The organism is Bradyrhizobium sp. BLXBL-03 (assembly GCF_051853015.1).
In the GTDB taxonomy this organism is placed as follows: domain Bacteria; phylum Pseudomonadota; class Alphaproteobacteria; order Rhizobiales; family Xanthobacteraceae; genus Bradyrhizobium; species Bradyrhizobium manausense.
The window spans coordinates 898,455-954,252 of the sequence record NZ_CP182470.1 but is presented as its reverse complement, the minus strand read 5'-3'; the positions used below and the strand labels follow the sequence as shown (position 1 = coordinate 954,252).

Genomic DNA, 55,798 nt, shown 5'->3' with positions numbered 1-55,798 from the left:
AAATCCGCTCAATGAATCGAAAGCTCAGCTCAACCGCATCAAGAACCCTTCCCGAGTCCTTCACTGCAAGAAACCAATCGCACAGATCACCCTTCGCGTATCTCGGATCGTTCGGGTTTATCGAGCGCGAACTCAGTTGAAACACGCTGTATTCGCGGCGCAGTATCTTGACTATCTCTTGATACGCTTCTTGAATTTCGTCCTCATAATATTCGCTAAGGGCAGGCTCACCAATCGCATCGTTCCAGACGTGAATTATCTGGGTACGCAGGTCCCTCGGAATATCGTCGTAAGTAAATACATCAGTCGTTTCGCCGAGTTCGCGCTTTCTGCGCTTAGAATAAAGATCGAATACCACCATCCGGGAGCCTCCTCGCTGGCCCAAAGATATACAGCGAGTCGTCGAATCAGGAATGCATCCTCGGCCAAAAAATAAGGGTCAAAATCGCGAAGGCTATGCCGTCGGAGCTGCAAGGCAATCTCCCCCGTATGTCCTCCACGAGGCCGGGAGGGTCACCACGCACACCTCCAACCCATTGCTAGAACGCTCAGCCTTAGGCCTTAAGCCTCCGCAGCAGATTGGCCACCGAGGACGGATACCAGCGGCCACCACGAGGCGTCATCATCTCGCGGCCATTAAGCTCGTTAGCAATGGACTCCAGCGTCACCGCACCGCCTGCCCGGATGTCTCTCACCACCTCTGCAAGGTCCTGCGCTCGTTGGTCCGCATTGGCTGAGACCGCAGCGATAGCCGCCGCGTTACCCTTCCCTGCCAGCCTCAAGGCCGCGGCTCCGTTCGGGTTACCAAGGCGTCTGACCCTGCGATGCGCCTTCTGGCCAGTCTCCGCAATGCGTTTGCGGGCTACCTTCAATGCGTCGGTGGTGCGTCTGGAGATGGCTTGGGCCTCTGCCTGAGCAACCACCGCCAACACACCAATGGTGAGGTCATTGGCCTCGGGCATGTCACAGCATACGAACTTCACGCCACTGTCTCTCAGGGTGAGGGTGAATGATGCTGAGCGAGATAGACGGTCAAGCTTGGCTATCACCAGGGTGGCGCCCGTGACCTTGGCGTGGTGCAGTGCAGCCGCGAGCTGGGGACGCTCGTTGGTCTTACCGCTCTCCACCTCGGTGTATTCCCGGATAATCCGCGCACCCCGGCTCTGCGCGAATTCCTGGATGGCCGCTTCCTGAGCCTCCAGACCCAGGCCGCTCTTGCCCTGCTTCTGCGTCGAAACCCGTCTATAAGCCACGATCTTCATGCCATTGGCTCCATACAAACCCGCCTAACGGACATTACTCCGATTTGTAACCGAGCTTAACAGACACGTCATTGCGACGTTTTGACTCAACGCTACAGAGCCGTGGTCCGCATGCTTCCGCCCCGGAGCGCAAGTCCGGATGACTGTGAAGCGCACATGGATATCGCCCAACGGCTGCTCAGTGTGAGCAGCGCGTAGCCTCATGTCAGCATTGCTCAAAGGCCGGAGGCGGCATCTCCCGCATTTGTGTGATCCTCGGGGATAAATAGAGACGGACACTCGGCTCAACTATGCCTTGGTCGTACCATGCGTAGCGGATTGTTGGAGCACGCTATGGCTAAGATCAGTATAGACCTTGAGAACTGCTACGGAATCAAGAAGCTCAAAGCAGACTTCGATTTCAAAAAGGCGAGAGCGTTCGCCATTTACGCTCCCAATGGAGCAATGAAATCCTCACTGGCGACGACCTTCCAGGACATTGCAGATGGTCAGCCGTCGAAAGACCGAATATTCCCCACCCGGACCACAAAGCGAACGGTTACCATCGACGGCGCCGCCCTTTCCAAGGATGCCGTATTGGTTGTCCGGCCCTATGACGAGGTGTTTGGGAACAACGAGAAGACCTCGACCTTGCTCATCAACGCAAAGCTTAAGCAAGAGTATATCAGCCTGCACGAGGAGATCGAGGACTGCAAAGACAATCTCACTAAGGCGCTCCAAGCCCAATCTAGATCAAAGCGAGACATCGAAAGGGAAATCTCGCGGACATTCACGGCAAGCGAGGATCAGTTCGCGAAAGCATTATTCCGCATCGAATCCGAGTTGCTAGCACAAAAGTCTGCGCCGTTCAGCGACGTCGATTATGACACAGTCTTCGACGACAAAGTCATTGGGCTTCTCGCAACGAAAGACATCAAAACAGCCATCGAGGACTACATTAAGAAGTACAATGAACTCCTCGCTAAATCGACGTACTTCAAACGCGGCATCTTCAACTATTACAATGCTTCGTCGGTGGCCAAGAGTCTTGCCGATCACGGCTTTTTCAAAGCCAATCACTCGATAAACCTCGTGTCGGGAACGCGCCTCGAAATAAGCGATGCGAAGGACCTGGAGGCCCTCATCTCCAAGGAAAAAGAGGGGATTACAAACGACGCAACGCTCAGGAAGAAATTTTCAGAAATTGAAAAGCTGATCCAAAAGAATGCCGCAGTGCGCGACTTCCAATCCTACATTGAGCAGCGCGAAGACCTGTTAGCCAATCTCGCAAACGTTGACGCCTTTAGAGAAGAGGTATGGAAGTCGTATATGTTTGCCAATATCGAACTCTACAAAGAGCTACTGGCTCACTACCGTGCAGTAGAGAAGAGGAAGGCCGAGATCGAAAAGGAGGCTGCCGCGGAACGCACCCGCTGGGAAGAAACGATTGAGATTTTCAACGACCGATTCTTTGTGCCTTTCGAGCTTGTCGCGAAAAACAAAATCTCGGTCATGCTCGGTGAAGACCCCATCTTGAATCTCGGCTTCATCTTTAAGGATGGAACTGAAAGCACATCGGTTGATCGGGAGGCGCTTATCTCAGCGCTCAGCACGGGTGAAAAGAAAGCACTATATGTCCTGAACATCATTTTCGAGATCGAGGCGCGGCGAGCAGCAAACCAGAAGAGCGTACTCGTGGTCGATGATATAGCTGACTCATTCGACTATAAAAATAAGTATGCTATCATCCAGTACCTAAAGGATATTGCGGATGATGAAACGTTCAGTCAGATCATCCTCACACACAACTTCGATTTCTTTCGGACCGTAAATAGCCGATTTGTCGACTACGACTACTGCTACATGGCATCGAAAAGTTCTGCTGGACTTTCGCTGCAAAAGGCCGCCGGAATAAAGAACATCTTCGTGAATGACTGGAAGTTAAATTTTCGCTCAGATGCGAAGAAGCGAATTGCCTCCATACCGTTCATTCGCAACCTTGTTGAATTCACGAAAGGCGACGCTGACGCCGATTATGGGACCCTCACATCATTGCTGCATTGGAAGGCAGAGAGCACCACGATCACGCGGAACGCACTGGCCGAGGTCTACAATCGCGTATTCCATTCAACCATAACGCTGCCCGATGGTAGTGGCACTGTATTGTCGGATGTCTTCACCGCCGCTAAGGAATGCCTCAAAGCAACGGAGGGTATGAACTTCGAGAATAAAGTTGTGTTGTCGATAGCCACGCGACTTGCGGCTGAGAAATTCATGGCCGAACGAATAAAGGATGACAAACTGCTAGCTGGCATAACTTCGGCTCAAACGCCCAAGCTGCTCAGAGAGTACAAAAAGCGGTTCGGGAGCGAAACCGCCAATATTGCGATCATTGAACGAGTGATGTTGATGACCCCGGAAAATATCCACCTAAACTCGTTCATGTATGAGCCCATCATCGACATGTCCGACGATCATCTTCGTAAGCTATATCGTGATGTCGAGTCTCTTAGTTAGGTCCGTTAGCTCTTGGCCTTATACCAAGCATCCGATGCGGATCGTCACGCCCCGAAACATCAAGACGTTCCTCGAACATGGCATTCCTGAGAACGACGACGGAGTACGAGGACGGTGAGCAGTGATGCGTGCGTGTTGGTCGCTAACCTACCCCGGTCGGCCATATGACCTCAGTGATCACTCAGGATGACCCTCCATGGTTGCCTCCCGGTCCCTCCATAGCTCCTCAGTGCGTCATGCACAAAGGGGCGCGAGTGCAAGCAGCGCGGACTTACCTCCATCTCCAATAGCCCCCAACACCATGGCTCCAGAGCTACGTGCCGCCCCTTTTGGCACGCTCACAATGCATGAGGCTACACATCAGTTCTTTCATCAGCGTTGAGGGAGATCGCGTTGCGCTCTCGCGCAAATTCTGTCGCCTTCTGCTTGATTTCGAACGCGCGGCGTGCATCGCTTCATGTCATCCGATAACGTGAGACAAATTAGTATGCACAACTTCATTCCGAGGAAGAGAACAAGCTCGGCACCAAGCTCATTTGACGCCTTGTTGGTTGCAACGGACGAGCCCGGCTTGTTCGATGAGCCTGGACCCGCTGGCTTCGCTTGGGAGCTTCAAGATAATGGAGAGATTATCGATCGAGATGCGGAACCTATCGACTCTTACAGCAGTTCTGAGAACGAAGCTTACGCCGTTGGCGTCTTTCGGATCTTAGAGGCGGCCCCGGATCATTCTGCCGTCCACATCATCACAACTGCTGACTATGTAGCTAAAACGATCACGACTTACATGCCCTCATGGATCAAGAACGGCTGGAAGAATACGCAGGGTAAAGACCCTGCTTACGTTGAATGGTGGAAACGCTCACACGAACAGTGCACGCAGCGCAACATAACTGCAACGTCAGCCAGATATTCAAAAAACCACCCGGATTACAAAGAGACATTTAAGCTCCTAGATTTGATCGCGGTGACTGTAAGACAACATCGCGGCGGGGAGCTGGGTTCTCCGCGAGGGGCATTTGGTCCGATCGACCCACAAGATCAATGAGCGCTATTACTCGTTTGCCATACGGTCGCGATCCAAGGAATATCGTTTGTGCAACGCCCGGATGTCCGCAGCCAACTATGCGGTCCCTAGGAATTGGGCTCGCATCCTTCCACTGCAAGCGCCACGTCGAGCACAAAGCCCGCCACGGCAGTCACTGGCACCGAAGCTATCGCGCCAAGGAGTTGAAGCCCTATCTCGCCGCAGCGGCTTCGTACATTCGGCCTCGCCTTGAGACGGACACCCAGATCAAGGAAGCCATCGCACGGCTCGCGCTTCTTCTCGAAGAATCTCCGTACGACATCGCCACGCGATTGCGCGGCTTATCTCCCAAAGCTCGCTCGGGCATCGCCTTTGGTCGTCTACGCAAGAAGGGCATCAAGCCCGAGCGGCTTCTTGCCATCCACCTCGCCATCACCGCACTCATCGAGGAAGATCCCGGCTCGCATCGCGTGAAGGAGTTTCGTTTGGTCCAAGCCGCAAAGGCGGCCCATCGTCTCGCCAGCGGTTATCATCGCGTTTGGCCGCAGCAGGACAAGAACGGAAGGAACTTCAGGATCGAGCTTCATGCGTACGCGAGAAGCACGGGCCGGGTGTTGAGGCTGATCGGGCAAGCTATCGAGGAGCGATGCGAATGGGCAACCGAGAAGCATTTGGCTGGGGTGCTGGCCCTCAAGGTGAAGCGCTATGGCAAGCATCCCGAGATCCTCAAGTTTGAACGTTGAAGTCGCTCCGTCAGATGGTCACCACATTTCGTGAAAAGGCAGCTCACGGGAGAGATCGGGTGGCGCGGACCACATCCGTCAAGGTTGGCGATCTATCTCGGTCACTTCGCGCCCCGAAGGCAGCAGGGGCTCGCATGCTGAAGCAGCAAAAGGAGGACGCGGGATTCATCTGGTTTGACCCGCAGCTTCGAGCTGACGATCCCAAGCTGACCGCCGCGATTAACTCGTTCCGTCAGTACCTCGAAGACCAGGAGATCGTGACGGAAGCAAGGTCAAGGCGCCGAAGTAGCGCGGCGGATCGCGGCTTCAGACTCGCGGTGGAGACGACATGTTGCAATCTGCTCGTGGTTTCGATGGTCGGGACGGGAACACAGTTGGCTGTTCCGCTCGCTCACCGAACGATTTGGGGTCGAGGCGCTTACGCGAATCCGGCCTACGGCCAGCATTTCCTTCACTTGATCGAATTGCTGGAGGCCCTTCGTTTCGTTGGTCGCTACCAAACGGGCTACAACGTCCGGGGTCGGAGCAAGGCGCCATCGCTCTTCGTCCTGGGACAGGGCCTCACGAAGCATTTTCCGGTTGGCGCCTTTGCCCAGCGCAGCATTCGAAGGGAGCCGGACGCACAGCCGATCATCCTCAAAGGTCGCAAAGACAAGAACGGGAATGCGCCACTCCTGGATTATCGGGAGACCAAAAGAACGTCGGCATGGCACCGCGAAATTGATCGCATCAACAAGTGGCTTGTCACCACCAACATCGAATTGCTGGCCGACGACTGTCCCTTGGAGATCGATGAGGAGGGGCAGGTGGTTGCGTTCTTTCGAAGATCATTGCGCCGCACCTTCAACAACGCCAATTGGCAGCACGGCGGGCGCCTTTCGGGCGGATTCTGGATGTCCATGAAGCGAAAGGATCGGTTTCGTCGAATACGGATCAACGGCGAACAAATTGCAGATGTTGATTACGAGCAGCTCTACCCGTTCCTCGCTTACGTGCGTGCCGGAGCCGACATGCCGGGCGGCGACTTCTATGATGTTCTCGGCGACAGGTCGTTGCGCAAAGGTTGGAAGATCCTCACCAACGCCCTGCTGTTTGCGGAGAAAGGGCTCAAAAATTGGCCTTATGGTTCGCACGAGCACTTCCCGAAGGAAATGAAATTCAAGGAGGCGGTCGAACTCGTACGCCGCAAGCACGAGCCGATTGCTCATCTATTTGGAACTGGTGTCGGGTATCGATTGATGCGGATCGAAAGTGACGTTCTGATTGCCGTGGTCTCGCACCTGTTCAGGAACGGGGTTCCAGTTTTGCCGCTGCACGATGCCTTGCTGGCTGCTCAGTCCGAGGCCGAGACCGTCAGGTCGGCCATGGAGTACGAACTGGCGATCCGTACCGGGGTCCGCCGCGCGACTGTAAAGATCGAATTTCCATCGTAAGTACAGATGCTTAAGTTCTTACGTCTCCGCTAAAGGGAGGGAGGTCTCTAGGTGTCGGCCTTTAGGCAAAGGGCCACAAGCCAGCGCTTCGAGGATCAGCTTCTTGGGAGTTGGTGTTGATGTGTGTTTCTCCCTTCATCATCACCGTTGGCATGATGCCGGGACCAAGAGGGTTACTCCTTGGCTATAGCCTCGAAGTGACCGAGTAGCCATCACCTCCACACCGGACCAACTTCGAAGGTCCCATATGCGTGTGCCCAACGACAAGAACCCAACGCCATGACTCAATGCACATGCGCGAGGAAGAGGGTGAGGTAGAGGCTCCATGTCCTCATTGCTCAATGACCGCGGGCTCCGTGCTCGCTTCCATGCCTGGGTTCAACGCCTCCGTACTCCCCCCATGTTCAGGCACTATCACCGCCATCATCCCCATTCATCTCACACGAGAACTAGTGGGTTACTCCTTGGCGTAGCGCCTCCCAACATGACCGAGCAGACCTCAATCCCACTGGAGTAACTTCAAGCCTCGCCAACACGAGCGCATAACGCCTTGTCTCCGAGTTTGATGACGATTGGTGGTCGATACCGCAGCCACGGCAAAACCATTCTATTGCGGCTCAGCAGTCCGTCATCAATTCTCCAGGCGACGCCATTGCCACAGCATTAGGTCTAATTTCTTGATGGCTGTGAAAGTGACGAACTGCTCAAAATGCTGGTCAAATGCATCAATTAGCTCTGAGATGCCTCGGATTCCCTTAGCCTTCGCATGAAAACCTTGAAGCACGAGAAAGTTGTCGATTGCGGCGTTCAGCCGTCTTTCCGGGTTAGTCACGGTCACTGCTCTAATGCCTAGATTTCTGCAAACCTCCTTATCGTAGACCGGACACTCAGGGTTGATTGTAGCCACGAGCTTTGAGGCAAAGGATGGATGCACCTCCCCCCAACGAGCGAAGATCTCTCGAATCACATCCTCGAATGTGAGGGTGACATTGTGCTTCTCGCGTTCTAGCAGATCGAAGAACATGCGATACCAGTCGGCCGGCTTGCTGCGCATCTTATAGAAGCGGTTGAAGTTTCTTCTATAATCTGAATTTTTAGAAACGTCGGACGTCAAAAGGTCTTTCTGCAGGTTTGCGTATGTCTTCAGGTCCGATATACGCGCACTAAGCCGCTCCAAAATGACGTCGCGATCACACTGCATGCCTTCGATGATTGCGCTAGTATTCATAGAATAGTCGCCTCTGGGGACGCCAATTGTCCGTCTGCTCATATCTACCAAAGTTCTCGAACGCAGAGGGACGAACACCTATCCGCCTTAGCTCTCGTAATTCCGATTCGATGGAACACTTGCCAAGCCCCCTGATTTCGCTGAACAAGCCAGATGCTACGTCCTGCCCGCTCGGATTTGGCATCGAACAAAACCTTCATTTGGAGCATCAGTCGTGCGGCGCTTCGACCACCAGCTTTTACCATCCGGCGAGATGCCGCCTCCGTTTTGCAGTGCGCAGAGACAGCCGAGCCGATCATGCATCCTGTCACATCGAGTATCCCCGCTCGGCTTTTGAGCCTGTTTCGCCGAATGCGATTGGTCATCGCGATTGATAGTTGACGACGGCGGATTGGTCGAAGGCTCCTTCGGCTTTTGGGATAGCTCCGGAGAGCTCCCCGCCAGCGTTGGCTTAACCAACTGCCACACCGGATAGAGATCGACGGTTGGCCGCTCGGTCGGATGATCGGGGTTAAAGTTCGACAGGCTGATAACGTTTTTCGTGTCTAATCTTGCGGTGATCGTTTCGCTGGACTTCATCGAGAAAGTGCCCTTGTCGATGTACTCCGCAAACTTGGTGTACCCCGCAGGAGTTTGCACCCAGGATGCCTTTGTCGGAGGCCCCCAGAGATAGAACCCAGTAGCCAAGCCGGTCGCCGAGACATCAGTAATGATCAGCATCGCATTGCGGCCTTTGCCACCCCATCCCCGCTTGCTGGACCACACTCCGACAAACTTCGAATTCGTTCCCGCCGAATCCGACTTGCCAGGATCGATGGTGAATTCCGGCATCTTCAATTGCTGTTTGGCCGCTATTGCCGCTACTCGCTGACTGTCCTCAGGTGTGAAAGCTCCGCGATCAGCCGTTGCTGCGCTGGCGACCGGCGCTTCCTTTGGCGCACCGCTGTCGGTGTTGAGCTTAGATTCGAGGGGCGCAGGCACAACAGGTGAGATGGGGACGCTTGAAACCGGAGCATTCGGAATGCTTGCTGTCGGTCCTTTAAGATAGATCTCCTCCTTCGACAGCGACCCGTACACAAAGGGCTGCTGCTCGCGCTTCGTAGCCGTCATGACATCATCACGAACTCGACGAAAAAGGAATGAGATTTCCAATCCGGGTGTCTCGATATGCCGAAGGAGCGCGGTCGTGAAAGGGCTGTTCTTCCCTTCCCCATCACTCGCGGTTGTCCCATCACGAGCGGCATATGCAATAAGCACATTGTCGGTTGGTTCCGTCGGGGCCAATCCCCGTGCAACGGCGCGGGTGGCCAACGACCGCTTCATTTTTGCTTCAAAAGGGTTGTTGCGACAGGCGTCGAGAATGATCAATCCCAACTGTCGCGCCTTGCTAACCTGAAGATTAACGGACCTCAGGCTAACGGCTTCGCTTTCGACATCTGTGTCGTTCCTCAATTCCGCGTCAGTCGGAATCAGCCAATTTTCTCCTCCAGCCTCCATGCCATGGCCTGCGTAAAAAACGACCGCCATCATGGAGCCTTCCGCAGCGCGGCCGAACTCGACAATCGCTTTGCGCATATCGACGGCGGTGCCGTTGCTTACTTGCGTGACCTTGAAGTTTAGGCGCTCCAAAGCACGAGCAACGTCCGCCGCATCTCGTGTTGGATTCGGAAGAGTTGGCACTCTCATGTACGCCCCGTTGCCGATGACCAACGCGACCCGCTCGGCGCCGAGCGCTGGTACCGAGATCAACAGCAGAAAAGATAGGATAAAAGTAAGACGGCTCAACTATGTCTGCTCCGCAAACCTATGGGCAGGCTCTCAGCTCTATTGAAGGGCCCGAATAGTATTCAATCGGTTACTGATCTGGTTGACCTGTAGCTGCTGTATCAGCTGTTCTGCTCTACCATTGATAGCTCGTCGGGGCCTGGACTCGGCAGTCCTGGGAGCTAGTCTAGCCCGTTTCCTTGCTCGTTCCCTCGCACTCAATTGTTCGGCTGTTAGCGGAACATCGGGGACAGCGAACGCAAAGGTCAACTTGTCAGTGTTAACCTCGGAGAGCGAGCCAAGCCCGCCGGGGCCGGTAAAATGAGTTAAGGTCCACGTTGGGCCGACGGCGTTCACGTTCTTGGTCACAATAAAGTTGATGTATCCGCCAAACGCGCCTTGATCCGATGCCTTCGCGGTCGTCTTAAGATAGTTGCTCCCAAGCGCCAAATCGACGGCTTGTCTAATCCCTAGGTCGCCCGCAAGATTCGTGTCGGCATAGCTAGCACAGTCAGTGATCTTAGAATTGACTTTGCCTTCTCTATACTCGATTTCGTTGTCCTCGACTTCATCTCTCAAATCCAACAGGGAGAAAAAGAGCTTCTCAGAGAAGAACTGCTCTCTTGATTGTTCCAATTTGGCCCCTGCGCTAAATGTGAATGGACCGTTGAGATAGCTGGCTGATGGAGCCAGACCGCCCGTATCATTGACCGTTAGATCGAGTTGCACCGCAACGTCGTATTGGCCGGTGAGCAGCTCAAATTCGTGCGGTGCGCCGGGCGCAATCAGATTCGCGAGTTCGCATGTCACTCTTCGCACGATTGATGAAACAGTCGGTGCCCCACTATGGGGGTCTCTTGGAATGTCATAAGAGGGAACAATGCCGGCGCAACCTGGAAGGATGATCGGTAGCGCGGCGACAAAAGTGGCTACTTGCCGGCGCACCGACATGCGCATTCTCTTCCTCTTCAACCGAGAGTCGGACAACCATTCACACATGGATTTTGAGGATAGAAATGAGCAGTCGCGTCAGGATGAAATTTTTTAGCTAGCTTCTGACAGCCATAATCGTCCGTGGGGGCAGAGCTGCACCGCTCTCCCACACCCGGTATGTTCATCACGCAACATCTGTTGGGACGCACAGCAAGCGTCTGAAAATCGTCCGCAGAATGAATCCCGAGTTCCTCTCGCCAAGAACGCATATTGGCTTGGATCTCATCGTCGCTCAGCGGTCGGACTATACGATACGCCTTTGAGAATGTTTGCTTCAGTCGGTTCAACAAGCCCCCTGGTAATTCGGGCGCTTGAAGCACTGAAGAGTCATCTGGCGGCTGTCCCGTCTTTTCCATCGCCCCCCCAAGCATCAGGATGCGCAATTATGTCATCCCGCTCACGACACGCAACCAGAAAGTGAGATTGTCAAAGCCCTGCGGCCGACTGCCGGGCCAAGCGAGGACCGCCGGTGCACTCAAGGCTTCCCCTTCCGCACCAGCATTAGCAGCCGGTCAGGCGTCGTCTTAAGGGCTTTGGCCATGCGGGCCAAAACGACAACCGTCACGTTCCGCTTCCCGCGCTCCACTCCGGCCTCTAACGTGATATCCTCTCGGCACCGGCCAGCGGCCTTTCGCGCTCGCCGAACCGACTCTGGCACCACCCCGATATGCCAAAAGACCGCGCTCGAATACCTCGCAGGCAGGGAGTTTAACTAGGGCATGTTCATTGAGCGGCAGGCAGCCGCTTGATGTCCGCTTAAGCCCAACAGCGGCGGAGAAGCAGAAACCTTCCGATGTCGCTGAAGGGCCAACAGCAGAAGTCAACGTGGAATAAGAGGGCGCCAACTCATGCGGCATTACTCATTTGGCGGCGGCGTATTGTTTAGCAATTGAGACACAGCGGTCACGACCTGCGCAGGCGCGAATGGCTTGGTCAGAAGAACGCTGCTGGGCACGCCACACGACGCCCACTCGTCAGCAGCAGCGCCGGTCATGTAAACTACGGGAAGGTCGGCGGATAATTCTCTCGCGCGTTTTGCCACCTGCCAGCCCGTGTGTGCGTCCTGCAAATTAATGTCTGTCACAAGCGCGCGGTATTTATGGTCGTCGTCAAGCAGCGCTAGCGCCTCCTGGCCGGAGGCAACTACCTCGGTCTCGAAGCCTCCCTCTGCCAGCGCTTCCCGGACCATTGCCGCAATGAGGTAATCGTCCTCGACAATCAATATCCGCAATGGATTTTGCACGGCTCGCCCTCCAGCCCACTCCGTTGTGGCTGCGTGCTAAGTACAAAAGTGCACACAACGTTCCAATGCATTTGGGCAGCCCCGGGCATCTGGGGAGACAGCCTTTTTGACGAGCGCTCAGGACCGGTTCCATGTTTACCAGATCATCCCTTCTGACATAGAGAAGGTCACTGAGCAGTAGTTAAGGGGCAGCCAATGGCTTCGGTGTTTTTGGTGGAAGATGAAGTACTCATCCGCATGATGGTGGCTGAAATGGTGACGGAGCTTGGCCATACCGTCGCGGCCGAAGCCGGTGATTTGCCTTCGGCATTGGAGCACGCAAATGACGATGCCTTTGACCTCGCCGTGCTCGATGTAAGGCTAGGCCGCGATAGCATCGCGCCTGTGGCGGAGGTTCTCGCGCATCGCAACATCCCGTTCGCGTTCGCAACGGGTTATGGAGCGGACGGAGTGCCAGAGGAATTTAGCGGACGACCATGGCTGCAAAAGCCGTTTGCGATAGAACAGCTTGAACGCTGCTTCGCTCAATTGTTGCCATAACCACAAGCAGACGCCATCGAAACAACCATCAACCGAGGCGGCTTTACTCACTGGTCCTGTTCTCGTCCCAATGCAGTGTGGCCCGCTCTGTTTTAAGGTCTTCGACGACTTCAGCCATCGGGGCCAGCGCCAGTCTGATCGTCTATCAGGGGCCCGACACGCTTGAGGGCGGCAAGCTCTTTGTCAATACTGATGCACCTATTGCACATCAGGAGGCCGATCTGCCTCCGGCGGTTGGCTCTCTAGCCAATCGGCAATGACCTTATACTCCCGTTGCATTTTTTTGAGTTCTTCTCTCGTTTGTTTGTGCTGTGTCAGGGCAGCCTGCACTTGGCAATTCCGCTCTAACGCGCGGTACACACGATGAGGCATTGTGACTTCCCCCTCGCGAAGGATGCCGCCAGCAAACACCTTGTTCGTGATTCTGGAACTTAACTATGTGAATCATTCGGAATTTTTGCGGAGCAAGCCTCTCGCGGGAAAGGCTCTTGTGTTTTCCTCCCGAGGAACGTGTCGGGGACAGGAAATCGCGTCAGTACGTCTCGGGCTTCCCTGACGAACTTTCGTAACACTTCTATTTCGTCGATTTCTTGTTGGGACGGACGACAGACTCCGCGCCGTACTAACATGGCCGCGCTCCCTGGTTGTGCAGGGGGAGCGCAATCGGTCTCTCAGCCATCGGCGCCTACGGACAGAGCCGTTGCCAATGATGTTTGGACTATGCGCCTTTCTGGCAATGGTTGCTACGGATTTCGGACACCCCGACATTATTTACGCACTCGGGTCACACGCTTCGGAAATATCCGTTGAGGGTCAATCGCGACGTTTGGCCCGGTTTAAGTTAGGTCCGGTCTACGCCTCACAGCCGACATGTCCTCGACCGCCGGATACGGCAGCGATGGGCCAGACTCGGACGTCTCTAGCTAGAACGTACCTAATAGCGGCAGGCGGACGTGAAACTCTGCGCCACCGGCGGTCTTGTTCTCCGCCCATATCTGACCATCATGGGCTTCAACGATCGCACGGGCGATGGATAATCCCATTCCCATGCCGTGGGACTTGGTCGTGTAAAATGGTTGAAACACCATTTCGGCGTTGTCGACGCCGGGGCCGTTGTCCGATACGGCGATCGCAGCGGAATTCTCGACGCGCATTGTTGTCACGACAATTTTGCGGTTGACCCGCGGCATGGCCGCCGTCGCGTCCATGGCATTCAAGACGAGATTGATGATGACTTGCTGAAGCTGAGTACGGTCGCACTCGACCAGCAATTCTTCCGACTGGGTCTCGCTGCCGAGATCCACCTCCCGTGAAGTCGCCAACCTCGACAACAACTCGACCGTATCTCGGACAATTCCATTGAAATCGTTCGTTTTGCGCTGAAACGGGGCCTTGGCCAACAACTCCCGCACCCGGTTTAGTACGTCGCTGGCGCGCTGGTTATCTCGCTTGATTTCGGCCAGGATTGTCTTGAGCTCCTCCAGATTCGGCGCAGACGAATCAAGCAAGACCCTGCCGGACTCGCTGTTTGTAAGAATGGCCGCGAGCGGCTGGTTCAATTCGTGTGCAATCGTCGCAGCAAGCTGGCCCGCCACGTTGAAGCGATTCATCTGAGCCAACTCCGAGGTGCGCTTTATATTTTTCAGCTCTGCAGCTTCGGCCCGTCGCCTCAATTGATCGACCTCGAGGAGACGACTGCGCAATTCGCGCTGAGTTTCCCTGTGCTCATGAATATCGGTGCAGCTCCCGATGTATCCCAGGAAAGAACCGTCCCGCGCATAACGAGGAATGCCGGTGTCAAGGATCCAACGATACGCGCCATCATAACGACGCAAGCGATATTCCATCCGGAATTCCTTCCGTGCGTCAAAATGGCTGATGTAAGTTTGCAGGCAGCGATCAAGATCCTTCGGATGAACGCCCTCCGACCAGCCATCGCCGATCTCTTGCTGGATATCCCGGCCCGTAAAAATCAACCAAGGCAGGTTAAACCAGACACATTGCTTGTCTGTGTTGGACACCCAGATCATCACCGGGGCTACATCCATGACCTCACAGAACCTCGCATCCAGTCCGCTAGGGAACTCGAAAGGAGGATTAGTCGGGACTGAGCCACTCAAAGAGATGCGGCGCTTCATCACTTGCTCTAACTTTGATACTCGCGCCAGATGTTAAGCGCATCCAGGCGTACGGCCAAGCGGCCGCTGGTCCGCTTCGGGTCAACAACGCCGTTTTGACCAGCGGTGGGGAGCTTCCGCTTTACGCCCGCCCCCGGACATCTCGCCGCAATGCCCTAACGGAAGCGAGGGGCCACTAGGCGATCAGTTCGTTTGAGTGGCGAGGCAGTGTGGCCTCCTGCTTGGCGCCGACGATCAAACGCTTCTCGTAGTGGATAGCCAGCTCCAGCAGACGACGCCTAATAAATGGATCAGCGTTGTCGGCAAGCTCTTTGATTGTTCGAATGCGCTCGCGGCAAAAATCATCATCCATTTGAAATGGTCTCCTCGGAAACCCCTGAGACTGAGGATCCAAAAAGCGCGGATTTTAGGGAGCGCCCTAGATGTCCCCACTATCCACCGCCCCGCCTTTCGGAAAGAGCGTTAGGGGCACCTGTTAGGGGCAGCGTCAGGGTACGTCAGTTACCCAGCGCAAAATACCTCAATAATTTCAGACAGTCATAGCCGCCGACGGGATTTGGCTGGGGAACCTGGATACCCGGACAAGCTAGGTCACTTCATATCGCGGGTACTTCGCAAGGGCTGCTGCTTGGTCCTCAAGCTCAACACCATGATAACCGTCAGCCACCGTTCGCCCCTCAAGCGCGTGCCCCGAAATCACATCAAGCGTGCGGCGGTCAATGCCCTCCCTCACTCCAACCGGCTTGAAGCGATGCCGCCAGCCATGGTTTGGCGCAACGCCCTCGTCAGGCACAACCTCGCGAGCAAACTCCGCAAGCCGATTCTTGATACCTTGAAGCGGTCCCAGCACGTCGCCGTCCTTTGACCGTCGTAGGAAGAGGTGACCAGCGGGCGCTAACTGGACGAACTTCACGAAGCCCATCTCCACGAGATGAGGGTGCAGCGCTACATCCCGAGCCTCGTTGGTCTTCACGGTGCCGGCCTCGGGCGTGACAGTCAGAAACCAGATGTCACCATTGCGTTTGAGGTCCTCCTTCCTCAGTTGCGCCATCTCACCAACACGAGCGCCTGAGTAAGCCATAAGCCACGGCACCCAGCGCTTCGCCGCGAACGTCTCGGGCAACTCTCCACCGCGCTTCACGTTCAAGCTCGCCGCAAGGATTGCCTTTGCCTCAGCTTCCGTGAACGCTTTGCTGCGCAGCTTGCGGGGCTTCGACGCCTTGAGCGTCACACCCTCAGCAGGGTTGTCGTGCATGCGCCCGTTGGAGACCGCCCATCCGAACACTGCCTTGAGCCCGGAGAGGTCGCTGTCCTTCACCGTCTTCGCTGAGATAGGCTTCCCGGTGCGAGGATTGATGGCTGCTAGACGATGATCCTTGAAGGCAATCACATCGTTCTTCGTTACGCGGCTGCAATCATCGTGGCCGAGGAAAACAACAAACGCCGACATCGAATTGCTGTAGCTTTCGTGCGTACTAGGCTTGAGATTGCGAGCCTTTGCCTCCACCCACCATCCTTCGACCAACGAGGTTAGGGAGCCGCCTTTCGCTGGACCGGGCTGCTTCGTGTTCGGCGACACCCACGCAGGGAAGCGCTCAGACTTGGCATCAGGCGTGTAATCGCCTTGAGCATTTCGCAGGCGGGCCTCAAGCGCATCCCGCAACGCCAGCCAGAAGGCACGCAGCAGGAGACCACGCGATGCATCGTCAACCCGGCGAATGCCTTCAGACAACAGCAGACGGTCAACGAGCAGCCCTAGACGAATCTCTAGAGCCGCAGGATCGGGCGATTGATCGGGTGGAGGAAGGTGGTCGAGGCTGAGCCCGTGGCGCTCCGCTCGCGGCTTATCCATCTCGTGCTTACCAATGGTCTCTAAGCGCGCGAGACGGGACAGCGTTGCCTCAAAGATCGCAGCATCATCCCCAGGGTCATGCGGCACCGGATGCATCTTTCCGTCTGGCCCTTGCTCCACGGCCTGCGTCCGCTCGCGTCCCTCGCCTCTGGCCCATGCTCTGTAAAGGCGCCCGGCCATTGCCGTTGCTTGAGCGTTGGTGAGGGAAGTCGGGCTATCTTCCCGAAAGGCGCGAAGGACGCGATCCAGATATTGGTCGGCCGCAGCCACCCGCACCTTCACCTCTGCGGGATCATCTGAACGCAGCGAGAACCGGACAGCTTGCGAGCTGGCTTTGATTGTCACCGGAAGCGTCACGTCCCCGAGCGGAAAGTGCAGCGTGCGACCCACGAGCCGCTCCCGCACATCCACCGGAATCCGCCGAACATAGAGCTGGAACCGCGAGCCGTCGCGCTTCATTGGACGCACCACCCGATACAGCATGTTGCTCACCGTTGTTACACAGTCGGGCGAGCGCAAGTCACTGTAAGGGCTTAACTTATTGAAGGATCAGCAACCTTCAAGAGGATGGTGCCCAGGGGCGGAATCGAACCACCGACACTGCGATTTTCAGTCGCATGCTCTACCAACTGAGCTACCTGGGCGTGCTCCAAGAGAGGGGCCAAAGCCCATCGAGCGGGCGGTTTATAGTGGGCCGAGAGCTGCCTGTCCACCCACGCTTCGCCTTCGGCTTCGCGGGGCGCGGCCCGGCTGTGTACAAGCTCGGGCGGGCTTGCCACGGCGTGCCGGCCGCCAAGATAAGATGTTGATATTACTTGCTATTCTACATCATCCACCTCGTCATCCCTGCCAGGGATGACGTAGGAGCCTTTCAGCCAGCGGTTCAGATCGACGTCGCGGCAGCGCGAGGAGCAGAACGGGCGGGTGGCTTGCGCCTGCGGCTTGCCGCAGATCGGGCAGGTTCTGAGGGGCGAGGCGGGCTTTTTGATTTGGTCGTCCATGGTCGGGATAGCTGTACACGAGGTCGGGGCATTCAAGGGCCCGGCAGCAAACGGGTTTCTCGGGCCGCCGCGCAAAATCCGCGCCGGCCGATCCTACTGTGCATGGGGTTGTTTTCGAGATTCCAGTCAGACCGTGGTGGCGTTGAGCCAGCCGAAGCGGATCGGGAAGCCCTCGCCGCCGAGCAGCGTCGTGGTCTCGTAGAGCGGCAGGCCGACCACGTTGGTGTAGGAGCCAACCATCTTCACGACGAACGAGCCGGCGATACCCTGCACGGCATAGCCGCCGGCTTTGCCGCGCCATTCGCCGGAGCCGATATAGGCCTGGATGTCGTCCTCCGAGAGCCGCTTGAAGCGGACGCGGGTCTCGACCAGGCGCTGGCGGAAGGCCTCGCGTGGCGTCACCAGGCAGATCGCGGTGTAGACGCGGTGGTTGCGGCCCGACAGCAGCCGCAGACACTGCGCGGCTTCGTCCACCAGGTTCGCCTTGGGCAGGATCCGGCGGCCGACCGCCACCACAGTGTCGGCAGAGAGGATGAAGGCGCCGCGCAGCTCGTCGTCGAGCTGCACGGATTTCAGCGCGGCATCGGCCTTGGCCCGCGCGAGGCGGTTGGCGCAGGCGCGCGGCAGCTCGCCCCGCCGCGGCGTCTCGTCGACGTCGGCCGGCCGGAGCGCATCGGGGTCGATGCCGGCCTGGTTGAGCAGCGACAGGCGCCGCGGCGAACCGGAGGCAAGTACGAATTTGGGCGGCCGAGCATCAGGTGATTTGGGGGATCAGGCAGAGGTGAATTGCGCGCGGAACCTATCGGAAGGGGGCTGATTTCACAACCCGGAACCCGGACTTTGCTGATTCGAGGTTTCCGACATGCGTGTGCCCTCGGTCTGTGACGCAGGTGTTACGGCCTCTATCCGCTCGCGGCGCCCACTTTCGCGAAACGCCGGCGGATCCGCATCAAGAGCTGGTCACAGACCTCGCGATAGGCGGCGAGCTTCTGGTCGCGGCTGCCCTCCATCGTGGTCGGATCGTGCGTCGGCCAATATTCGACGTCGGCGGCGAGCGTGCGGGTCAGCTCCAGCGCCTTGTGATGCGCCTCCGGAGACAGCGTGATGATGAGGTCGAAATTCAGCCCCTCCCAGTCCTCCAGCTCCTCGAAGGTCTGCGGCTTGTGGCTGGAGATGTCCTGGCCGAGTTCGGCCATCACGGCGACCGCGAACGGATCGAGCTCGCCTTTCCTGGCTCCGGCGGACTTTACGTAGAGGCCTTGCGGGAACATATGCTGGAGCAGGCTCGCGGCCATCGGCGAGCGCACGCTGTTCATCGCGCAGGCGAACAGCACCGATTGCGGATCGCGTGCGCGTGGCGGACCCGCCATCGCACCTAACCCTTCCAGTGCAGGACAGTGATGAGCGTGAACAGCCGGCGCGAGGTCTCGAAATCGACCCGCACCTTGCCCTTCAGCCGCTCCTGCAGCGTGCGCGATCCCTCGTCATGGATGCCGCGGCGGCCCATGTCGATGGCCTCGATCTTGTCGGGGGTCGCGGTGCGGATCGCCTGGTAGTAGCTGTCGCAGATCATGAAATAGTCCTTCACGATCCGCCGGAACGGCGTCAAGGACAACAGGTGCGCGACCACGGGCGTGCCGTCCTCGCGGCGGATATCGAACATCAGCCGGTTGCCGCTGATGCCGATATGCAGCGTGAACGGGCCCTTCCCTTCGGCGCCGTCGGGCGCGAACAGGTTCTGCTCGATCAGGTCATAGATCGCGATCGCACGCTCATGCTCGATGTCGGGCCCGGAACGGCCGATCGAGTCCTCGTCGAGGGTGACCGCAACGATGCGATTGGTCGAGTCGTCCTGTTCGGGCGGCTTTGTCATGACAGATTGAGGCGCAATCCAATCGAGCGCGAATGGGCGTCCAGCCCCTCCGCTCGTCCGAGCGTCATCGCAGCCGGCCCCAGCGCACGCAGCTGGTCCGGGCCGCATTTCAGGATCGAGGTGCGCTTCATGAAATCGGCGACCCCGAGGCCCGAAGAGAATCGCGCCGAGCGCGCCGTCGGCAGCACGTGGTTGGAGCCGCCGACATAATCGCCGATCGCCTCCGGCGTATGCGCACCGAGAAACACTGCACCAGCGTTGCGAATTTTTGCGGCGAGCGCGTCGGGGTCGGTGGTCATGATCTCGAGATGCTCGGCGGCGATCGCGTCCGCAAGCGGGATGGCCTCGACGAGAGTTTTCACCATGATGACGGCGCCGAAATCAGCCCAGGACTTGCCGGCAATCGCGGCGCGCGGCAGCGTCTTCAGCTGCGCTTCAACGGCTTTCTCAACATCGGCGGCCAGGCGCGCGGAATCCGTGATCAGGATCGACTGCGCGCTGGCATCGTGCTCAGCCTGCGCCAAGAGATCGGCGGCGATCCAGTCGGCATTGCCGGTGTCGTCGGCAATGACAAGCACTTCAGAGGGGCCGGCGATCATGTCGATGCCGACCTTGCCGAACACCAGCCGCTTGGCGGCGGCGACATAGGCATTGCCGGGGCCGACGATCTTGGCGACCGGCGCGATCGTCGCGGTGCCGTAAGCGAGCGCGGCGACAGCCTGCGCGCCGCCGACGCGGTAGATCTCGGTGACACCGCCGAGCGAGGCCGCTGCCAGCACCAGCGGATTGAGCTTGCCGTCCGGCGACGGCACCACCATCACGAGGCGCGACACGCCCGCAACCCTGGCAGGCACCGCATTCATCAGCACCGAGGACGGATAGGCGGCAGTGCCGCCCGGCACGTAGAGGCCGGCGGATTCGATCGCGGTGTAACGCCAGCCGAGCTCGACGCCGAGCGGATCGGTGAAGCGCTCATCCTTCGGCAGCTGGCGGCGGTGATAGGTCTCGATACGGTCGCGCGCGAGCTTGAGCGCATCCAGCGTCGCCGCATCGCAGGCCTTTGTCGCGGCGTCGATCTCGGCGGCCGAGACGCGAAGGCCGGATGCATCCAGCGTCAGCCGGTCGAACTTGGCCGTGGCCTCGAGCAGGGCGGCGTCGCCGCGCCTTGCCACATCGTCGACGATGGCGCGCACGGCGGCCTCGACGTCGGCCGAGACCTCGCGCTTGGCGGCGAGGAAGGCCGCGAATCGCTGGTCAAAATCGGCACTGCTGCGGTCGAGACGAACGGGCATTTTTGGCTTGGCTTCTGCTGGTTTAGGGGGCGCAGTCCGGCTCACCGGCCCCCTGCTCAATGGCGCGGCGGGGAAGCTGCGTCAACCCTTTGCAACCCTTGGCAACCCTTGGCAACCCTTGGCGGGCTCGGCGGCAACCTGGGCTGCTTGCACTGGTATACCGGCCGCCTCACCCCTCCCCCTCGATCGCTACCCCCGTTCCCAGTTCGTCCGCCCCGAGATCGGTCAGCTCGCACTCCAGGCATTCGACGTCGAGGCGGATGGCGCCGCCCTGGGCGAACAGCAGCAATGCACTACCGCCAGGCTCCTCGTTGCGGCCGTCCTGGGGATGAAACTCGATGCCGACGAGGTCCAGGATCTTGTCCGGCGAGGCCAGGTCGATGTTGCGCGACTTGCAGGCCAGCACCCGGTCGAAACGAAGCGCCGACACCAGCCGGCGCGGCTCGGTCTCGCCCGCCAGCGTCTGCTCCCAGTCCAGCCGGCTCATGCCGACCACCAGGCGCTTCTCGCCCTGCCGCCAGATGATGTCGGACGGCTGGACGCGGGCGTCCTGCACATGGGTCGAGATCACGGCAAGATCGTCGGCATCGAGCGCGATCAGTTTGAGTGGGGGAGACATCACCGGCACTTCTCCTCGAGGGGCGAACAGGCCTCAACGCGCGCCGGCGCCGAAATATCCAAAAGCTCGCAGCCGGCGCGGCGGCTGCGAGCTCGAAGGATACACCGGTCAGCGTCGCTGAGACATCCCACCCCCGCCCGCAAGCAGAGCGATCCGCTCAGCTCTTGAAGAACGCCAGCAGATCCGCGTTGATGGCCTCGGCTTCCGTCGTCGGCATGCCGTGTGGAAAACCCTTGTAGGTCTTCAGCGTGCCGTTCTTGAGCAGCTTGGCCGACAGCGGCGCGGAATCCGCATAAGGCACGATCTGGTCGTCGTCACCATGCATCACCAGCACCGGCACGTTGATCTTCTTCAGATCCTCGGTGAAATCGGTCTGCGAGAACGCGACGATGCCGTCGTAATGCGCCTTCGCGCCGCCCATCATGCCCTGGCGCCACCAGTTCTGGATCACCGCTTCCGACGGTTTTGCGCCGGGACGGTTGTAGCCATAGAAGGGACCGGCCGCGATGTCGCGATAGAACGCCGAGCGGCCGGCGGCGAGCGCGGCCTGGAAGCCGTCGAACACGCTCTTGGGCAGGCCGCCGGGATTGGCTTCGGTCTTCAGCATCAGCGGCGGCACCGCGGAGAGAATCGCGGCCTTCGCCACGCGAGACTCGCCATGGCGGGCGATGTAATGCACGACCTCGCCGCCGCCGGTGGAATGGCCGACATGGAGGGCGTTGTTGAGGTCGAGATGCGCGGTCAGCGCCGCGAGATCGTCGGCGTAGTGATCCATGTCGTGGCCGTCGGCGACCTGTGCCGAGCGGCCGTGGCCGCGGCGGTCATGGGCGATGACGCGATAGCCGCGCGTGACGAAGAACATCATCTGCGCGTCCCAGTCGTCCGACGACAGCGGCCAGCCATGGCTGAACACGATCGGCTGGCCCGAGCCCCAATCCTTGTAGAAAATCTCGACGCCGTCCTTGGTGGTGATGGTGGGCATTGGGGGCTCCTTGAGTGAGTTCAGTCATTCCGGGGCACGCGAAGCGTGAACCTCAGGTGCGCAATCGCGCACCGGGGAATCTCGAGATTCCGGGTTCGTCACTGCGCGACGCCCCGGAATGACGGGATCAAATCAGGCGAACGCCATCGGCCTGTAGCGGCGCCAGGCGCCGATGGTCAGCACCACAAAGAACACCAGCACGATGCCCTGCACCACGGCGAACACGGGGCCCGACGGCGGCGCCGGTGGCACGGCGGGTGCGAGCGCGGCCAAAGCGGGGATCTTCAGGAACGACTGGATGATCAGCACGAAGACGTTGAAGTAGAGCGAGATCATCGCGGTCACGATGTAGATCGGCCGCCAGACGCCCTTGAGGTTCATGCCGTAGAGCGCGATGCAGGCGATCGCGAGCAGCACCAGCGAGATGCCGGCGATGATGTAGGAGGGCAAGAGCTGCTTGAACGGGAACAAAAAGCCCGTGGCATTGGTCAGGATGGTGAAGAGCAGGAAGATCGCGGTGAGGCCCGGCATCGGCTTCGAGCCGAGCAGGCCGAACATCACGACGAGGCCGGCTGCGATGGCGATCAGGCTGATGACGACATGGACCAGTGTGAAGGCTTGCAGGCTCATCCCGAGAACCATGGCATCTCTCCTATCTCTGCGTTGAGATCAGGAGATTGATATTACGCTCCTCATCGAATTGCCACATGCGGCACGATCACACATGCGCGTCCAGCCATGCGTGATCGTGCGAATCGACAAACGCATGACTGAATTTTTTGCAGCGCTGTCGCATGCGGCAGCCGTCTGTAGCCCGGATGGAGCGCAGCGAAATCCGGATTCTCGCGCCTCAGCGATTCTGTCCCGGATTACGCTTCGCTCCATCCGGGCTACGAGATCCAAGTTTTTCACACTTCCTTGGTGTCGAAGATCAGCAAATCGGCGCCGCCGCTGGCGAATTTCGGCACGTCGCTGGCTGCCGCCTTGCCTTGTTCGCTGCCGAACGCTTTCTGGATGTCGCCCACGGTGTCGAAGGTGAGGATGGCAACGAGGTGAATGCCCGAGGGGCCTGCGGGCGAGCCGACCGGCCCGGTGCTGACGGCGTATTTCTTCAGGCCGGGAAGCTTCTTGGCGAGCGGAATGTGGGTCTCGGCATAATGCTTGTCGAAGGCGGCAGCGTCTTTGGGCGTCTTGTAGAGCACGACGAGTTCGGCCATTGAGTCCTCCCGTTGAATATTTGTTCTTCCACGCGCGATTGGTCGCGACGCAGTGAGTGTCTGTGGGACACTGCAAGATGGCAAGCCACATTCGACTTGCCATCTCCTTGTCATATCCTTGACTAAAGCGCCGGTTTTGCGGCGTCGCCGAGATAGCCGTGCAGCGAGGCCACCACCTGTGCGCCCTCGCCGATGGCGCCGCCGACGCGCTTGACCGAGCCGGAGCGGACATCGCCGACGGCGTAGACGCCCGGCACCGAGGTCTCGAGCGGCGCCACCGGCCTGCCCTGGTTCTGCTCGGATTGCGCGCCCGTGACGACGAAGCCGCCGCGATCGAGCGTCACGCCGCAGCCATCGAGCCAGCCGGTGGCGGGGTCGGCGCCGACGAACAGAAACAGATTCTTGATATCGGCGGAATCCTCGTCATCGGACAGCCGGCTCTTCCAGCGGATCCGCCGCAGCAGCGAGGCCTCGTCGCCTTCGAGCGCCGTGATCTCGGTGTTGAACAGCAATTCGATGTTCGGCGTCGCCTCGATGCGCTCGATGAGATAGCGCGACATGCTGGCGCCAAGGCCGCCGCCGCGGATGATCATCAGCACCTTCCGGGCGTGGCCCGAGAGAAACACCGCCGCCTGTCCCGCCGAATTGCCGGCGCCGACCAGCGCCACCTCCTCGCCGGCGCACAGTTTTGCTTCGACCGGAGAGGCCCAGTACCAGACACCGCGGCCCTCGAACTTGTCGAGATTGGCGATATCAGGCCGGCGATAGCGCGCGCCGCTGGCGACCACCACCGAGCGCGACCGCAGGGGATCGCTGCCGTCGAGCGCCACGGCGAACGCGCCGTCCTTGCGCGTGCAGTCGAGCGACTTTGCGGTGACGGGGATCATGATGTCGGCGCCGAATTTTTGCGCCTGGTTGAAGGCGCGCGCGGTCAGCGCCAGGCCGGAAATCCCGGTCGGAAAGCCCAGATAGTTTTCGATGCGCGCGCTGGCGCCGGCCTGGCCGCCGAAGGCTCTGATGTCGAGCACGGCGACCGATAGCCCCTCCGACGCCGCATACACGGCGGTCGCAAGCCCCGCCGGGCCGCAGCCGACGATCGCGACGTCGTAGATGCGGTCATTGCGCGGGCCGCCGATCATGCCGATGGCGCGCGCAAGCTCGGTTTCGCCGGGGTTGCGCAGCACCGCGCCTTCAGGCGTGACGACCAGCGGCCAATCCTCCGGCTTGGGCGAATAGCGCGCGATCACCTCGGCAGCGTCGCGATCCTTGTCGGGATCGAGCAGATGATGCGGCTGGCCGTTGCGGGTGAGAAAGCCCTGCAAGCGCACCACGCCGGCCGAGTGCGAGGGACCGATCAGCACGATGCCGCCGACGCCGGCCTGGAGCAGATTGACCCGGCGCAGGATCAGCGCGCGCATGATGCGCTCGCCGAGCTCGGCTTCCGCAACCAGCAGTGCGCGCAGGCGCTCCGGCGGCAACAGCAGCGTCTCGACCTCGCCCTCGGCGCGGCCATCGACCAGCGCCGGGCGGCCGGAGAGCTGGCCGAGCTCGGCCAGAAACTGGCCGGGCCCCTGGTCGATCACCGGCGTCACATTGCCGAGCCCATCGCGCTGGCTGATGGCGACATCGCCCTTCAACACGACGAACATGCCCGGCCCCGGCTTGCCGGTCTCGAACAGCAGTTCGCCGTCCTTATAGGTGCGAAGCTCGCCGAAATTCCTGAGACGTTCGATCTCGGCAGGCGTCAGCGTCGGAAACGTCTGCTCGGGGCGGGTGAAACGCGCCATCTGCGCGTCGCGATCGGTTCGTTGTGATTCGTCTTGCCCCGTGGCCACTGCATGCACTCCAAAAATTTTCAGCCGCTCGCTTTCCGTCTCAGGTCTCGCCGGCGGTGCCCTCATCTAGGGACCCATCGCCATCTTGCGAGGGGTCGGCGCTTGCGGCGCGCTCGCGCGCCTGCGCCTTGCGCCGCTTCAGGTTCTCCCGCAGCGCCGACTTGAGGCGATCGTCCCGCGATGAGCGGTGTTGTCTCGTCGTCTTGTCGTTCTGGTCAGCCATCGCGGGTCCATACAGCGGGTCCGCAGTAACATGCCCTGCGATTGCGGCAGCTCAAGAGGCCCTGATGGTCCCAATCGTGCGAAATCCAAAATGGGTCGAATCCGTCGCACCGGCCAACTGGCCAGTTGGCGGGGCCGGAACCGAAATCGGCCGAAAAGTCGGTCGTTTCGAGCCGAAACAGCCGTAATAACCCCTGTATCGGCCCGATTTTCTCGTTTGGATGGGTCTTGCAAGCTTGCACAGCGGGGAGGCCTGTGGCAGATATCGGCCCGCTTGGTAGGCCCCCCGTAGCGGCCGATTCTGATCCCAGCACATGCTGCCGTAGCTCAGTGGTAGAGCACTCCATTGGTAATGGAGAGGTCGACAGTTCAATCCTGTCTGGCAGCACCATTTTTTCATCTTTGAAAATGAGCGTGACCAAGCATTCTCGCGGCACGAAACGCCCGAGTTTTGCGCGTCTGCATTGCCCTCCTTCTTTGAAGAGGGCGCAGGGAAGACCGGGTGCCGACGGGCACCCGCGGTCCGCTGCGCGAAAGTGTAGCGCAAGGAGACCGCACAGCAGCATACAGGTGACGCCGAACACGCGGCCTTCCCTGCGCGATGGTCGGACGGCTTATACCGTGCTCTCCCCGGCGACGAATTCTTGTTGTCACCGTCGCCTCACGGAATTCACCGACACCGCGCCGGTTGACGCCAGTGCCGCCTCCGCAAAGGCTTGACCGTAGCGACGACGGCCAGGACCACACGTCTATATTTTGGCACTTGGTGAAACACGCCGAAACTAAGAAAACCCTTTAAAACAGGCGGCTTTTGATTAGCCTGATGCGGGCTGTTTCAGCGGGCTTCACCAAAACAAGGGCCCGGCCCTAAGCCTTTCAGCGTCCGCACGACAAACTGAAAGCCTGAAAAAGCCGAGCCCTTTGGTCCCAAGCCTTAGGAGCCGAAACCACATGAATACTACCATCGTCCCCTCCCCCGCCGGCAAGCGGGGCCGCAACAGCAGCGTCATTCTGACCGACCGCCTGTGCGAGAAGCGTGTCGCCAAGCGCACCAAATTCTATGACCGCAAATGCCCCGGTCTCTACGTCAGCATCACCACCGCAGGCGTCGCGACCTTCTCCTTCAAGTTCACTGACCGGCAGACCGGCAAGCAGCGCACCGGCTGGCTCGGCGTTTACAATCAAGAGACCTTCACGGCCGAGGACGCCCGCAGCAAGGTCTACGGCCTCAAGGGCATGGGCGGCGAGGCCCTTGCGGAGACTTTCCGCGACCAGAAGACCGCGAAGGTGAAGCGCGGCAAGACCGTCGCCGAGATCATCGATGAGCGCATCGCGTGGATGAAGACGCCGGTCAAGAAGCCGGATGGCGAGATGCGCCCCCGGCTGGAGGCTTGGGAACATACGGCGAGCCACCTCGACCGCTTCATCCGCCCCCGCCTCGGCAAGAAGCTGGCCATGGAGGTCACCAAGCACGACATCGCGACACTGTCGAACGACATCGTCGCCGGCAAGTTCGGCAAGCCATCGGTGAGCAACGCCCGCCATATGCGGAAAGCAGCCTCCGGCCTGTTCAACTGGGCCGCAGAGGCAGGGCGCGACTACGTGACTGCCAGCCCGTGCGTAAATCTGCCGAAGCTGGACCCCGAGCATCCCCGTACCCGCGTCCTCTCTGAGGACGAGATCAGGATCTTCTGGCATGGGCTGGACCGCAATGACCTCCCCTATGACCGCCGGACGCGGCTCGCTCTCAAGTTCGAGTTGGTCACCATGCTCCGCTCTCGCGAGTTGCTCGGCGCGCACCGAGACGAACTGTTCGACCTCGACGGCCAGCATCCGCGCTTCGACGTTCCCCTCAAGCGGGTCAAGAAGCGGCGCGTGATCCAGCAGCCGTTGTCTGATCTGGCCGTTGAGATCATCAAGGAAGCACTGGCCTCTCATGATCAGGAATACGTTTTCGAGAGCCCCATGTACAAAGGCCAGCCGATCCACCGCAAGGCGATGGCCGACGCCCTGCGCGGCACCATGAACGAGAAGAACAAGGACAAGACCAAGACACCCGGCATCTGCGATCTGTTGGGACTCAAGCGGTTCACGCCGCACGACCTCCGGCGGACGGCGGCGACATTGGCCGGCGATCTCGGTTTTGACGATGCGGCCATTGCCAAGTGCCTCGATCATGCCATCAGTAAGAAGGGCGATGTGGTCGTCCCAACAGTCACGGGCAAGGTCTACAACCATTCCAAGCGGATGAAGGAAAAGCGCGCGGTGCTGGACGGAGTCACGGCGGAGCTGCGGCGGATCGTCGGGACGAAGGCCGCGAGCGGGATGCGGATGGCGGAGCGAGAGACAGTCGCCGTTGCGCTCCGATAAGTCGCATAAGCTGTGTAAAGCGTCCAATGCACGCTTGAAGTACCCGTGAAGCAGTGATCTTGGTTATAGATTGCACCGCACAGATTTATGGGGCGGCTTCAAGTGGGCATTTGGCTTATTATTCTGTCTCCATGGATTGCTTTGTTCTGCCTGATCCTATGGGACGTGTACCGTGCTGAACTCGTCTCTCGCTCGGCTGAGGTTAGCCCAACGAGCAATCCTGTTGGCGTTTCCGACGATTTCGCAGCTCTCATAGATACTCTCCGTCAAGAAGGACGCGCCCTCCGTCGAGAAGAGCAGCGCGAAGATCGCGGCAAAAAATTTCGAGAATGGGTGACCATAATCGTCATCACGATGACCCTGATCGCCGTCTGCTACCAAGTGTACGAGATGATCAAGGTTTACGAACCAATCAAGCAGCAGGCTGACGCCGCAAAAGACGCAGCTGACGCAACGGAGCGTGCCGCCGACGCGGCCACCAGACAATCCGAGATTGCAAGCAGGCAAGCTGAGAGTTCCGACAAGGCAATGCTTCAGGCGCAGCGCGCTTGGATTGGTCCACGCGACACGAGGCTCGAAGCAAAGCCTGCAGCGGGGCAAAAAAACAAAGCAATAGTTGAGTACCAAAACACTGGAAAAGAGCCCGCCCTTGCGTTCGTATACGATGTGGCTCCTGTTCTAGCTACAGCAGCTGAAGACACGGACGGCACGCTTGCCCGTGTGATGACTGACTTTATGTGGAAGTGCGTCGGTATCCAGCCGCGACCGTTGGCTGGCGTCGTTTTCCCGACCTCGGGATTTAGCTCCTCACAACTCAGCCTCCCATTGGACGAAAAGTTTATGGACGCGGACGTTGAAGCCGGAAAAAAGACGCTCCTGATTCAAGGGTGCTTCGCATATCAAACCGGCAATGCCACCCACCACAGCGCCTTCTGCTATTTTTACAACGCAAACAGGTCAGACTTTAGTCACCTCAACGTTTGCTCAGGCGGCAACCACGCCGATTGAGTAATCAGGACTACATCGAAACAGATAACGCAATGGATCAACGGATGCGAAACGCACCAGACTGTCGCGTTTGATTTTGCGCGCCCGCCGAACTTGCACGTCGGCTCACGAGCGGGAGCGTAATATGAGATGCAAGGACTCCTCTTGTGTACGGCTATGCGTTCAAGCGCAGCATTCTGGTCGCGCTGCGGACCGCGCAGATTTCGGCGAGCCATCCGCCGTCAACGTGGTGGCTGGAAGAACGGTGAGGCCATAAATGTCGAACCTAAACGAAGACGGTTCGTCCTCTTCAGATGGACTAGATCAGTTTTTTCGCGCCGTTGAGCCGACGATTAGCGATGCAGAAGATTACTTAAAGGTCGCTCGCGGCACTGTCGCCAATATTCGTCAGGACAGCGACTTTCTAGCTATCGTCAAGATGCATGCGACCATCGAGCCGCTTTTAGGAGATGCGCTCGAACAGTCTGTGACGAGAGCACTGAAGCATCCAAAGGTAAACTTCCCCGGCGGCGAGGCGTTGGCAGAATTCGTGGTCGGCGCGAATTTGGAGGCCAAGATTAGGCTTGCATTGAAATCGGAGATAATAAGCGATGACAATGCTAAGTTCATACGTGCTCTTGCGCGCGTAAGAAATTACTACGCTCATGACGTCGCGAATATGCAGAAGAACATTCATGATGCTGCAAACGACGCTGACAAGCAGGGAGATGGGCTATCCATACTGCGCGACCTGATGTCGAGTTCGTCGGGCACGAAACAGAAGATTACGTCGAGACTAGCGTTCGTCTACTTGAAACCATTCATGTTTCTACGGTTTGCGAGCTTGCTTGCCAACCTTCTGCACGGAATTCGACCGCCGCCGGCCCTGTCGGGGGTGATGGGAGGGCTACTGGGCTTACAGGGCGACGCCAGCGAGCCAGATAACTCCTGATGTGCAACCTCTACACCCTGACGACCGACGAGGAGCGCAATGTTTGGATGCGAGCGCCTTGGAACCAGGCGAAGGCATTGCAGCGACCATTGCCCAACGACGCGCTCCGGATCGTGATGCGCGGCGCGGACAAGTAAGACAAGGCGGCGGCATGACAGAAATAGACACAGCAGAAGCGAAACTCCGACCAGCCAACGACAATCCCTGGTACTGCCTTGCAACCCTGCACGGTGAACAGCCCCTGGACGGGTTCGACAGGGAGCTTGCCGAGAAGAATCGTCAGTCTTGGAATCGATGGCTCGGCGACATGCCTGAAGGCGACCGAACCAACTTCGTGTCTGCCTTCAGGCGCAGAACGAGCAAAAAACTGTTGCCGCCTGAAAGAGCCGGAATTCCTGACTTTTCTCAGACCTACTTTGACCGTTATGTTTCGTTCAATGGCTTTTCTTTTGGGCCGGGCGCAAATTTCACATCGTCGAAGTTCTCAAAAATCGCCGACTTCGCATCGGCAACTTTCCTCGATATCACCGACTTTAGCTCGGTCACGTTCGCCAAAGATGCCGATTTTCGGTGCGCGTCATTCTCCAACATGGCTCAATTCAATTCGGTCGTGTTTTCGGACTTGGCTGGCTTCGAAGCCACCACATTCCACCACGCAGCTCACTTTGATGCGGCCATTTTTTCTGACGGCGCGGATTTCAGCCATGCAACATTCAAACAGTTGAGCGCCTTTAACTCTGCGACGTTCTGCGGCAGTACCGACTTCAGCTCGGCAACCTTTCACGGACCAATCGACTTTAGCTCGGCGACGTTCGCCCGCGAAATCCACTTCGTGAACGCGAAGCTAACAGGAGTTACGCACTTTGCCCGCGCGCAATTCGAAAGTCGGGTTCCGGATTTTCGCGGCGCGACTCTTCATGAGGCAACCGAATGGCATGACGTAACATGGCCAGGGCCGCCCGAGACTAAAGGCGACGCTCAGAAACAGGTCTACGCTTATGAGCGCCTCAAGCAAGAGATGGAGCGGCTCAAGAAGCACGAGGATGAACAGAAGTTTTTTCGCAGAGAACTGCGGGCGCGCCGAGGAATAGTTCGCGTGTTTTCGGGAAACTGGCTTCTCAACCTATTCTACCAAATTTCAAGCCATTACGGTGATAGCTTTAGCAGGCCTTTGCTTTGGCTGATGGCGTCATTTGCCGGAGGCATCCTCGTCTATACGAACGCGCCGCTGTGCAATGGACACTCGATGCCGCTTAAGCTCGCCGCGCGCCTGAGTTTCGCAAACATATTTGTATTTCTACCCGACAAACGCGAATTGTTGGCATTGCCCGAAATGATCGTCTGTCTGTCGAATTGGACGGCCGCAATAAGCGCAGTTCAGTCGATTTCCGGCGTCGTGTTTCTTTTTCTGCTTGGCTTGGCGTTGCGTAACAGATTCCGCATGAAGTGATCGGTGAACCGCGCGACGGCCTCACCACCCGGCCAACCATCCGGGTCGAGATTGCTTCACCGCGTGCTTTTCTGGCACCACCGGCTGCGGTCCTGGGCCTTGCGCCCCTCCGACGGCCCAAGTCCGCGGTGCCGGCACAAACGGTTCAGGCTTGATGCCCAGCGGCTTCGGTTCGATCTGCTCCAGAGGACCCAACAAGTCCTGCTCGGGATAGTATCTCGTACCTTGCATCATTTCGGTCGCGAGCCGGCAGAGCGTGTCAGCTGGCAGGTTTTTGCGGGCCTGTGAGAAATCGAGCAAATCGTCCGGAGCAATCCCGACGCTTTTTGCCAGACGCGCGTAGTCGACTTTTTTGACGCGAGCTGCCGCGATTTGGCGAAGAAGCTCGGTGCCGGTGACTTCAGTCATGTGCGTCTCCCGATGTTGCGTTGATCGCGTCGACCAGAGTTCTGAATTCAGTTTTCGGTCGTGGCCTTGTCGGCGCTTTGATTTGTGTTGGCCCAGAGCGTGGTAAGTCGCGCACGGATCGCTTGAGGAGACCCACGGCCGTTTGCGGAGGTACAGATTGGGCGGCGTTGATGACGCGCAAGGCCGCGACGACGCCTTGCGCGCAGACGATGCCGCGCTTGACGATGTCATAGAACTCGACTGCTGCCGATTGCCGGCAACGGTGTAGCACCATCGCGGCAGGATTGGCCGGAGCGTTGGTCAGTGTGATTTCGTCCAAGGTGGCGCAAGTGACCAGTGCGTGGAACCGCTCGCCGTCATCGATATCGCGGAGTTGATAGCCGTGGATCGTCGCAGCGACGCTGAAGTGAGTGCAGCGCTTCGATTCATTGTCGCGGACCAGTGCGCGGACATGCAAACCTTCGTCGGTCGCGCGGACTTTGAGGACTTCACCAGCCGGGCGGCCGTGGCGATACAACAGTGGAATGTCGGACTTGAATGGCAGCCAGCAATGAGGAGCGAACTTGGTGCGTTCGTGGTCGATTACTGTCGGCGCCGCAAAGCCTTCGAAGACCCAATCCCCGTCGACAGGCGGTAGAGGTGCGGTTGGCGAGCACTGCGCGGGCGCGATCCGATACTTGCGCGCGAGGCGTTTCAGTTCGAGCCGCATCCGGATTGCTTCGCCGGTCATTCGCACGCTCTCCGCCGAATTTCCGCGATGCGCTTCTTAATCGCAAGCATCTGCGCTTCGAGGTCTTCCCGTTCAGCCGCGAGCGCTTCGAGCTTGGCAGCGGCCGGCGACGGCCCGGCTTCCGCGAGCACATCAGCGAAGGTCTCCGAAAGGTCGGGCGGCAAGCGCCCAACGCGTGCTGGATATGCGCCGCCGGTTAGTACGGCGCCTTTTCGGATATTGGATCTATCTGGCGGCATGTGGGCGCCTCCCGTGGGCGCGCGATCCGGCGTGCGCCGCGATTGCATCACCGGAAGCCGTGCGACTCCGGTCGTCGCCAACATCCTGCCGAGACGGTGTAGCGTCAAGGACGATTACCCGAGACCCCTCGGCAGCCCAACGGGATCGGCGGATAATCCGTCGAAGCTCCCGGAGCCGCTGCGTTCGCGCAGCTCACGGCCGTGGATGCGTTTTCCCGCAACGGGCGGTGGGATAGAGCCGACACTAGGCAAGCCGAAGATGCCGATGAAACCACGGAAAATGAGTTCGGCTCAACGCTGGACACCGGACATCAAAAATCAATCTGCCCAGGTCGGAGATGGGCCAATAGGCGACAATCGCCGATAATCAGCACGATTTGAATTAAGCGCTTAAGTGAGATGAAAGAGGGCTTCGCCTACAGGTTGTCATCGCGGCGCCGCAGATTGCATGCGAAAAGCGGGACGGAGGCTGAGACGCTGCCATGAGATGGCCACTGCCATATCCAAGGCGCGGTGATGTGATGGGTATTCTATTCATCGTCGTTCTGCTGTGCCTCATTGCTTTCGGCTTTTATTGGTTTCCAACTTCTAAGACGAATAGCGGCTTTGGACTGGACTGGGATTGCACACCTCACCCCAGCAGCGAGCCCACTTGCATCAAGAAGATCGGACGGTAAATCAGCCGGATATGTGCGGCAATTTAACGAGCCAACAGGTGACGTCGCCCATCACTTTCCAAGCGTAGCGACCAACTGGCGGTATCGCTCAACTGCGGTGCGTTGCACTAGTCTCGGGGCTTCTTGAAAATGAAGTCTAATGTTGACCAAGGGTCTTGCTTGCTCTTCCAGTCAGCAAGTTTTTCCTCTTCCGCGTGCAGTTGACGATACAGTTCGGACATCCTACCAAATATCGAGCGAAGTGTTGTGTCGCTCGTGGTCTGGGAAATTTGAGCACACCGCTCGGCCATATCGAGATTTTCGTTCATGAACACTGCCTCGACTCGCATTTCGGCTCACTTGAGGACGTGAGGATAATATTTTTCGTCCCACTCTTCGATCCTCAGATAAACCTTCCCCCACTCAAGCACCCTGTCGCCTTCGCGATAAGGCTTAGTGGCGACTTCAAGTTCTCCGGTAGGCGCGGGGCCTAGATGAAAGTGCTCGTTCTCGGCTGTTAGCGCTTGCAGCTTCTGCACGAGAAGATCACGGCCCTCAGGATTGAGCCACATCTCAAACAGACCATCGGCAGCCAGATTCAAGGTGATGCGGGGCGGTGCCATGAAGTTTCCTTCCAAGAGCCTGCCATTATCGCTCAAGACTCGGCTCTCTCGCAGGAAACCGACTCTCTCCCCGTATAGTGGAGGCCACGAAAGGGCAGAGTAACATGAACGTGCCGGAAATCATTCGGCGAGCCATCGAAATCGGTGAACGGAACGGCAAGATCACCTTCGATGAATTGAATCAACTATGTGACAGTCGAGTTCTAGATTCCAAGGACATCGAACGTATTCTCAGCACTCTGAGCGAAGCTGAAATTTGGGTTGAAGGAGACTGAGACTTAGTTCCAACGCACCATGTAGGTCCGCAATGGGTCAAAAGCTGCCCTCGGCAGCCTAAACTTCCTTGGTCGGCTCGCGTCCCGGAAGCAGACATCGCCGCGTCCTTAGCGTAGGTCAGCGACGGGCTCAGAAGGCGACATGATCGCCACACGAAACGGTCAGTCAAATAAGCAATTGCGGATGAAGCCATGTGGGTTAGACTTGAACGGAGAAAAGCGCGCAAGTGATGCGGCGTTCATGTCCGCCTGCCTCTCGCCTGCAAACCTCACGTCAGCAAGTTTTCGATCATCTCAGCCAGACCTTGCATCTGGAATGGCTTCTGAAGCGCTGGATGATGTTGGTACTTCTTCGGCAGACCGTTGGAGCCGTAACCGCTTGCGAAAAAGAACGGCAATTTGCGAGCTACTAGCAGATCGGCAACGGGTGTGACCTGCCTTCCAGCGAGGCTGACGTCCAGGACTGCGAAGTCCACATCAACATGCGCAGCGAGTCCAAGGGCCTCGTCGACACTCCCTGTCTCGGCGACGACCTCATGACCCAACTCATCGAGCATGTCCGCTATCATCATGCGGATAAGAACTTCATCTTCGACGAGGAGGACCGATCTACCGGATGCCACGTCTTACCCATTTGGAAGATGCGGATCAAACCCGCGATTCGAACCAGAGTTCTGAGCACGGTCTCCAAGGCTGGCACTTTGCGCCAGCCCACATTGGCGCACTATTGCACCTTGGAACAGCGTAGAAACACGGGTCCGTATCAAAAATTGAGGGACCGGAGAGCGGCGCCACCGAAAGATGAAGCCAGCGTGTGGTGAATGAATCCAAAAAGATCCAGCTCAAGGAGCCGCTGGTCCTGCATCGCGCCGAAGCACAGTGGATGCGGAGTAAATGCGCTGAAGTCTCACCAAGGCAGCGCGAGCATGAAGTAGTGCCTTTTCGTCGCCGGTCTTTTCGATCTCCTCGATCGCCCACATCAAAAGCTGGATGGCGGCGTCAGCGCTAGGCTTGTGGGCACTTCCCATGCCGGATCCTTCCCATCCTTACTACCGCAGTTGTGCCCAGCAGCCTATACACGCGGTTAGCATAAATAGGGATTTCAGAATGTCCACTTTGGGTCAGGCTTCGCTTCCGTTCGTTTTGGAGCAGAATGGGCGCTCAGTTAGATGTGCAGCAGCGAATCGGAATTTACAACCGCGGTTGTCAGTTCGAAAAGCAGGCGCCACCGGAGACGCGCTGCCGGTAAGAACGCGGCGATCTGTTCCTGAGGTTTGGCCGATTTTTGGGATTTACTCCCACGGGAGTAAATAACAGGAGCAGCGGAGCGCCGTGCCGGCGCGTTGCTGACCCATTTGGACCAGCGCGGCGAGCGGGAGCGCTCAGCATCAGCGAGACTGAATTCTCCCACTGGGGGAAACTGGCGGCTGGCCGCCTGGAGAGGCGTTGCCAGCTCTGATAGTTCGGGAGCCGCCCCACGGGCTTGCGCGATCCTGGCGCGGGAAGTCGCCAAACGCAGCGGCTGCCGCGCGATGTGGGGATGACGTTGGACGTGCGTAGAGGTCGTTGGCGTTGGTACGCTTGTTGTACTGCAACACATCGGATTTGGGAAAACTTGTAGGGAGGGAGCCGGCCCAGGTCGCTCAGCGGCCGGAGGTAAGCACCCCTCCCCCCATTAGTCTGCAAGCATGTTCGCGACGCTCTGAGGTGAGAAGGGCCGGCCCTTGCTGTTGGCGTGGCCGTCAGCGAACAGCTCGGCGCTGATCTCCCTGAGGCTCGACCCCGCGCGATGCATCTCCCTGGCCAGCGCTGTCGTTTCTGGACGTGCTTCAGCGAGCCTCTTGCGGCCCTCGACCTTGGCGCCGGTCGCGCGCTTGCGTTCGCGCGCGCCACGCAACTTGCTGACCAGCATCGATTTCTCGAACTGGCTGACGGCACCCAGCACTTGGCGGATCAACACCGCCGTGGGGCCGTCGTCCAGAAACGCATCCGGCTTGTCGGCAGCAATCAGATTGATACCGCGGTCCTTCAACATCTCGAACCCGACTTCCTGCACGATGAGGTCGCGGGCGAACCGGCTGGCGGTCTCGACAACGATCGTACGAACGCCATTCGACAGGAGGCGCTGCATCATCTCGGCGAAGCCAGGGCGGTTCTCGATGCTGTTGTCGCCACGTACCGCGTCGTCGGTATAGGTGCCGACGATCTCGATGCCGGCAGCCTTGGCATAGGCGCGAATAGCCACAAGCTGGCGCGTCTGGCTGTCGCCATCGACATTGGCCGCGGAGCTGGTCCTTAGATAAGCAACCGCCTGTAAACGCTTGCGCGCCATAGAGATTCTACCCCGTTGTCCATAATTCTCAGGAAATATGGACAGCGACGGCCTGATTTGTCAAGCAAGGACGAGCGTCGAGCGCTTCACGTGAAACTAGCTTTGCTCGACCTCCCTGAGATCCTGGTCGCGTTCGGCGCCGATGCCGATAGACTCATCCGCCACCATGAACGATCCGGCGGGCACACTTACGATGTTGATCGCCGACACGACCGAGGTAACGGTGGTGTCAACCTGAAGCGGCAGCAATTTCCCTAACAGCCCCGCGAAGGCCTTTGGGTGTCGCGACGCGAGAAAGAAACCGTAACCGGTCAGGCCGCCGCGGCCATGACCATCACTGCCATGGGCAATCGCTGCGTCGATGACAGCCTGTTTAAGGTCGCGCGTGATGCGGTTTCGCGAACCCCATTGGCGACCACGTCCGGACCTCAGATTTTTGAGCCGCTGATCGGCGCTGGCGAGCGATGATGGCATGCCATGTTGCCTTCAATAGACAGAACCGTGTTGGCCTCGTTTCTCCGAACGGCGCGTGTGAACCTACGCCTGTCTCAGCTCGCGTCCAGCCTTAACCTCGGCCGAAAGTTCCCGCTTCCGATCACGGCGAGGCCGGGATGGCGTCGGCTACATCACCATCTCTGAAAACGTCTCACATTCTCTAGTTGTCGCCCCCATCAGGTACGTGAGGCGCCGGATTTGACCGGCGCCTCCCCGTAGGGGCGGTTACTTCCGCTACTTCCGCGCATAACAGAATCAATGGCTTACACCCTCAACTTCCGGCCACATCCGGTTACTTCCGCAAATCCAAATCCGCCACGGCATCAATGACTTGCTGTGTGACCTCCCGTCACTTCCGCGTCACTTCCGGCGTCAAATATCGACCAATTTGCGGTATCCGCGCTGCTTGTTTTTGGTGTCGTAGACCACCTCCTCGATGATCCCGTTGGCGGTCCAGCTCGACAGGATGTCCTTCACGACCGCGCGTTTGAGACCCCATCGGGTCATGATGATCGGCACTGCGGCACGGGAGGTGTTGCCCGCGTAGCACCACGGATTTTTCTTCACCCACTGCTCGTGGATCGCCGCCAGGATCTCCTGACAGACCGCCCGGCTAGGCCAGCTTGTCTTGCCCTCGCGCTTGGCCTTGTCGTGCACGGGGTCGACGACCAGCGAGACCTTATCGTCGTCAAGCTCGATCTTTGAGACCTTGAAGTTCTGCTCCCAACCATCTTCGGCGTCCTTGATCTTGGCCGCGAAGATGCTGCCGGTCATGACGCCGGCCTCCCGCCGGACCTCGATGATGAAGTCGCCGGCCGCCGGCATTACCGTCGAGCCGCGGAAGCCGCCGCTGGCGTTGGTGTGATGGATCCCCACTACGATGCAGCCGAACGCCTTCTGAAGCGCCTCGCAAGCGCCCACGAACAGGCTCACATCCCGTTGCAAGTTCTCCTCAGCGCCGGGCAGTGCGCGGCTGACGGTGTCGACGAAGATTGATGAGATCGGTCCGTTGATCTCGGTGGCGACGTCTTCGACCGTCGCCGCCAGCGCGTCGATATCGTCCCAGCTCATGAAGTTGACGGGGGCCTCGATCAGATAGAACGGTGCATCCCCAGCAGCGGCCTTGCGGTGCTTCTCCCAAGCCATGATCCGGAATTTGAGGCTGGAGGAGCCCTCGCGGCAGAGATAGATCGCGGCCCCCTTGCGCGCGATGGCGCGGCCCCACCATTGGGCCTGACCGGAGGCAAACGATAGCGCCATGTCCAGCGCGATGAAGGTCTTGAGGCTGCCAGGCGGCCCATAGATGAAGCCGAGCGAATTTTCGTTGATCAGATTCTCGACCAGCCAGACCGGATCAGGCTTCGCCTTGATCTGCCTGACGTTGAGTCGCTCGAACCGCCTGCGCTGCTGTTTTCCGGACTGCTGATCGCTTTGCGACGTATTGCCCGCGCCGGCAGCGCCACCTGATGCGTCGGCATTCGAGCCGTTGGTACCTTTCGCGCTGTCGTCTAATCCGTCGGCGTCGGTGTTACCGGCGACTTCTATCGCCGTTATGAGCAACGCCAGCGGATCTTCGCCGTCGCTAATACAATTGGCACAATCCCATTTCTCCGGCTTGCCGGCAGGGATTTGAACGACGAGCACCTTACATCCAATCGAGAGCAGGGTGGCCGTGGCGTCGGTACAGAACTTGCGACCGGCCGCGTCATTGTCGGGCCAGACCACTACTTTCTTGCCCTTGAGCGGGGTCCAGTCCGTTTTCGTCACCGCGTTGGCGCCGCCCATCAGCGACGTCGTCACCACGCCGAACGTTGCCAGCGCGTCGGCCTTGCCCTCGCCCTCGACCAGGACGACGATGTCGGACTTGGAGACCTCCGGCAGATGATAGATCGGCCGGACCGGCGGCGATCCGATCATCCATTTCTGCTCCCCGTCGATCTCGCGGAAGCACCACGGCCGGAACGTCTTCGGCTCGTAGCGCGTGACGGCCGCAATGACGTTGCCGTTGACGTCGAGATACCGATAGGTCGCAACCGGCGGCCCCAGGATCTCCGCCTCATCCTTCGGCTTGTCGCCCCACTGCTTCTTGTTGGCGGCGATCTTCTCCGACGGTGTGATCCGGCGCGCGGCGGTCCATGCCGGCTGATCAAGCTCGATGTCATGGAAGTAGTCGGCCGCGATCTCGCGGATCGAGCGGTCGAAATCCTGCACGCCCTGATAGCCCATGAAGCCGCGATAGAGCGAGATGATGTCGCCGCCCTGATCGGTCGCATGGTCGTACCACTGCCCGACGTTGCGGCCTCCCAGCTCGATCACCAGCGATGAGCCGGGCTCGCCATAGATGTTGCCGATGCGGGCTTCGTGACGGTGCAGGAAGGCGCGACCCGAATAGAGCCACTGCACGAAGCCGCGGACGTCCTCATGCAGCCGCTCCTTGATATCGGCGACGCTGATTTTGAAGCTGTCGCAGCCGCGAACGCGTCCGCTCTTGCGCCGCGGCGGTTCTTCCTGTGGTCGCGCGTCGTTATAGTCCAGCATCATCGCCTCCCGCGCATCAACGGAACCACGACATCGTCGAGCGCAAGCGCCTCGGCAATCGACAAGCTTTCTTCAAAGTCGGTCACGGCATCCTGGAAAATGATGAGCTGCGACGGATCAAAACCCCGCCTCAGCAAGCAGGCAGCCGCGCAGGGGATGGGGTTCGGCGTGGCGTCGCACAGGACTCGGCCGTTCATCGTCGCCATGAACCGACGGCGTCCGCGGCGGTCGTTGGAAATCTGGTGGATCACGACCACGAGCGGACGCGCGCCATCGTTGGACATCATGCTCATGATGCCCTCCTTACTAAAAAGCTGGATCTGGGTGTCCGTCGCCGCCGCCCCCTTGGCGGTCTTTTCGTTTTAGGCGCGAACCTCACGCGCGGGACGCGAGGGTTTGGCAACCGGCGCCCCCCTGACGGAGCATTCACGTTCCAACAACTTCCGGATCGTCGCGGACATCAGCACGCCCTCCCGTGCACATTTGGCCTTGAACGCCGCATGCAGGTCGTGCGGGAGCGAAATCGGCATGCGCTTCAGCGGCGGCATCTTTTGCATTTGCAAACCCTCCAGGGCGACTCGATGCCGTTAGGGTGAGTGCAGCGGGACAGCCTGTCGACGAAAAGCGGCGACTGACTTTCCGGTAGCTGCGTTCTCTACCTGACTGTGGCTCGCCATTTGGCCGTTGCGAAACGTTGCTTCAGGTTTCTTGAAATTGCTGGAACGCCTTTAGGGCGATCCTCCTGCTTTACACCGACCCAGTCGAAGAACGATTCCATCTTGCCACTCAGAGGGAGATCGTTTTCCAACAATGCACGGGAATGCAGAGCTTGCAGAAACGGTTCGACGAGAAGTCTCCGAATGGGCCTTTTATGGTAGTCGGCCGCTCTCATACGAAGATAATAATGAATGTTCAGCTCCATGGTCCGCAATACCTGCTCCAACAACTCGGGATCGACCAGCGCGAGGTAGTGTTCTTCCTCATCAGGATAGAGCGGAGCATGATCAAGCTCCATGCGGGCCAATCCGGCGCTGGCGATCTCGTGCTTTGTGCCAGCGTCGACCTTTTCCCACTTCCTGCGAAGCTTAATCATGGCCGCGCGACTTGTTTTCAGAATCTCGCGCCGCTGCCTCACCTGCCGCTCATCAAGGCGAGCAGCCAAGGCCGTTCTTGGAAACCTAGTCCGATAGTCGCGCCGGATGACATTCAGCTGCTCTACCAAGTCGGCGCGCTGAGGGCGGCCGACGCGACCTAAGCCGATAGCAGCCAAGAGCCGCTGCATCAATTCATCGTCGGAAGTCTTTCTGTCTTGCTTCATGCGGCCAGCACCGACATGCAGCGACCGGAAAGTAAGTCGCTGCTTTTCCTGTACTCGCCCGTGAGGCTTCGACACAATACAAGCCGAAACAACACGGCGATGCATGGTGCTCCATATGGCCGCAGCAAAGCAAGCCCGAGCTAACCGACGCGAGGGGGAACGGGGTTCCGCGCCTCGGCGGATGATCAATGAAGCCTTGGTGCTCGAAATCATCCCCATTAGCCGCACCACGCTTTATCGAATGGAGAAGGAGGGTAGATTTCCGAAGTCCACCTACATTAGCCCGAACCGCCGCGTCTGGTATGAAGATCAGATCATTGCGTGGCAGCGCGCGGTGAATGAGTTCAATCCCAACCGTGGTCGGGGCAAGGGACGGCGGCGTAGCTCGAACATTCCGGCATGAAGGAAAGGTCTCATGGACAGGGTTGCAAGCATCGCGGATGCGCGCGTCCTCAAGGCGAAGAACCTCCCGCTCAACACACCTGTCGAGACGTGCGTATGCAGACCGAAATTCGTTCGACATTGGACCCGCCTGATGAATGCTCATGACGCGTTCGAGCGCGCATTTGACGATTACACTGCCGGGCCGAAAGCTGGCTCACCAAGCGAGTGGAACCTAGTGCAACAAAGATTGGCCGCGCTTGATGAGTCGTTCGACGCCTGCGCTGCCTACGTAGGAAAGCTGGGAGGTCACACTCAGCCCCCGCTGTTCAAATCCAAACAGGACGGATATGAGCACGACCTGCTACTCTTGTTTCTCCTTGATCGCGCGAAGCCGTTTATACGATTTTGGAGAGGAGCCATCGAGGCCGCAAATGATGGCGCCGAACTGTTGATCAGGCCAAGCGACATCCCATCTTGGTTCGATTGAAGGCGGCGATCAGCCCGAACCGGCGGGTCTGGTTCGAGGACGAGATCGTGGCGTGGCAGAACGCCGTCAACGAGTTCGACCCAATCGTGGTCGGGGCAAAGGACGTTTTCGACGTTCTTCACTTAACCCAGATAAGTGCTGCGGTTCATAACACGCGAGAGTCTATTGCTTCAAAAATGCGCTATCTTGGTGCCGGTATCTGTACCTCACTGGAGCAATTGATACTTCACCGGTAGGTCCCACGTCCACGTCGAGCCGCTGCATCCAATAACCGTGCAATTCGCCCGCCCCCATGCAAGAAGCGGTCCCCGTGCATATAACGTCAACGTCGGAGTATGAGTTCATCTGGTTGCGATGCAAATGACCAGAAATTATGAACCGAATGCCATTGCGTCGGGCCGCCAATAGCAATCGCTCGGAATGCCGAAGCATCAACCCATGATCAACATCAAGGAGCGGCGGGAAGTGCGAGAGCCAAATTACACCTGCCTTCGGCTCCGCAGACCGTATCATTTGTGTCTGTACTTCCAATGAAGTGATGACGTCCTCATAAGCGTAGCCTTGTCCGAGATAGACGGTCGCATCGCTCAGTTTTTTCAAACAAAAGTCTGCGGCTAGTAGAATGACAGTCGTATCGCCTTCCTCTTTTTCGAACCTGTAGGACTGAACACCGCCCAGACCAGTCTGCCAATATTCGCTAAAAGTATTATCGAAAGCCGTTCCTCCTGGCGTGCGGCCAGCGGGACGAAAACGATCATGATTCCCTGGCATAATGACAAAGGGCGGCGCCCGTCCCGATTTGGCGTTGAGGGTCGGTGCAAACGGAGTAGTAAACCAGCTATCCGCCGCAGGCGTTGTGACGTAGCCATAAGCCGCGTCGAGATTCCGTTGAATTCCATCATCCGCGACGTCGCCCGTGATCAATACTAAGTCGATCTCGCTCCGATGCTCCCAAACGAATTCCGCAGCTGCTTCGAGAGCGTAGGGATTAGCTCGGCTCGGATAAACATGTTCCCGAGCACGCCACACTGTTCGCTGGCCGAAACTGTTTCCTTCCGGCGGAATGGCGATGTGGAGATCTGTCATATGTAGGATGCGGCATACGGACATCAGCAAGAACTTTTGTTGGGCAGATTGCTGTCATCTTCCGATGTCTCTGTACCGATATAGGCGCCCCGTCTTTCTAACACTTCGTTGGCTTGGGTCGCAGTGAGCGGGGCAGTGGATTGGATGCCGCTATCATCAATCTCAGAAATAGTGATCCCATCGTCATTGATCGTGAGTTGGCCCCATCGTCCTGCGACCCTGCCTCCACGTCTCAAGAAGTCGGTCAACTCTCTAAGTAAGTATGAGAAAAATTCGGTCCCTTGATCGATACGGATCGGTATGTGGTCGCTTAGCTCCTGGACAAAACCATAGTCGAAAGCGTTTCCAATGCTCAGGGCTCGTTGGCTCAGCACACCGAGCTTCACTCGACGCGCGCGCGAGGCAATCACCTCAAATATTCGTCCAGCCAAGATGGCTCGCGCATATTCGAAAGAGGGTGGAGTGGATGCCTCATCTGAACTACTAGCGCGCAGAATTTCTAACTGCCCAAGGAGGCCATTATGAGCGATCTCGATTAAATCGTCACTGGGCGTAAACTCCTCGACCACGGAGGTCGCATTAGTTGGAATCGGAACGCCGCCTTGCTTGCTTGTCGAACTATATGGCGCTTTCGATGGATTTCCTTCAGTGACTTCGTAGGCAATATCAATTGACAACAGGCCGTCAGCGAGGTCTGCCCCACCTACGCGCATTGCTTCGTCTAGCAAAAACGTGCGCGTAAACTGGCTCTCAGGTATGCCCTGTTCGACGAATGCCGATGCCCTTTCGCGTGTCGTTCTCCCAGTGATAACAAGACGGTTTTCTTTAAAGGTCACATCCAGTTGCTCGCGCCTAAAACCGGGGACCGCCAACGTAATACGGAGACGCTGGGTGCCATCGTTGAGCATCTCCAGGTTATAAGGAGGAAAGTCTTCCGCGCCTTTGGGGGCGCCATGAGGCGCGCTAAAAAAGGCCCTAGCCGTCTTCTTAGCGTCTGCGTTTACAAAGGTTGAGACGTCCACATATCGTCGAATACCCAAAGGCGGTGCTCCTCTAGGGAAAGAAGCGTACCCAAACAATGTAGATTATTCTGCCTATGCTTGAAACTAGGGCCTATTGGGGCCTGCCAAGTTTGGCAGCCGGCCCTCCGTCGTCAGCTCACACCTCGTAAGCCGCTGATAATAATTGCATTTTCTGCAATTCAATGCGACCGAGAATAGTGCTTGCGGCCAGGACCACACGGTTTTGCCGTACGCAGCGCTCCGTCTCCGCCCTGCCGGCTTCGCCGGACAAGCCGGCTTGGCCCGAGAGCGTCGTCAGAGACAGGCGCCGTTCGTACGACACGGCTTGTGCCGGGCTCACGGGGTTCGGCTCAATCCTCCGCCCGCCCTGCCCTCACATCCGCGCCGGCGCTTGCTGCGTCCACCGCTTCCCCGGCCCACGTTCGCGACGACGTACGATCGCCCCTCTCCACCGGGCCGGGATGCCGGGAGAATGCCGCAAAACCGAATTTCGGTAAAGTGGAATATTTTTGCGAAAGGGGATTGACGGGGTTTGGTAGAAAGCGGGGTGTTTTGCCCGGCGGGTTGGTCCTCCCGGATTGCGCTTCGCTGCATCCGGGCTACGAACACGATGGGCTTCGCTGCGCTCTACCCATCCCACTCACCGCGTGTTCGACCGCCCAAGTAAGGTTAATTGTTCCTTTCGATTGTCGGTAAAATTTTATCTATTATCCTCCCGGCCATTCAAGACGAACCAGGGGCTTCCGACAGTGTTTGCGTTTTGCCTGATCGTGACTGGGACTGCGTTACTTCTCGCCGGCCTGGTGGCCTTCGGCCTTCATAGAAATTCGCTGCATTCATTGGCGTTGCTGTAGCCGCTTAGGGAGCCATCCCGCAGGATGAGGCGACATGCGTAGCCCGGATGGAGCGCAAGCGTAATCCGGGGTCATCGGGCGCAGACACATACGTCCCGGATTGCGCTTCGCTCCATCCGGGCTACGACTCCTTGGCGTTGCCGTAACAGCGAGCTGCTTCGCAGATTGCGAAAGCCATCAGGTTTAGCAAGGGCTCAACCATCCTACGCACTACCCTCGCTCTCCACGGGATCAGCGAGCAACGCAGGCAGATCGCCCATGCGGTGAAAGACGTCGTCGCAGATCGCGGCCAACTCCTGCGCGGCGCCCGGATGACCTCCGGCAAAACCCAGGACTTTCATTCCCGCGGCCTTTGCTGCGCGGGCTCCGGCCAACGAATCCTCAACGACGACGCAGGCCGAGGGATGAGCACCCATCGTTTGCGCGGCATGCAGGAACAGGCCGGGATCCGGCTTCCACGAGCCGACCTCGTAGGCACTGAAAATGCGGCCCTGGAAGTGCGCAAGAAGCCGCGTCAATCCGAGCGCATGCGTGAGCTTCGACATCGGCCCGTTGGACGCCACGCAGACCGGAACTTTGATCTCAGCCAGCGCGTCATGAATTCCTTCGACGGGCTTCAGTTCGGCATCAAAGGCGAGCGCCATTGCCTGTCGAACGTCGGCAACGAAAGTCTCCCGGACGCCGCGGCCGAGACGACGCTCGATCTCGCTCACGCAATCGGCCATCTTCACCCCCCGGAATGACCGGATGGCGTCCTCGACGCTGATCGCGACGCCCTCCTCGGCTGCGACCCGGGCGAAGACCGTGAGGGCGATGACCTCGCTGTCGACCAGAACGCCGTCAGAATCGAAAATAATGAGCTCGGGAGTTAAGCGTATATTCATCTCGCGGAGGTGTCCTCATCGCCCAATTGACGCCTCGTGATGCGATTGTCGGCGCGCCTTAGCCGCCGGCACAGCTCGCGATTGATGTTTTGCAGGACGATGACATAGGCGTGGATGTCGGCCTTGTAGCAGGCGTAGAGCTTTTGCGCTGAAAGCTCGTACAGCACGGTCTCGCTCTCCGCAACCACCGTGGCGGAACGGTTCTGCATTTCGATCAGCGTCATCTCGCCGAAGAAATCACCACGCTCCAGGACGGAGATCGGAATGGCGCCTCCCGAATCCGCCCGTTTGCTGACCGCTAGCCGGCCCGACTTGACGATGAACATCGAGCGGCCCTGCTCCCCCTCCGCCACCACGGTCGCGCCGGCATCGAAGCGGCATTCCACCAGCATCGAGATCAGCAGGTCGAGACTCGCATCGGTGAGACCGCCGAAGAACGGCGTCGCGAGCAGGAACGCTTTCAGATCGGGAGAGCTGGCCGTCATGGCGCGAGGATAAGTCTCCTCATCAGATGCGGCAAGATGGCAGCGGCTACGAACTCAACTCACCGCCGCGCAGCACCGGCTTTCGCTCGCATCGGTGAGGCCGCCGAAGCGACGTAGCCCGGATGGAGCGGAGCGCAATCCGGGGCCGTCAGCCGCGGATACAGTGATCCCGGATTACGCTTACGCTCCATCCGGGCTACGAACTCAATTCGCCGCCGCGCGGCACCGGCTTTCGCTTGCATCGGTGAGGCCGCCGAAGCGACGTAGCCCGGATGGAGCGGAGCGCAATCCGGGGCCGTCAGCCGCGGATACAGTGGTCCCGGATTACGCTTCGCTCCATCCGGGCTACGAACTCAATTCGCCGCCGCGCAGCGCCCGCTTTCGCGCGTCGGTGAGACCGCCGAAGCGACGTAGCCCGGATGGAGCGGAGCGCAATCCGGGGCTCTCGGCTGCGGATACAATGGTCCCGGATTACGCTTCGCTCCATCCGGGCTACGAACTCAACTCACCGCCGCGCAGCGCCCGCTTTCGCTCGCATCGGTGAGGCCGCCGAAGCGGCGTAGCCCGGATGGAGCGGAGCGCAATCCGGGGCTCTCGGCTGCGGATACAATGGTCCCGGATTACGCTTCGCTCCATCCGGGCTACGAACTCAACTCACCGCCGCGCAGCGCCCGCTTTCGCTCGCATCGGTGAGGCCGCCGAAGCGGCGTAGCCCGGATGGAGCGGAGCGTAATCCGGGGCCGTCAGCCGCGGATACAGTGATCCCGGATTACGCTTCGCTCCATCCGGGCTACGAACTCAACTCGCCGCCGCGCAGCACCCGCTTTCGCTCGCGTCGGTGAGACCGACGAAGCGGCGTAGCCCGGATGGAGCGGAGCGCAATCCGGGGCCGTCAGCCGCGGATACAGTGGTCCCGGATTATGCTTCGCTCCATCCGGGCTACGAACTCAACTCACCGCCGCGTCGGTGAGGCCGCCGAAGCGGCGTAGCCCGGATGGAGCGGAGCGCAATCCGGGGCCGTCAGCCGCGGATACGGTGATCCCGGATTACGCTTACGCTCCATCCGGGCTACGAACTCAATTCGCCGCCGCGCAGCGCCCGCTTTCGCTCGCATCGGTGAGGCCGCCGAAGCGACGTAGCCCGGATGGAGCGGAGCGCAATCCGGGGCCGTCAGCCGCGGATACAGTGGTCCCGGATTACGCTTACGCTCCATCCGGGCTACGAACTCAGCTCACCGCCGCGTCGGTGAGACCGCCGAAGCGACGTAGCCCGGATGGAGCGGAGCGCAATCCGGGGCCGTCAGCCGCGGATACAGTGGTCCCGGATTACGCTTCGCTCCATCCGGGCTACGAACTCAATTCGCCGCCGCGCAGCACCCGCTTTCGCCACAAGGCGACCATGACCTTGCCGGTTGCCGCGAGCACGAGCGCACACAGCGCCGCCTTCGAGATGGTCTCCATCGTCCCCTCGATCAGCAGGCAATGGACCACGCCGCACACGACGATGACGATCGCGAGCGGGATATGGACGATGCGCCAGGTTCGCAGCCGCAGGCCCAGCCGCCGACGCAAGCCCGCCAGCAGCGCAACGGCGAAGATCGCCCACATGGCGATCACGCCAAAGGGAGAGAATGGCGTCGGCGACGAGAAAGTCAGCGCGTCGATCATGTCGGGCGGGCTGGTGAACCAGAGGCCGCCGACGTGGATCACCACCGCGAAGGCCAGCACGCCGCCGATCCAGTGATGGACGCGCCGGTTGCGATACGCCGACAGTCCCGGCAGAACTCCGCCGATCAGCAGCGGCTGGACCAGCACCAGGGCGAGGGCGATGATCCCCGCGAAGCCGGCGAGGATGTAGACCGGGCCGCGCCAAGCGAGCTGCTCGCTCGTCGCGGCGAGTGCGATCGGCACGCCGATGGCCACAGCGAGGGCGGGCCAGATCAGAAATCTTCCGCCCTTCACCTGCAACCCGGTCAGGCCGGCTGAAGCACGAAGTGCGCCTCGAGGCTGGTGTCCTTTGCGCTGCGCATGATCGGCCGCAGGAAGACGGTCTTGAACTCGCCGCTGTCATAGGCGAGGTGACCATGCGGCTGGCCGAAGATCGGAATGATCTGCGGCATTTCGAGCCGGAAGGCTCCGTCCTTGTCGGTGAGCGTGGCGCCGTGGCTCTGCGGCTCGTGCTCCTGTCCTTCGACCGTGTGCGCCCAGATCTGGATACGCTGCCCGGCGAGCGGTGCGCCATCGCCGGCGCGGCGCACGGTGCCGCTCATCCAGAAGCCGCCCTTGCCGATGCGCTCCACGATCGGCGCGCCCTTGCGGTAGTTGTTGGCGCCGCCGGTCATCGACTCCGTCGGCGCGAGGCCTTCCGCGCGGGCAGGCAGCAGCCCGGATGTGCCGGCGGCCAGGACGCCCGACGCCAGCACGGAGCCGCCGCCGATGAGCAGGTTGCGGCGGTTGAGTACGACAAGGGTCATGTCTGTCCTCCTGGCAACGGTGGCGCGGCACAGAGGGTACACCAACAGGCACGAAACGCCCAGCTGAGACGACGGGCGTCATGGGCCGCCATAACAGGGTTGTGAAGGAGGCTCTACCCATCCCGCGCCGCGACACTACATGTCGCTCTCTCAGACGCGCGGTTCCCACACTTCGGTAGTCCCCCATGATCCCCTTCTCTGTGCTCGACCTCGCGCCCATCAAGCAGGGTTCCGACGCCGCGCAGGCGTTTCGCAATTCGCTCGATCTGGCGCAGCACGCCGAACAATGGGGCTTCAAGCGGTTCTGGCTCGCCGAGCATCACAACATGACGGGGATTGCCAGCGCGGCGACCTCTGTGGTGATCGCTCACGTCGCGGGTGGCACGAAAACGATCCGCGTCGGCTCCGGCGGGGTGATGTTGCCGAACCATTCGCCGCTGGTCATCGCCGAGCAGTTCGGCACGCTGGAATCGCTTTATCCCGGCCGGATCGATCTTGGCCTCGGCCGCGCGCCGGGCACCGACCAGCTCACCGCGCGGGCGATGCGGCGCGAACATGCGACGGCGGCCGAAAACTTTCCGCATGACGTGCTGGAATTGCAGGCGCTGCTCGGCGACCCCAAGCCGAACCAGGTGATCCGCGCCGTGCCTGGCATGGGCACCAAGGTGCCGCTGTGGATCCTCGGCTCCAGCATGTTCGGCGCCCAGCTCGCGGCCATGCTCGGGCTGCCGTTCGCGTTCGCCTCGCATTTCGCGCCGCAGATGCTGATGCCGGCGCTGCGCGAATATCGCGCGCGGTTCGAGCCGTCGGCGCAGCTCGAAAAACCCTATGCCATCGTCGCCGTGAACGTGTTCGCTGCCGACAGCGATGCCGAGGCGCAGCGGATGTTCAGCTCGCTGCAGCAGCAGTTCATCAATTTGCGCCGCGGCACGCCCGGACCTCTGCCGCCGCCGGTGGACGACATGGATGCGCTGTGGTCGCCGGCCGAGAAAGCCGGCGTCGCGCAGTCGCTGGCGATTTCCGCCGTCGGCTCGCCCGCGGTGGTCGAGGAGAAGCTGAAGGCGCTGATCGCCGACACCGCGGCGGACGAGTTGATCACCACCGGGCAGATCTACGATCACGCCGCACGGCTGCGCTCGTTCGAGATCGCGGCCGAAGTGCGGGACCGGATTGCGAGGCAGCCGGCAGTGTGAGGGGCACTTCGCCTCTCCCCGTTCGCGGGGCGAGGGAGCGCACCGCCGGTGCGGCGCTGTCGACGGGCTAACGCGCGACGTCATTTTGTGGCACAACGGCCGCCATCGCCGACCGACCTTTGAGGCCACCCATGCCCGCGCCAAAACCGCCTGCCTTCGAGACCCTGAGCCTGCATGCGGGCCAGCATCCGGATCCCGCGACCGGCGCCCGTGCGGTGCCGATCTACCAGACCACGTCCTACGTGTTCCAGGACTCCGACCATGCGGCGGCGCTGTTCAATCTGGAGCGCGCCGGCCACATCTACACGCGCATCTCCAACCCGACCACCGGCGTGCTGGAAGAACGGCTTGCCGCCCTGGAAGGTGGTGTCGGCGCGATCTGTACCGCGAGCGGCATGGCGGCGATGCATCTCGCCATCGCGACGCTGCTGAACGCCGGCGACCACATCGTGGCGTCGAGCTCGCTCTATGGCGGCACCATCAACCTTTTGGCGTATACGCTGCCGCGCTTCGGCATCACCACGAGTTTCGTGAAGCCGCGCGATCTCGACGCGTTCCGCTCCGCGATCAAACCGAACACCAAGCTCGTGATCGGCGAGACCATCGGCAATCCCGGCCTCGAAGTTCTGGACATTCCCAAGGTCGCGGCAATCGCGCATGAGGCCAAGATCCCGCTGCTGATCGACAACACCTTTGCCACGCCCTATCTCAGCCGCCCGATCGAGCTAGGGGCCGACATCGTCATGCATTCGGCCACCAAATGGATCGGCGGCCATGGCATCGCGATCGGCGGCGCCATCGTCGACGGCGGCCGCTTTGACTGGCGGGCATCAGGCAAATTCGGCGTGCTGACCGAGCCCTATGGCGGCTATCACGGCATCGTCTTCGACGAGCAGTTCGGCACCGCGGCCTTCATCATGCGCGCGCGCACGGAAGGATTGCGCGATTTCGGCGCCTGCCTGTCGCCGACCAACGCGTTCCAGCTGCTGCAGGGCGTCGAGACGCTGGGCGTGCGCATGGACCGCCACATGCAGAATACGCTATCCGTGCTGGAGGCGCTGAAGTCCAACAAGGCCGTCGACTGGGTGCTGCATCCTGCGCTGGAGAATCACCCGGACTATCAGCTCGCCAAGACGCTGCTGCCGCGCGGCGCCGGCTCGATCATCTCCTTCGGCATCAAGGGCGGCCGGGCTGCGGGCCGCAAGTTCATCGAAAGCTTGCGCATGATCAGCCATCTCGCCAATGTCGGCGACGCCAAGACGCTGGTGATCCACCCGGCCTCGACCACACATCAGCAGATGGACGCCGAGCAGCTCAGAGCTGCCGGCATCGGCGAGGAGCTGGTGCGGCTCTCGGTCGGCATCGAGAGTGCCTCCGACATCATCGACGATCTTGCGCAGGCGCTGCGCATCTCGCAGAAGGTTTGACACCATGAAGCTTTCCGTTAACGGCGCCGAAATATTTGCCGCGACCGGCGGCCGCGAATTCGACAAATCCCTGCCGACGGTGGTCTTCCTGCATGGCGCCGGCTTCGACCATTCGACCTGGGCACTGCATACGCGCTGGTTCGCCCATCACGGTTTTGGTGTGCTGGCGCCTGACCTGCCCGGTCACGGCCGCTCGGCGGGACCCTCGCTCGGAAGCATTGCTGACATGGCCGACTGGACCGCGGCGCTGCTCGATGCGGCGGGAGCTGCGAAAGCGCATCTGATCGGCCACTCCATGGGATCGCTGATCTCGCTGGAGACGGCCGCGCGTCATCCCGACAAGGTCTCGGCGCTGAGCCTGATCGGAACGGCGGCGACCATGATTGTTGGGCCAGACCTGCTCAAGGCCGCCGAGGCCAATTCGCAGGATGCCAACGACATGGTCTCGATCTGGGGTCTCGGCTTCAAGGCCGAGCTCGGCGGCAGCCTCGCGCCGGGCCTGTGGATGCATGGCGGCGCGCAGGCTGTGCTGCAAGCTTGCGAGCCGGGCGTGCTGTTCAGGGATTTGTCGGCCTGCAATGCTTATGCGAACGCGCTTGCCGCGGCCGCGACCGTCAAGGTTCCGACCACGCTGATTCTTGGCGAGCGGGACATGATGACCCCCGCCAAGGCAGGCAAGGCGCTTGCAGCGGCAATCCCGCATGCGAAGACCGTCGTCGTGCCGGGTGCGGGCCATATGATCATGGCGGAGCGTCCGGATGAGCTGCTCGCGGCATTGAAAGGCTGATCGGATCAATTGCCGCGTCGGCGCGTTGCTGTCGAACATCCCTGCGATCCAAAAAGGGAACTCGACGCATGCCAAGACAGGAAATCATTCGCAAAGCCAAGCAGGACAAGCGCGCCGGCAAATCGGCCAGCACGCAGGCCGGCGAATTCGTCAAGGACGAGATCGACAAGATCAGGAAAGGCAAGCACGGCGCACGCTCGACGAAGCAGGCCATAGCCATCGGCCTGTCCGAGGCGCGCCGCGCCGGGGTTGATCTGCCGCCGCCGCGCAAAGGCGCAAAGAAGTCGACGCGCAGAAGCGCAAAATATGCCTACGAGGTCGGTCAGGGCAAACGCACGCCGAAGCGCCGGCCGAAAGTGTCGCGCGCCGTCGAGAAGGTCCTGAAGAAGGAGCCACGCTCGACCGCATCGCGGAGCGCGCTTTCGAAGCAGGGCAAGAGCGCCGCGAACCGGCGGTCCGCTGCGTCCCGCTCGGCGGCTGCGCGCAAAGCGAGCCGAACCAAGGGCGCCAAGGTCCGCTCCGCCGCCGCAAGGAAGGCGGCGCGCACCAGGGCGCGCCGCCGCAGTTGATCCGCCTCAGGAGCCCGGCGTCCACTTCCAGACGATGTCGAAAACGGTGACCGGCTTCGGAATCAGGCCGAGCTTGGCAAAACGGTCGGCTACGGCCTGCTGGGTTGCGATCACCTCCGCATCAAGCGGCACGACTCGGAAGTTGGAGCGATGCACGAAACGCCTAACGGCCTCGATATCGACGCCGGTTGCCTCGGACTGTGCCCTGGCGACCTCCTCGTGGTGCTCGTTGGCCCAGACGCCTTCGGAAGCGAAGGTCGTGTTGAGCTTCGCGACCAGCGATGGGTATTTTTGGACGAAATCCGAGTTCGCGATGTAGAACGCGTTCGGCTTGTGCACGTCCTTGTCGAAAGCGATGACGCGCGCGTTCTCCTTCAATTCGGCGAGCGCCAGATACGGATCCCAGATCGACCAGGCATCGACCGAGCCCTTGACGAAGGCCGCGGTCGCGTCGGCCGGCGCGAGCGGCGCCGGCGTGATGTCGGACCAGGACAGGCCGGCCTTTTCGAGCGCGGCGACCAGCAGATTATGCGCGCTCGATCCCTTGCCGAAGGCGACGCGCTTGCCCTTGAGATCGGCCAGCGTCTTGATGGCCGAGTCTTTCGGCACGATGATCGCCTGGGTGTTGCCTTCTGATTTCACCGCAGCGACGTAGCGGATCCTGGCGCCGCCGGCCTGCGCGAAGATCGGCGGCGCATCGCCGACATAACCGAAATCGACGCTGCCGACATTGATGGCTTCCAGCAGCGGTGGACCGAACTGGAAGTCGATCCACTTGATCTCGATGCCGAGCGGCTTGAAGGCGTTCTCCAGCGTCTGGCGCTGGCGCACGGCGGGGAAGAAACCGCCCTTCTGCGTGCCGATGCGGATTTCCGCCGGCTTGTCCTCGGCGCGCACGGGCGAACCCGCCGCACTTGCCAGCAACAGAGCGCCGGCGATGATGTGTCGTCGCGTGATCATTTGCAAAGTCCTTTCGGTCTGCTGGTGCTCAGATTGAGACAAGATGCCGGCGCTCCGCGAACACGGCGCGTGCGGCGCGTTCGGCATCCCGGGCCGAGCGGAACTGGCGGCCCTCGAGGCGGTCGAACAGGCGTTCTGAGGAGAAGAAGCGGAAACCGCGCTCGTCGCTGGCGATGATGCCGGCGGTGCGGTCGTGAACTTCGATGATATAGGCTTTGGGCATGGCTGCTCGTTCGCCGGACGGGTCGGCGTTCCTGTCAAGAGATTGCGAATCGGGATTTTTTGGCTCGGCGATCAGCAGCAACAACAGGCGCCGGTCGCGGCCGAGACGCAGCGACGCATCATGCGCTTGCGCATGTCGCTTCTCACTCGCTGGTCATTCGATGTCATCCGGCAGCCTTCGGCTCGACGATGCAGTTTCGATGTTTCGAATATCGAGGGATTGACCCGATCGGTCAATGAAATGGCTATCCATATTTGCCGCGGTCGCGTGCGCGCGCTTCTCTGCGCACAAGCCGCCGCAGCCGAAATCATCTCGCGATGATGTCAACGCGCAGGGGTCCATAGCGTGGTACCGTTGCCCGCCGTCGTGGTCGCCGCCGATGTCTCGCAGAATTCGTGGAGAGAGCTCACCACATCGTCGCGGCGGCGCGCTCCGGCCAGAGGCGGTCATACTCCGCGCCGCCGACCTTGTTCTCGCTCATCTCGGCAAGGATCTGCCCCGGCGTCGGCAAGGTCTTCGGGTCGACGCGCTTGTCGGGATTCCAGAGGTCTGCGCGGACGATGGCGCGGGCGCATTGAAAGTAGATCTCGTCCACATGCATCACCATGACGCTGCGCGGCGCCTTGCCTTCAACCTTGAACGAAGAGAGCAGCTCCGGATCAACAGAGAGATGCGCGCGGCCGTTGGCACGGACGGCGTTGCCGGAGCCGGGGATCAGGAACATCAGCGACACGCGGGGGTCACGCACGATGTTGCGCAAGGAATCGATCCGGTTGTTGCCGCGACGATCCGGCAGCATCAGCGTCTTGGGATCGTGGATACGAACGAAGCCGGGAAGATCGCCGCGCGGCGAGCAGTCGATGCCTTCGGGGCCGATGGTGGCGAGAGCCGCGAACGGCGCCTTCTCGATAAAGATGCGGTAGAGCGGAGTGACATGATCGGCGACTTTCACGGTCGAGGCGTCGTTGGTGGCGCCGTAGATGGCCTCTAGCTCCTCGACCGTCTTGATCACCGTCATTCCATTTTCTCCAGTTCTGCCAGCTATTCGCGCCAGCCTTCATTCCTGATCACGCGCACGAGCTGGCGGCTGTGATCATCGGCACTGCCGGCGTTGAAGATGGTAACATCAGCCTGCGCCGCCATGTCATCGACGTTGCGCGCGAGCCGGTCGGCGATGCTGCCGTCGCTGTTCCGCGCCCGCGCGGCGAGCCGCCGCGCCAGCAGGTCCGGCGGCGCCGTGATCGCGACCACGACGACATTGGCATAGGCCTGGCGCAAGGCTGATATCGCGGTGCGTGAGACATTGACGACGACGGCGCGCCCGGCGCGGATGTCGTCGTTGATCTCCAGCGGCAGCGCATAGGAATGCCCGTGCGCGTCCCAATGCACGGCGAAATCGCCGTGCTCGCGCGCGCGGGCGAATTCGTCCGGGCTCATTGCGATATTGTCCTCGTCGGCCGAGGCGGCACGCGTCACGACACGCCGCGGGAAGACGATATCGTGATCATCGGCGCAGGCTGCCTGCGCCAGCCGCAACAGCGTGTCCTTGCCGGCGCCGCTCGGCCCGACCACGAGCACGAGGCGGCCGGGGCCAATCGCCGCCGCCTTGCCCTGCACCGTGGCCGTGGTCTCGCTCATGCGACGCGGCCCCCTTCGCGCCAGACGCTGCGCACCACGGGAACGCTGCCGGCGACATGGACGCGGATCAGATCGGCCCGCTTGCCGATTGCGATCTCGCCGCGGTCGGTGAGGCCGACCGCATCAGCCGGCGCCTTGGTCACGGTGCGCACCGCCGCCGGCAGGCTGATCGACGGCGCATGCGCGGGCAATT

The 55,798-nt window shown here is 59.9% G+C and carries 59 protein-coding genes and 2 tRNA genes (2 of these 61 only partly in view); 17 read left to right on the top strand and 44 right to left on the bottom strand.

What is annotated here, in order from left to right:
- Positions 1-361: the 5' portion of an STM4504/CBY_0614 family protein gene (locus ACNJX9_RS04565; protein WP_439407961.1), read on the bottom strand. The gene continues 593 nt to the left of window position 1, outside the view; 361 of the gene's 954 nt are visible here — the first part of the coding sequence; the start codon lies at positions 359-361; its stop codon lies off the left edge, out of view.
- A gap of 193 nt (positions 362-554) precedes the next feature.
- Complete coding sequence (locus ACNJX9_RS04560) at positions 555-1,262, bottom strand: recombinase family protein (protein ID WP_439407959.1); 708 nt, start codon at positions 1,260-1,262, stop codon at positions 555-557.
- A gap of 333 nt (positions 1,263-1,595) precedes the next feature.
- Between ACNJX9_RS04560 and ACNJX9_RS04555 the strand changes: the two genes are divergently transcribed.
- The 4 genes from ACNJX9_RS04555 to ACNJX9_RS04540 all read left to right on the top strand — a co-directional run bounded on the left by ACNJX9_RS04555 (position 1,596) and on the right by ACNJX9_RS04540 (position 6,961).
- A complete protein-coding gene (locus ACNJX9_RS04555; protein WP_439407957.1) occupies positions 1,596-3,758 on the top strand; it encodes a phage infection protein in 2,163 nt (720 codons plus the stop codon).
- Between the two features lie 571 nt (positions 3,759-4,329).
- Positions 4,330-4,806, top strand: coding sequence for an RNase H family protein (locus tag ACNJX9_RS04550; RefSeq protein ID WP_439407956.1), 477 nt, complete (start codon positions 4,330-4,332; stop codon positions 4,804-4,806).
- Between the two features lie 182 nt (positions 4,807-4,988).
- Complete coding sequence (locus tag ACNJX9_RS04545; protein ID WP_439407955.1) at positions 4,989-5,528, top strand: hypothetical protein; 540 nt, start codon at positions 4,989-4,991, stop codon at positions 5,526-5,528.
- A gap of 134 nt (positions 5,529-5,662) precedes the next feature.
- Positions 5,663-6,961, top strand: coding sequence for a hypothetical protein (locus tag ACNJX9_RS04540; RefSeq protein WP_439407954.1), 1,299 nt, complete (start codon positions 5,663-5,665; stop codon positions 6,959-6,961).
- Between the two features lie 631 nt (positions 6,962-7,592).
- On the opposite strand, the gene ACNJX9_RS04535 is transcribed toward ACNJX9_RS04540, so the two are convergent.
- From ACNJX9_RS04535 to ACNJX9_RS04520, 4 genes are all read right to left on the bottom strand, one after another.
- Entirely contained in the window at positions 7,593-8,189 is a 597-nt protein-coding gene (locus tag ACNJX9_RS04535; RefSeq protein WP_439407953.1) for a hypothetical protein, read from the bottom strand.
- 156 nt (positions 8,190-8,345) lie between these two features.
- Positions 8,346-9,974, bottom strand: a complete 1,629-nt coding sequence (locus ACNJX9_RS04530) for a caspase family protein (protein WP_439407952.1) — start codon at positions 9,972-9,974, stop codon at positions 8,346-8,348.
- A 39-nt stretch (positions 9,975-10,013) separates the two neighbouring features.
- A complete protein-coding gene (locus ACNJX9_RS04525) occupies positions 10,014-10,910 on the bottom strand; it encodes a hypothetical protein (protein ID WP_439407951.1) in 897 nt (298 codons plus the stop codon).
- Between the two features lie 892 nt (positions 10,911-11,802).
- A complete protein-coding gene (locus ACNJX9_RS04520; RefSeq protein WP_439407950.1) occupies positions 11,803-12,189 on the bottom strand; it encodes a response regulator in 387 nt (128 codons plus the stop codon).
- 195 nt (positions 12,190-12,384) lie between these two features.
- On the opposite strand from ACNJX9_RS04520, the gene ACNJX9_RS04515 reads away from it, so the two are divergent.
- Positions 12,385-12,729: a response regulator gene (locus ACNJX9_RS04515; RefSeq protein WP_439407949.1), complete on the top strand. Its 345-nt coding sequence runs from the start codon at positions 12,385-12,387 to the stop codon at positions 12,727-12,729.
- Positions 12,730-13,652: 923 nt separating this feature from the next.
- Here the strand turns inward: ACNJX9_RS04515 and ACNJX9_RS04510 are convergent.
- The 15 genes from ACNJX9_RS04510 to ACNJX9_RS04440 form a co-directional block, all read right to left on the bottom strand.
- Complete coding sequence (locus tag ACNJX9_RS04510; protein ID WP_439407948.1) at positions 13,653-14,867, bottom strand: PAS domain-containing sensor histidine kinase; 1,215 nt, start codon at positions 14,865-14,867, stop codon at positions 13,653-13,655.
- Positions 14,868-15,042: 175 nt separating this feature from the next.
- On the bottom strand, positions 15,043-15,219 hold the full coding sequence (locus ACNJX9_RS04505) for a hypothetical protein (protein ID WP_439407947.1): 177 nt from the start codon (positions 15,217-15,219) through the stop codon (positions 15,043-15,045).
- A gap of 234 nt (positions 15,220-15,453) precedes the next feature.
- Entirely contained in the window at positions 15,454-17,202 is a 1,749-nt protein-coding gene (locus ACNJX9_RS04500) for a tyrosine-type recombinase/integrase (protein ID WP_439407946.1), read from the bottom strand.
- 85 nt (positions 17,203-17,287) lie between these two features.
- Positions 17,288-17,363, bottom strand: a tRNA-Phe gene (locus ACNJX9_RS04495).
- 174 nt (positions 17,364-17,537) lie between these two features.
- Entirely contained in the window at positions 17,538-17,720 is a 183-nt protein-coding gene (gene yacG / locus ACNJX9_RS04490; protein WP_057759772.1) for a DNA gyrase inhibitor YacG, read from the bottom strand.
- 126 nt (positions 17,721-17,846) lie between these two features.
- On the bottom strand, positions 17,847-18,428 hold the full coding sequence (locus ACNJX9_RS04485; protein ID WP_439410007.1) for a Maf-like protein: 582 nt from the start codon (positions 18,426-18,428) through the stop codon (positions 17,847-17,849).
- Between the two features lie 194 nt (positions 18,429-18,622).
- Positions 18,623-19,090 carry an arsenate-mycothiol transferase ArsC gene (locus ACNJX9_RS04480; protein ID WP_057759778.1) on the bottom strand — a complete coding sequence of 156 codons (468 nt, stop codon included), beginning with the start codon at positions 19,088-19,090 and terminating at the stop codon, positions 18,623-18,625.
- 5 nt (positions 19,091-19,095) lie between these two features.
- Positions 19,096-19,593: a UPF0262 family protein gene (locus ACNJX9_RS04475; RefSeq protein WP_057759780.1), complete on the bottom strand. Its 498-nt coding sequence runs from the start codon at positions 19,591-19,593 to the stop codon at positions 19,096-19,098.
- The gene (gene hisD / locus ACNJX9_RS04470; RefSeq protein WP_439407945.1) at positions 19,590-20,885 is read right to left on the bottom strand and encodes a histidinol dehydrogenase; all 1,296 of its coding nucleotides are present in this window, start codon (positions 20,883-20,885) and stop codon (positions 19,590-19,592) included. Before hisD ends, ACNJX9_RS04475 begins: the two co-directional genes overlap by 4 nt.
- A 169-nt stretch (positions 20,886-21,054) precedes the next feature.
- Positions 21,055-21,504 (bottom strand): DUF2948 family protein, encoded by a 450-nt coding sequence (locus tag ACNJX9_RS04465; RefSeq protein WP_057759785.1) that lies wholly within the window; start codon positions 21,502-21,504, stop codon positions 21,055-21,057.
- A gap of 157 nt (positions 21,505-21,661) precedes the next feature.
- Complete coding sequence (locus ACNJX9_RS04460; RefSeq protein ID WP_439407944.1) at positions 21,662-22,486, bottom strand: alpha/beta fold hydrolase; 825 nt, start codon at positions 22,484-22,486, stop codon at positions 21,662-21,664.
- Between the two features lie 132 nt (positions 22,487-22,618).
- Positions 22,619-23,128: a hypothetical protein gene (locus ACNJX9_RS04455; protein ID WP_057759790.1), complete on the bottom strand. Its 510-nt coding sequence runs from the start codon at positions 23,126-23,128 to the stop codon at positions 22,619-22,621.
- Between the two features lie 266 nt (positions 23,129-23,394).
- Entirely contained in the window at positions 23,395-23,703 is a 309-nt protein-coding gene (locus ACNJX9_RS04450) for an EthD family reductase (protein WP_057759793.1), read from the bottom strand.
- A 122-nt stretch (positions 23,704-23,825) separates the two neighbouring features.
- Positions 23,826-25,490: an FAD-dependent oxidoreductase gene (locus ACNJX9_RS04445; RefSeq protein WP_057759796.1), complete on the bottom strand. Its 1,665-nt coding sequence runs from the start codon at positions 25,488-25,490 to the stop codon at positions 23,826-23,828.
- An 88-nt stretch (positions 25,491-25,578) separates the two neighbouring features.
- A complete protein-coding gene (locus tag ACNJX9_RS04440) occupies positions 25,579-25,761 on the bottom strand; it encodes a hypothetical protein (protein ID WP_439407943.1) in 183 nt (60 codons plus the stop codon).
- 315 nt (positions 25,762-26,076) lie between these two features.
- Here ACNJX9_RS04440 and ACNJX9_RS04435 point away from each other — a divergent pair.
- The 5 genes from ACNJX9_RS04435 (at position 26,077) to ACNJX9_RS04415 (ending at position 31,519) form a co-directional block, all read left to right on the top strand.
- Positions 26,077-26,151, top strand: a tRNA-Thr gene (locus ACNJX9_RS04435).
- A 560-nt stretch (positions 26,152-26,711) separates the two neighbouring features.
- Positions 26,712-28,130, top strand: a complete 1,419-nt coding sequence (locus tag ACNJX9_RS04430) for a tyrosine-type recombinase/integrase (protein ID WP_439407942.1) — start codon at positions 26,712-26,714, stop codon at positions 28,128-28,130.
- A 102-nt stretch (positions 28,131-28,232) separates the two neighbouring features.
- Entirely contained in the window at positions 28,233-29,138 is a 906-nt protein-coding gene (locus ACNJX9_RS04425) for a hypothetical protein (RefSeq protein ID WP_439407941.1), read from the top strand.
- Between the two features lie 256 nt (positions 29,139-29,394).
- Positions 29,395-30,069 (top strand): hypothetical protein, encoded by a 675-nt coding sequence (locus ACNJX9_RS04420; RefSeq protein ID WP_439407940.1) that lies wholly within the window; start codon positions 29,395-29,397, stop codon positions 30,067-30,069.
- Between the two features lie 43 nt (positions 30,070-30,112).
- A complete protein-coding gene (locus tag ACNJX9_RS04415; protein WP_439407939.1) occupies positions 30,113-31,519 on the top strand; it encodes a pentapeptide repeat-containing protein in 1,407 nt (468 codons plus the stop codon).
- Between the two features lie 21 nt (positions 31,520-31,540).
- Here the strand turns inward: ACNJX9_RS04415 and ACNJX9_RS04410 are convergent, their stop codons facing one another.
- From ACNJX9_RS04410 to ACNJX9_RS04390, 5 genes are all read right to left on the bottom strand, one after another.
- Positions 31,541-31,927 (bottom strand): hypothetical protein, encoded by a 387-nt coding sequence (locus tag ACNJX9_RS04410; protein ID WP_439407938.1) that lies wholly within the window; start codon positions 31,925-31,927, stop codon positions 31,541-31,543.
- On the bottom strand, positions 31,920-32,657 hold the full coding sequence (locus tag ACNJX9_RS04405) for a hypothetical protein (protein ID WP_439407937.1): 738 nt from the start codon (positions 32,655-32,657) through the stop codon (positions 31,920-31,922). The genes ACNJX9_RS04410 and ACNJX9_RS04405 overlap by 8 nt, the downstream gene beginning before the upstream one ends.
- Positions 32,654-32,821, bottom strand: coding sequence for a hypothetical protein (locus ACNJX9_RS04400; RefSeq protein ID WP_439407936.1), 168 nt, complete (start codon positions 32,819-32,821; stop codon positions 32,654-32,656). Before ACNJX9_RS04400 ends, ACNJX9_RS04405 begins: the two co-directional genes overlap by 4 nt.
- 859 nt (positions 32,822-33,680) lie before the next feature.
- Positions 33,681-33,881, bottom strand: a complete 201-nt coding sequence (locus ACNJX9_RS04395; protein ID WP_439407935.1) for a hypothetical protein — start codon at positions 33,879-33,881, stop codon at positions 33,681-33,683.
- 27 nt (positions 33,882-33,908) lie between these two features.
- Positions 33,909-34,211 (bottom strand): hypothetical protein, encoded by a 303-nt coding sequence (locus ACNJX9_RS04390; protein WP_439407934.1) that lies wholly within the window; start codon positions 34,209-34,211, stop codon positions 33,909-33,911.
- A gap of 68 nt (positions 34,212-34,279) precedes the next feature.
- Between ACNJX9_RS04390 and ACNJX9_RS04385 the strand changes: the two genes are divergently transcribed.
- Entirely contained in the window at positions 34,280-34,450 is a 171-nt protein-coding gene (locus tag ACNJX9_RS04385) for an RNA polymerase sigma factor region1.1 domain-containing protein (RefSeq protein ID WP_439407933.1), read from the top strand.
- 269 nt (positions 34,451-34,719) lie between these two features.
- Here the strand turns inward: ACNJX9_RS04385 and ACNJX9_RS04380 are convergent, their stop codons facing one another.
- The 7 genes from ACNJX9_RS04380 to ACNJX9_RS04350 all read right to left on the bottom strand — a co-directional run bounded on the left by ACNJX9_RS04380 (position 34,720) and on the right by ACNJX9_RS04350 (position 41,238).
- The gene (locus ACNJX9_RS04380) at positions 34,720-35,073 is read right to left on the bottom strand and encodes a response regulator (RefSeq protein WP_439407932.1); all 354 of its coding nucleotides are present in this window, start codon (positions 35,071-35,073) and stop codon (positions 34,720-34,722) included.
- Positions 35,074-36,125: 1,052 nt separating this feature from the next.
- A complete protein-coding gene (locus tag ACNJX9_RS04375; protein WP_439407931.1) occupies positions 36,126-36,782 on the bottom strand; it encodes a recombinase family protein in 657 nt (218 codons plus the stop codon).
- A 96-nt stretch (positions 36,783-36,878) separates the two neighbouring features.
- Complete coding sequence (locus tag ACNJX9_RS04370; protein WP_439407930.1) at positions 36,879-37,256, bottom strand: hypothetical protein; 378 nt, start codon at positions 37,254-37,256, stop codon at positions 36,879-36,881.
- Positions 37,257-37,649: 393 nt separating this feature from the next.
- Positions 37,650-39,815, bottom strand: coding sequence for an AAA family ATPase (locus ACNJX9_RS04365; RefSeq protein ID WP_439407929.1), 2,166 nt, complete (start codon positions 39,813-39,815; stop codon positions 37,650-37,652).
- The gene (locus ACNJX9_RS04360; protein ID WP_439407928.1) at positions 39,815-40,108 is read right to left on the bottom strand and encodes a hypothetical protein; all 294 of its coding nucleotides are present in this window, start codon (positions 40,106-40,108) and stop codon (positions 39,815-39,817) included. Before ACNJX9_RS04360 ends, ACNJX9_RS04365 begins: the two co-directional genes overlap by 1 nt.
- A 69-nt stretch (positions 40,109-40,177) precedes the next feature.
- Positions 40,178-40,372 carry a hypothetical protein gene (locus ACNJX9_RS04355; RefSeq protein WP_439407927.1) on the bottom strand — a complete coding sequence of 65 codons (195 nt, stop codon included), beginning with the start codon at positions 40,370-40,372 and terminating at the stop codon, positions 40,178-40,180.
- 98 nt (positions 40,373-40,470) lie between these two features.
- Positions 40,471-41,238, bottom strand: a complete 768-nt coding sequence (locus ACNJX9_RS04350; protein ID WP_439407926.1) for a hypothetical protein — start codon at positions 41,236-41,238, stop codon at positions 40,471-40,473.
- Positions 41,239-41,314: 76 nt separating this feature from the next.
- Here ACNJX9_RS04350 and ACNJX9_RS04345 point away from each other — a divergent pair, with 76 nt between their 5' ends.
- Both ACNJX9_RS04345 and ACNJX9_RS04340 read left to right on the top strand, forming a co-directional pair.
- A complete protein-coding gene (locus ACNJX9_RS04345; RefSeq protein WP_439407925.1) occupies positions 41,315-41,536 on the top strand; it encodes a helix-turn-helix transcriptional regulator in 222 nt (73 codons plus the stop codon).
- Positions 41,537-41,548: 12 nt separating this feature from the next.
- A complete protein-coding gene (locus ACNJX9_RS04340; RefSeq protein ID WP_439407924.1) occupies positions 41,549-42,004 on the top strand; it encodes a hypothetical protein in 456 nt (151 codons plus the stop codon).
- Between the two features lie 162 nt (positions 42,005-42,166).
- Here ACNJX9_RS04340 and ACNJX9_RS04335 read toward each other — a convergent pair whose 3' ends face one another.
- From ACNJX9_RS04335 to ACNJX9_RS04310, 6 genes are all read right to left on the bottom strand, one after another.
- Positions 42,167-43,090: a metallophosphoesterase family protein gene (locus ACNJX9_RS04335; protein WP_439407923.1), complete on the bottom strand. Its 924-nt coding sequence runs from the start codon at positions 43,088-43,090 to the stop codon at positions 42,167-42,169.
- 23 nt (positions 43,091-43,113) lie between these two features.
- Positions 43,114-44,130 (bottom strand): Hsp20 family protein, encoded by a 1,017-nt coding sequence (locus ACNJX9_RS04330; RefSeq protein ID WP_439407922.1) that lies wholly within the window; start codon positions 44,128-44,130, stop codon positions 43,114-43,116.
- Positions 44,131-45,169: 1,039 nt separating this feature from the next.
- Positions 45,170-45,850, bottom strand: coding sequence for an HAD-IA family hydrolase (locus ACNJX9_RS04325; protein WP_439407921.1), 681 nt, complete (start codon positions 45,848-45,850; stop codon positions 45,170-45,172).
- Positions 45,847-46,335, bottom strand: a complete 489-nt coding sequence (locus ACNJX9_RS04320; RefSeq protein ID WP_057759805.1) for a Crp/Fnr family transcriptional regulator — start codon at positions 46,333-46,335, stop codon at positions 45,847-45,849. Before ACNJX9_RS04320 ends, ACNJX9_RS04325 begins: the two co-directional genes overlap by 4 nt.
- A 1,346-nt stretch (positions 46,336-47,681) precedes the next feature.
- Positions 47,682-48,296 (bottom strand): ferric reductase-like transmembrane domain-containing protein, encoded by a 615-nt coding sequence (locus ACNJX9_RS04315; RefSeq protein WP_439407920.1) that lies wholly within the window; start codon positions 48,294-48,296, stop codon positions 47,682-47,684.
- An 11-nt stretch (positions 48,297-48,307) separates the two neighbouring features.
- A complete protein-coding gene (locus tag ACNJX9_RS04310; protein WP_439407919.1) occupies positions 48,308-48,808 on the bottom strand; it encodes a Twin-arginine translocation pathway signal in 501 nt (166 codons plus the stop codon).
- Positions 48,809-48,993: 185 nt separating this feature from the next.
- On the opposite strand from ACNJX9_RS04310, the gene ACNJX9_RS04305 reads away from it, so the two are divergent.
- From ACNJX9_RS04305 to ACNJX9_RS04290, 4 genes are all read left to right on the top strand, one after another.
- Positions 48,994-50,001, top strand: coding sequence for an LLM class flavin-dependent oxidoreductase (locus tag ACNJX9_RS04305; RefSeq protein ID WP_439407918.1), 1,008 nt, complete (start codon positions 48,994-48,996; stop codon positions 49,999-50,001).
- Positions 50,002-50,132: 131 nt separating this feature from the next.
- The gene (locus ACNJX9_RS04300; protein WP_439407917.1) at positions 50,133-51,428 is read left to right on the top strand and encodes an O-acetylhomoserine aminocarboxypropyltransferase; all 1,296 of its coding nucleotides are present in this window, start codon (positions 50,133-50,135) and stop codon (positions 51,426-51,428) included.
- Between the two features lie 4 nt (positions 51,429-51,432).
- Positions 51,433-52,215 carry an alpha/beta fold hydrolase gene (locus ACNJX9_RS04295; RefSeq protein WP_439407916.1) on the top strand — a complete coding sequence of 261 codons (783 nt, stop codon included), beginning with the start codon at positions 51,433-51,435 and terminating at the stop codon, positions 52,213-52,215.
- Between the two features lie 68 nt (positions 52,216-52,283).
- Positions 52,284-52,784 (top strand): DUF6496 domain-containing protein, encoded by a 501-nt coding sequence (locus tag ACNJX9_RS04290; RefSeq protein ID WP_057759822.1) that lies wholly within the window; start codon positions 52,284-52,286, stop codon positions 52,782-52,784.
- A 6-nt stretch (positions 52,785-52,790) separates the two neighbouring features.
- Here ACNJX9_RS04290 and ACNJX9_RS04285 read toward each other — a convergent pair whose 3' ends face one another.
- From ACNJX9_RS04285 to ACNJX9_RS04265, 5 genes are all read right to left on the bottom strand, one after another.
- Positions 52,791-53,744 (bottom strand): aliphatic sulfonate ABC transporter substrate-binding protein, encoded by a 954-nt coding sequence (locus ACNJX9_RS04285; RefSeq protein ID WP_439407914.1) that lies wholly within the window; start codon positions 53,742-53,744, stop codon positions 52,791-52,793.
- Between the two features lie 28 nt (positions 53,745-53,772).
- Positions 53,773-53,967, bottom strand: coding sequence for a hypothetical protein (locus ACNJX9_RS04280; RefSeq protein WP_057759971.1), 195 nt, complete (start codon positions 53,965-53,967; stop codon positions 53,773-53,775).
- Positions 53,968-54,373: 406 nt separating this feature from the next.
- Entirely contained in the window at positions 54,374-54,985 is a 612-nt protein-coding gene (locus ACNJX9_RS04275) for a pyridoxamine 5'-phosphate oxidase family protein (protein WP_057759826.1), read from the bottom strand.
- A 23-nt stretch (positions 54,986-55,008) separates the two neighbouring features.
- Positions 55,009-55,605, bottom strand: a complete 597-nt coding sequence (phnN, locus tag ACNJX9_RS04270) for a phosphonate metabolism protein/1,5-bisphosphokinase (PRPP-forming) PhnN (RefSeq protein ID WP_439407913.1) — start codon at positions 55,603-55,605, stop codon at positions 55,009-55,011.
- Positions 55,602-55,798: the 3' portion of an alpha-D-ribose 1-methylphosphonate 5-triphosphate diphosphatase gene (locus ACNJX9_RS04265; RefSeq protein WP_057759833.1), read on the bottom strand. 961 nt of this gene lie beyond the right edge of the window; the window shows 197 of its 1,158 coding nt (coding positions 962-1,158); the start codon falls outside the window, past its right edge; its stop codon occupies positions 55,602-55,604. The genes phnN and ACNJX9_RS04265 overlap by 4 nt, the downstream gene beginning before the upstream one ends.

Coding starts and splice junctions, on each gene's coding strand:
- ACNJX9_RS04560 (WP_439407959.1), bottom strand. CDS start 1,262: ATGAAGATCGTGGCTTATAGACGGGTTTCGACGCAGAAGCAGGGCAAG.
- ACNJX9_RS04555 (WP_439407957.1), top strand. CDS start 1,596: ATGGCTAAGATCAGTATAGACCTTGAGAACTGCTACGGAATCAAGAAG.
- ACNJX9_RS04540 (WP_439407954.1), top strand. CDS start 5,663: ATGCTGAAGCAGCAAAAGGAGGACGCGGGATTCATCTGGTTTGACCCG.
- ACNJX9_RS04535 (WP_439407953.1), bottom strand. CDS start 8,189: ATGAATACTAGCGCAATCATCGAAGGCATGCAGTGTGATCGCGACGTC.
- ACNJX9_RS04525 (WP_439407951.1), bottom strand. CDS start 10,910: ATGCGCATGTCGGTGCGCCGGCAAGTAGCCACTTTTGTCGCCGCGCTA.
- ACNJX9_RS04515 (WP_439407949.1), top strand. CDS start 12,385: ATGGCTTCGGTGTTTTTGGTGGAAGATGAAGTACTCATCCGCATGATG.
- ACNJX9_RS04510 (WP_439407948.1), bottom strand. CDS start 14,867: ATGAAGCGCCGCATCTCTTTGAGTGGCTCAGTCCCGACTAATCCTCCT.
- ACNJX9_RS04505 (WP_439407947.1), bottom strand. CDS start 15,219: ATGGATGATGATTTTTGCCGCGAGCGCATTCGAACAATCAAAGAGCTT.
- ACNJX9_RS04500 (WP_439407946.1), bottom strand. CDS start 17,202: ATGCTGTATCGGGTGGTGCGTCCAATGAAGCGCGACGGCTCGCGGTTC.
- yacG (WP_057759772.1), bottom strand. CDS start 17,720: ATGGACGACCAAATCAAAAAGCCCGCCTCGCCCCTCAGAACCTGCCCG.
- ACNJX9_RS04480 (WP_057759778.1), bottom strand. CDS start 19,090: ATGGCGGGTCCGCCACGCGCACGCGATCCGCAATCGGTGCTGTTCGCC.
- ACNJX9_RS04475 (WP_057759780.1), bottom strand. CDS start 19,593: ATGACAAAGCCGCCCGAACAGGACGACTCGACCAATCGCATCGTTGCG.
- hisD (WP_439407945.1), bottom strand. CDS start 20,885: ATGCCCGTTCGTCTCGACCGCAGCAGTGCCGATTTTGACCAGCGATTC.
- ACNJX9_RS04465 (WP_057759785.1), bottom strand. CDS start 21,504: ATGTCTCCCCCACTCAAACTGATCGCGCTCGATGCCGACGATCTTGCC.
- ACNJX9_RS04460 (WP_439407944.1), bottom strand. CDS start 22,486: ATGCCCACCATCACCACCAAGGACGGCGTCGAGATTTTCTACAAGGAT.
- ACNJX9_RS04455 (WP_057759790.1), bottom strand. CDS start 23,128: ATGGTTCTCGGGATGAGCCTGCAAGCCTTCACACTGGTCCATGTCGTC.
- ACNJX9_RS04450 (WP_057759793.1), bottom strand. CDS start 23,703: ATGGCCGAACTCGTCGTGCTCTACAAGACGCCCAAAGACGCTGCCGCC.
- ACNJX9_RS04445 (WP_057759796.1), bottom strand. CDS start 25,490: ATGGCGCGTTTCACCCGCCCCGAGCAGACGTTTCCGACGCTGACGCCT.
- ACNJX9_RS04440 (WP_439407943.1), bottom strand. CDS start 25,761: ATGGCTGACCAGAACGACAAGACGACGAGACAACACCGCTCATCGCGG.
- ACNJX9_RS04430 (WP_439407942.1), top strand. CDS start 26,712: ATGAATACTACCATCGTCCCCTCCCCCGCCGGCAAGCGGGGCCGCAAC.
- ACNJX9_RS04420 (WP_439407940.1), top strand. CDS start 29,395: ATGTCGAACCTAAACGAAGACGGTTCGTCCTCTTCAGATGGACTAGAT.
- ACNJX9_RS04410 (WP_439407938.1), bottom strand. CDS start 31,927: ATGACTGAAGTCACCGGCACCGAGCTTCTTCGCCAAATCGCGGCAGCT.
- ACNJX9_RS04405 (WP_439407937.1), bottom strand. CDS start 32,657: ATGACCGGCGAAGCAATCCGGATGCGGCTCGAACTGAAACGCCTCGCG.
- ACNJX9_RS04395 (WP_439407935.1), bottom strand. CDS start 33,881: ATGAACGAAAATCTCGATATGGCCGAGCGGTGTGCTCAAATTTCCCAG.
- ACNJX9_RS04385 (WP_439407933.1), top strand. CDS start 34,280: ATGAACGTGCCGGAAATCATTCGGCGAGCCATCGAAATCGGTGAACGG.
- ACNJX9_RS04375 (WP_439407931.1), bottom strand. CDS start 36,782: ATGGCGCGCAAGCGTTTACAGGCGGTTGCTTATCTAAGGACCAGCTCC.
- ACNJX9_RS04370 (WP_439407930.1), bottom strand. CDS start 37,256: ATGCCATCATCGCTCGCCAGCGCCGATCAGCGGCTCAAAAATCTGAGG.
- ACNJX9_RS04365 (WP_439407929.1), bottom strand. CDS start 39,815: ATGCTGGACTATAACGACGCGCGACCACAGGAAGAACCGCCGCGGCGC.
- ACNJX9_RS04360 (WP_439407928.1), bottom strand. CDS start 40,108: ATGAGCATGATGTCCAACGATGGCGCGCGTCCGCTCGTGGTCGTGATC.
- ACNJX9_RS04355 (WP_439407927.1), bottom strand. CDS start 40,372: ATGCAAAAGATGCCGCCGCTGAAGCGCATGCCGATTTCGCTCCCGCAC.
- ACNJX9_RS04350 (WP_439407926.1), bottom strand. CDS start 41,238: ATGCATCGCCGTGTTGTTTCGGCTTGTATTGTGTCGAAGCCTCACGGG.
- ACNJX9_RS04345 (WP_439407925.1), top strand. CDS start 41,315: ATGATCAATGAAGCCTTGGTGCTCGAAATCATCCCCATTAGCCGCACC.
- ACNJX9_RS04340 (WP_439407924.1), top strand. CDS start 41,549: ATGGACAGGGTTGCAAGCATCGCGGATGCGCGCGTCCTCAAGGCGAAG.
- ACNJX9_RS04335 (WP_439407923.1), bottom strand. CDS start 43,090: ATGACAGATCTCCACATCGCCATTCCGCCGGAAGGAAACAGTTTCGGC.
- ACNJX9_RS04325 (WP_439407921.1), bottom strand. CDS start 45,850: ATGAATATACGCTTAACTCCCGAGCTCATTATTTTCGATTCTGACGGC.
- ACNJX9_RS04320 (WP_057759805.1), bottom strand. CDS start 46,335: ATGACGGCCAGCTCTCCCGATCTGAAAGCGTTCCTGCTCGCGACGCCG.
- ACNJX9_RS04310 (WP_439407919.1), bottom strand. CDS start 48,808: ATGACCCTTGTCGTACTCAACCGCCGCAACCTGCTCATCGGCGGCGGC.
- ACNJX9_RS04305 (WP_439407918.1), top strand. CDS start 48,994: ATGATCCCCTTCTCTGTGCTCGACCTCGCGCCCATCAAGCAGGGTTCC.
- ACNJX9_RS04300 (WP_439407917.1), top strand. CDS start 50,133: ATGCCCGCGCCAAAACCGCCTGCCTTCGAGACCCTGAGCCTGCATGCG.
- ACNJX9_RS04295 (WP_439407916.1), top strand. CDS start 51,433: ATGAAGCTTTCCGTTAACGGCGCCGAAATATTTGCCGCGACCGGCGGC.
- ACNJX9_RS04290 (WP_057759822.1), top strand. CDS start 52,284: ATGCCAAGACAGGAAATCATTCGCAAAGCCAAGCAGGACAAGCGCGCC.
- ACNJX9_RS04285 (WP_439407914.1), bottom strand. CDS start 53,744: ATGATCACGCGACGACACATCATCGCCGGCGCTCTGTTGCTGGCAAGT.
- ACNJX9_RS04280 (WP_057759971.1), bottom strand. CDS start 53,967: ATGCCCAAAGCCTATATCATCGAAGTTCACGACCGCACCGCCGGCATC.
- ACNJX9_RS04275 (WP_057759826.1), bottom strand. CDS start 54,985: ATGACGGTGATCAAGACGGTCGAGGAGCTAGAGGCCATCTACGGCGCC.
- phnN (WP_439407913.1), bottom strand. CDS start 55,605: ATGAGCGAGACCACGGCCACGGTGCAGGGCAAGGCGGCGGCGATTGGC.